Source organism: Pseudomonas sp. IPO3749 (assembly GCF_013386605.1).
GTDB classification, from domain to species: domain Bacteria; phylum Pseudomonadota; class Gammaproteobacteria; order Pseudomonadales; family Pseudomonadaceae; genus Aquipseudomonas; species Aquipseudomonas azotoformans_A.
Genome location: NZ_JACARN010000070.1, coordinates 1 through 57,671, shown reverse-complemented (window position 1 = coordinate 57,671; position 57,671 = coordinate 1). Strand labels below are relative to the sequence as shown.

General features: G+C 55.0%; 41 protein-coding genes and 8 pseudogenes (1 of these 49 running past the window's edge). 34 read left to right on the top strand and 15 right to left on the bottom strand.

All coding sequences use genetic code 11. The annotated features are described in order from the left end of the window. The 4 genes from HX812_RS25075 to HX812_RS25060 form a co-directional block, all read right to left on the bottom strand. Window positions 1-537: the beginning of an efflux RND transporter periplasmic adaptor subunit gene (locus HX812_RS25075; RefSeq protein WP_016978934.1), read on the bottom strand. Its footprint begins 618 nt before the window's first position; the window shows 537 of its 1,155 coding nt (coding positions 1-537); it begins with the start codon at window positions 535-537; its stop codon lies beyond the left edge, outside the window. Window positions 538-574: 37 nt separating this feature from the next. Next, window positions 575-844 (bottom strand): hypothetical protein, encoded by a 270-nt coding sequence (locus tag HX812_RS25070; RefSeq protein WP_016978933.1) that lies wholly within the window; start codon window positions 842-844, stop codon window positions 575-577. A gap of 1,130 nt (window positions 845-1,974) precedes the next feature. Then, a complete protein-coding gene (locus tag HX812_RS25065; protein ID WP_157741979.1) occupies window positions 1,975-2,121 on the bottom strand; it encodes a hypothetical protein in 147 nt (48 codons plus the stop codon). A gap of 503 nt (window positions 2,122-2,624) precedes the next feature. After that, entirely contained in the window at window positions 2,625-2,915 is a 291-nt protein-coding gene (locus HX812_RS25060) for a hypothetical protein (RefSeq protein WP_235165458.1), read from the bottom strand. On the opposite strand from HX812_RS25060, the gene tnpB reads away from it, so the two are divergent. The 4 genes and pseudogenes from tnpB to HX812_RS25045 all read left to right on the top strand — a co-directional run. Then, window positions 2,905-3,168 (top strand): IS66 family insertion sequence element accessory protein TnpB, encoded by a 264-nt coding sequence (tnpB, locus tag HX812_RS25055; protein WP_016978929.1) that lies wholly within the window; start codon window positions 2,905-2,907, stop codon window positions 3,166-3,168. The genes HX812_RS25060 and tnpB overlap by 11 nt on opposite strands. A gap of 159 nt (window positions 3,169-3,327) precedes the next feature. Then, on the top strand, window positions 3,328-3,570 hold the full coding sequence (locus HX812_RS32180) for a hypothetical protein (protein ID WP_038847190.1): 243 nt from the start codon (window positions 3,328-3,330) through the stop codon (window positions 3,568-3,570). Window positions 3,571-3,662: 92 nt separating this feature from the next. Then, window positions 3,663-4,106, top strand: a pseudogene (locus HX812_RS32175) (transposase); the annotation flags it as partial. 698 nt (window positions 4,107-4,804) lie between these two features. Beyond that, window positions 4,805-5,909: pseudogene (locus HX812_RS25045) on the top strand (IS3 family transposase); the annotation flags it as partial. Between the two features lie 146 nt (window positions 5,910-6,055). Here HX812_RS25045 and HX812_RS25040 read toward each other — a convergent pair. Further along, window positions 6,056-6,286 carry a hypothetical protein gene (locus tag HX812_RS25040; RefSeq protein ID WP_025999951.1) on the bottom strand — a complete coding sequence of 77 codons (231 nt, stop codon included), beginning with the start codon at window positions 6,284-6,286 and terminating at the stop codon, window positions 6,056-6,058. Window positions 6,287-7,256: 970 nt separating this feature from the next. Between HX812_RS25040 and HX812_RS25035 the strand changes: the two genes are divergently transcribed. Beyond that, entirely contained in the window at window positions 7,257-7,517 is a 261-nt protein-coding gene (locus tag HX812_RS25035; protein WP_038847194.1) for a hypothetical protein, read from the top strand. 242 nt (window positions 7,518-7,759) lie between these two features. Here HX812_RS25035 and HX812_RS25030 read toward each other — a convergent pair whose 3' ends face one another. After that, a complete protein-coding gene (locus tag HX812_RS25030; protein WP_016978924.1) occupies window positions 7,760-9,079 on the bottom strand; it encodes an MFS transporter in 1,320 nt (439 codons plus the stop codon). A 154-nt stretch (window positions 9,080-9,233) separates the two neighbouring features. After that, window positions 9,234-9,485 (bottom strand): annotated as a pseudogene (locus HX812_RS25025) (glucose-6-phosphate dehydrogenase); the annotation flags it as partial. 205 nt (window positions 9,486-9,690) lie between these two features. Here HX812_RS25025 and HX812_RS32170 point away from each other — a divergent pair. The 8 genes and pseudogenes from HX812_RS32170 to HX812_RS24995 form a co-directional block, all read left to right on the top strand. Further along, window positions 9,691-9,954 (top strand): annotated as a pseudogene (locus HX812_RS32170) (IS5/IS1182 family transposase); the annotation flags it as partial. A gap of 598 nt (window positions 9,955-10,552) precedes the next feature. After that, a complete protein-coding gene (locus HX812_RS25020) occupies window positions 10,553-11,458 on the top strand; it encodes an AraC family transcriptional regulator (protein ID WP_016978922.1) in 906 nt (301 codons plus the stop codon). A gap of 209 nt (window positions 11,459-11,667) precedes the next feature. Further along, window positions 11,668-12,281, top strand: a pseudogene (locus HX812_RS25015) (sugar ABC transporter substrate-binding protein); the annotation flags it as partial. Window positions 12,282-12,354: 73 nt separating this feature from the next. Next, window positions 12,355-12,492: pseudogene (locus HX812_RS32165) on the top strand (hypothetical protein); the annotation flags it as partial. Then, a pseudogene (locus HX812_RS25010) lies at window positions 12,487-12,865 on the top strand (carbohydrate ABC transporter permease); the annotation flags it as partial. The pseudogenes HX812_RS32165 and HX812_RS25010, both read left to right, overlap by 6 nt. Window positions 12,866-13,013: 148 nt before the next feature. Then, window positions 13,014-14,114: an ABC transporter ATP-binding protein gene (locus tag HX812_RS25005; protein ID WP_016978921.1), complete on the top strand. Its 1,101-nt coding sequence runs from the start codon at window positions 13,014-13,016 to the stop codon at window positions 14,112-14,114. Between the two features lie 15 nt (window positions 14,115-14,129). Further along, a complete protein-coding gene (locus HX812_RS25000) occupies window positions 14,130-15,632 on the top strand; it encodes a mannitol dehydrogenase family protein (RefSeq protein WP_016968898.1) in 1,503 nt (500 codons plus the stop codon). Window positions 15,633-15,676: 44 nt separating this feature from the next. After that, window positions 15,677-16,585: a carbohydrate kinase gene (locus HX812_RS24995; protein WP_016978920.1), complete on the top strand. Its 909-nt coding sequence runs from the start codon at window positions 15,677-15,679 to the stop codon at window positions 16,583-16,585. 276 nt (window positions 16,586-16,861) lie between these two features. Here the strand turns inward: HX812_RS24995 and HX812_RS24990 are convergent, their stop codons facing one another. Beyond that, a complete protein-coding gene (locus tag HX812_RS24990; protein WP_256346571.1) occupies window positions 16,862-17,002 on the bottom strand; it encodes a hypothetical protein in 141 nt (46 codons plus the stop codon). A 295-nt stretch (window positions 17,003-17,297) separates the two neighbouring features. Here HX812_RS24990 and HX812_RS24985 point away from each other — a divergent pair, with 295 nt between their 5' ends. The 20 genes from HX812_RS24985 to HX812_RS24890 all read left to right on the top strand — a co-directional run bounded on the left by HX812_RS24985 (window position 17,298) and on the right by HX812_RS24890 (window position 49,534). Further along, window positions 17,298-18,782, top strand: coding sequence for a sigma-54-dependent Fis family transcriptional regulator (locus tag HX812_RS24985; protein WP_025999948.1), 1,485 nt, complete (start codon window positions 17,298-17,300; stop codon window positions 18,780-18,782). Window positions 18,783-18,947: 165 nt separating this feature from the next. After that, complete coding sequence (locus HX812_RS24980; RefSeq protein WP_016978918.1) at window positions 18,948-19,619, top strand: VWA domain-containing protein; 672 nt, start codon at window positions 18,948-18,950, stop codon at window positions 19,617-19,619. Beyond that, complete coding sequence (locus tag HX812_RS24975) at window positions 19,619-20,320, top strand: PP2C family serine/threonine-protein phosphatase (protein WP_016978917.1); 702 nt, start codon at window positions 19,619-19,621, stop codon at window positions 20,318-20,320. Before HX812_RS24980 ends, HX812_RS24975 begins: the two co-directional genes overlap by 1 nt. Further along, window positions 20,317-21,711, top strand: a complete 1,395-nt coding sequence (locus tag HX812_RS24970) for a protein kinase (protein WP_038848920.1) — start codon at window positions 20,317-20,319, stop codon at window positions 21,709-21,711. Before HX812_RS24975 ends, HX812_RS24970 begins: the two co-directional genes overlap by 4 nt. Before the next feature lie 6 nt (window positions 21,712-21,717). Further along, entirely contained in the window at window positions 21,718-25,125 is a 3,408-nt protein-coding gene (locus tag HX812_RS24965) for a DEAD/DEAH box helicase (protein WP_016978915.1), read from the top strand. Next, on the top strand, window positions 25,109-26,602 hold the full coding sequence (locus HX812_RS24960) for a hypothetical protein (RefSeq protein ID WP_016978914.1): 1,494 nt from the start codon (window positions 25,109-25,111) through the stop codon (window positions 26,600-26,602). The genes HX812_RS24965 and HX812_RS24960 overlap by 17 nt, the downstream gene beginning before the upstream one ends. After that, on the top strand, window positions 26,602-29,058 hold the full coding sequence (locus tag HX812_RS24955; RefSeq protein ID WP_235165486.1) for an AAA family ATPase: 2,457 nt from the start codon (window positions 26,602-26,604) through the stop codon (window positions 29,056-29,058). The genes HX812_RS24960 and HX812_RS24955 overlap by 1 nt, the downstream gene beginning before the upstream one ends. Beyond that, window positions 29,055-30,881: a hypothetical protein gene (locus HX812_RS24950; RefSeq protein WP_016978912.1), complete on the top strand. Its 1,827-nt coding sequence runs from the start codon at window positions 29,055-29,057 to the stop codon at window positions 30,879-30,881. The genes HX812_RS24955 and HX812_RS24950 overlap by 4 nt, the downstream gene beginning before the upstream one ends. 38 nt (window positions 30,882-30,919) lie before the next feature. Beyond that, window positions 30,920-31,948, top strand: a complete 1,029-nt coding sequence (locus tag HX812_RS24945; protein ID WP_016978911.1) for a radical SAM protein — start codon at window positions 30,920-30,922, stop codon at window positions 31,946-31,948. Continuing rightward, complete coding sequence (locus HX812_RS24940) at window positions 31,945-32,802, top strand: histidinol-phosphatase (protein WP_016978910.1); 858 nt, start codon at window positions 31,945-31,947, stop codon at window positions 32,800-32,802. The genes HX812_RS24945 and HX812_RS24940 overlap by 4 nt, the downstream gene beginning before the upstream one ends. 5 nt (window positions 32,803-32,807) lie before the next feature. Continuing rightward, a complete protein-coding gene (locus tag HX812_RS24935) occupies window positions 32,808-33,932 on the top strand; it encodes a hypothetical protein (RefSeq protein ID WP_085984535.1) in 1,125 nt (374 codons plus the stop codon). A 93-nt stretch (window positions 33,933-34,025) separates the two neighbouring features. Further along, on the top strand, window positions 34,026-34,247 hold the full coding sequence (locus HX812_RS24930; RefSeq protein WP_038848923.1) for a hypothetical protein: 222 nt from the start codon (window positions 34,026-34,028) through the stop codon (window positions 34,245-34,247). 587 nt (window positions 34,248-34,834) lie between these two features. Then, window positions 34,835-35,098, top strand: coding sequence for a hypothetical protein (locus HX812_RS24925; protein ID WP_016978907.1), 264 nt, complete (start codon window positions 34,835-34,837; stop codon window positions 35,096-35,098). A 135-nt stretch (window positions 35,099-35,233) separates the two neighbouring features. After that, window positions 35,234-36,115, top strand: coding sequence for a hypothetical protein (locus HX812_RS24920; RefSeq protein ID WP_016978906.1), 882 nt, complete (start codon window positions 35,234-35,236; stop codon window positions 36,113-36,115). 173 nt (window positions 36,116-36,288) lie between these two features. Continuing rightward, window positions 36,289-36,522, top strand: coding sequence for a hypothetical protein (locus tag HX812_RS24915; RefSeq protein ID WP_038848925.1), 234 nt, complete (start codon window positions 36,289-36,291; stop codon window positions 36,520-36,522). An 8-nt stretch (window positions 36,523-36,530) separates the two neighbouring features. Then, window positions 36,531-37,502 (top strand): DUF3800 domain-containing protein, encoded by a 972-nt coding sequence (locus tag HX812_RS24910; protein WP_025999945.1) that lies wholly within the window; start codon window positions 36,531-36,533, stop codon window positions 37,500-37,502. Window positions 37,503-38,050: 548 nt separating this feature from the next. Beyond that, window positions 38,051-39,160, top strand: coding sequence for a hypothetical protein (locus HX812_RS24905; RefSeq protein ID WP_016978905.1), 1,110 nt, complete (start codon window positions 38,051-38,053; stop codon window positions 39,158-39,160). A 102-nt stretch (window positions 39,161-39,262) separates the two neighbouring features. Further along, window positions 39,263-45,661, top strand: a complete 6,399-nt coding sequence (locus HX812_RS24900; RefSeq protein ID WP_038848927.1) for an ATP-binding protein — start codon at window positions 39,263-39,265, stop codon at window positions 45,659-45,661. Window positions 45,662-45,890: 229 nt separating this feature from the next. Beyond that, window positions 45,891-47,795 (top strand): ATP-dependent endonuclease, encoded by a 1,905-nt coding sequence (locus HX812_RS24895; RefSeq protein ID WP_016978903.1) that lies wholly within the window; start codon window positions 45,891-45,893, stop codon window positions 47,793-47,795. Continuing rightward, the gene (locus HX812_RS24890) at window positions 47,792-49,534 is read left to right on the top strand and encodes a UvrD-helicase domain-containing protein (RefSeq protein WP_016978902.1); all 1,743 of its coding nucleotides are present in this window, start codon (window positions 47,792-47,794) and stop codon (window positions 49,532-49,534) included. Before HX812_RS24895 ends, HX812_RS24890 begins: the two co-directional genes overlap by 4 nt. Before the next feature lie 229 nt (window positions 49,535-49,763). Here the strand turns inward: HX812_RS24890 and HX812_RS24885 are convergent, their stop codons facing one another. The 5 genes and pseudogenes from HX812_RS24885 to mobH all read right to left on the bottom strand — a co-directional run bounded on the left by HX812_RS24885 (window position 49,764) and on the right by mobH (window position 55,652). Continuing rightward, on the bottom strand, window positions 49,764-50,405 hold the full coding sequence (locus HX812_RS24885; protein WP_200864542.1) for a restriction endonuclease: 642 nt from the start codon (window positions 50,403-50,405) through the stop codon (window positions 49,764-49,766). A 156-nt stretch (window positions 50,406-50,561) separates the two neighbouring features. Beyond that, window positions 50,562-52,202, bottom strand: coding sequence for a hypothetical protein (locus tag HX812_RS24880; protein ID WP_016978901.1), 1,641 nt, complete (start codon window positions 52,200-52,202; stop codon window positions 50,562-50,564). Continuing rightward, complete coding sequence (locus HX812_RS24875; protein ID WP_016978900.1) at window positions 52,203-53,279, bottom strand: hypothetical protein; 1,077 nt, start codon at window positions 53,277-53,279, stop codon at window positions 52,203-52,205. It abuts the gene before it with no gap. Window positions 53,280-53,395: 116 nt separating this feature from the next. After that, window positions 53,396-53,600: pseudogene (locus tag HX812_RS32160) on the bottom strand (hypothetical protein). A gap of 327 nt (window positions 53,601-53,927) precedes the next feature. Beyond that, entirely contained in the window at window positions 53,928-55,652 is a 1,725-nt protein-coding gene (gene mobH / locus HX812_RS24870) for a MobH family relaxase (RefSeq protein ID WP_038848930.1), read from the bottom strand. 220 nt (window positions 55,653-55,872) lie between these two features. Between mobH and HX812_RS24865 the strand changes: the two genes are divergently transcribed. Continuing rightward, a complete protein-coding gene (locus HX812_RS24865) occupies window positions 55,873-56,070 on the top strand; it encodes a hypothetical protein (RefSeq protein WP_007901093.1) in 198 nt (65 codons plus the stop codon). Window positions 56,071-56,201: 131 nt separating this feature from the next. Here the strand turns inward: HX812_RS24865 and HX812_RS24860 are convergent, their stop codons facing one another. Together HX812_RS24860 and HX812_RS24855 are read right to left on the bottom strand one after the other, a co-directional pair. Then, entirely contained in the window at window positions 56,202-57,161 is a 960-nt protein-coding gene (locus HX812_RS24860) for an ArdC family protein (protein ID WP_016978897.1), read from the bottom strand. A 131-nt stretch (window positions 57,162-57,292) separates the two neighbouring features. Next, window positions 57,293-57,622, bottom strand: coding sequence for a hypothetical protein (locus HX812_RS24855; RefSeq protein WP_016978896.1), 330 nt, complete (start codon window positions 57,620-57,622; stop codon window positions 57,293-57,295). Between the last annotated feature and the right edge of the window lie 49 nt (window positions 57,623-57,671).

Here is a 57,671-nt window from a genome sequence, read left to right as displayed (position 1 = left end):
GCGGCCATCGATGGGAGCGCGCACCTCGGTGAACTGCAGGTTCAGCGTGGCATTGGCCACCGCCGCCTCGGCGGCGTGCACCTCCGCCAGACCTAGCTCGTGGGCGGTATGCTTCTGCTCAGCTTCTTCTCGGGATACCGCATTGCTCTTGAGCAGTTGTTGGGCCCGTCCGTCCTGCTGGTCGGCGAAGGCCAGCGCGGCGCGGGCCCGTTCTAGTTGGGCTCGGGCGCTGTCCAGCGCGGAGCGGTAGGGACGCTGGTCGATCACGAATAGCAGGTCGCCCTTTTTCACCTCGCTACCCTCGCGGTAGCCCACTTGAGTTATATAACCATCCACCCGTGGCAGGATGGCCACGGTTTCCACGGCGCTAACCCGACCATTGAAGCTGTCCCAGGTCATGACCTTCTGCAGGCTGACGTGTTTGGCCTCGACGACTGGGGCACTGTTGGTGGTGGGCGGGTTGGGTTTTTGGTTGCAAGCACTGAGCAACAGCGCGGTGGTGATGATTACGGGAATGCTGGCTGAATTGACGCGCACAGGATCATCCTAACTCATAGTGTATGGAATAATAGTGTTAGTGGCTGGGAAGTCTGTCGTTGAATGGATTTATGCCGGGGGCCTGTTTCTTTTCCTTTTCCTGTTTGCTGACTTCCTGTTTGCTGACTTCCTGTTTACTAACATCTTGTTGTTGAGCTGGTTGTTGCTGGGTGTCTTCAAGTTGCCTGGCGAACATCGCCCGGGTTCTTTCGTGAAAGCGTTCCAAGGCTTCGGCGCCATCGGAAGCGTGGGCGAAGATAGGGAATGTGCAAATAAGCACAGCAGCCAACTTAGGAATTGTATTCATCGGTCTTCTCAAATGACGCGCACAGTGAGGCGCTAAATTGAATTCAGTTCGCAGCGAAGTTCGGTTTATTCAGGTGTACAGGTAAGGTAAGAGGGTTAGGGTCTCCTGGATAATGGCGCCTCGCCAGGCGGCGAGGTGGGTAATAGTAGGCGTCTGTTCGGTTATACCTATAGCAAATTTCTGACAAAACTCGCTGACCAATCGGCGCCACTTTGGCTTAAAAAAATCCCGCGATTAGCTATCTGCGTTTTGCCTGCCGGCACTTAAGCTAATGCCCTACAGTCCATTCGTGGCCACTCTGGTACGAGCTCCCGTGGGCGACTCTGCGTGTGCTGTGGCGCACTTTAGGAAAAAACCGCCACTGGATAAACCCCGCCGGCCCGTTTTATTCTTACGGAAATTCGTACAGTGGAATTTGACCGATTGGAGGCGATGCCGGGGTTCTATCGGATCATCGAAGTGGACTTGACCCCACATTCCGGACATCGGCACTCTATTAAATTGATGCCTCAGCCATGCCCCACTCCGGCGCTGATTGATCATGAAGGTTGTCCGGGGACAGCGTGCTTTTGGTAGTGAACTGTTGAACACTAGCGGTCGCCACCCATGGTGCGATACGTATCGTGTGGGCCCAATGCCCACTGCAGTAAATGCTTGATGTAGATGATGGTTCGAACGATCGGTAGCTTCATGACGCTGTACTCATGGCCGGATGCACTGGGTTCTGGTTGTCCCGCCGGCGTCGAAGGTTTTCTCTTCGCTCATCTACTACCTTGAGGCGTCAGGTGCTGTCACTGATCACCTCGCCTGGCCGAGTCAGGTAGATATGAATCAATCGCGTGCTTCCGGTGGGGGTAATAGACAGGAAGGGGCCTGCGCCTCGGTGTTCGAGACCGACCAGCTGAAGGCTGAGGGTCTTGCAGGATGGGCGGGGCTTTTATCGGTGCGAGTTTCGATTTATAGGGAGGGGCTTTGAGGGCGGTTGGGATCGCTTGAGCCTGAGGTATGCTCATTTTCTGCAGTTTGCCGTCAAGCGACTCAAGGTTGGCTTCCACTACCAAGAGATCGCCAGCAGTTTCGAATGAACGAATGACGTAAGTTGCAGCTTCTTGGGCCTGCGTTGTCCTGCTTTACACAGCGTCGATGCGGCTCGATAGCGCTTGCTGGCTGCCATACGCCATGTCGAGTCCATCGTCGATCGTACTCACGCTGCTCTGGAGGGCGTCGATGGACACTTTCTCTGAGGGTCCATCCAGGGTGCGAGACAGAGTCGGCAACTGGTACTCGGAGCGCGATGATAGCGCGCAGAATGAGCGGCCCCGCAGCAATGGGCGGATATCACGGATCGGTCATTTTATGGGGGGGGCACGAGATCGAGTAAACCCTCGCGCAACTATGATTCTGTTTCAGCAGGAAATACGTAGCCGTCCGACCAAGTCCTCTACCCAGCCGCAAAAAGCAAAGACATGGTGTAGCGGACGATATGGGGCTTGCGGGATATGTTACTGGGAATGAATGGAGAAGGTTTATCCTGCAATCGAGTACTGTCTTATCAGCCCGCTGTCACTGCCTGGACATGACTAGCGCAGTCAAAGCGGAGCCCCCACGATCTATTGGGATGAGAACGGTAAATAGAGGTATCCGTCCGACCAAAACATCTTCCTGACACAACCGCCGAAAGCCTTGGTGTCCACTTAAGTGGACATTATATTTGATCCATCAAGCGAATTTTTTATGCGCCCTCAACGCCGTACCTACAGCAAATCTTTCAAAGCCCAGGTCATTGGAAGTGCTCCGAATCCAGGCCTCCACCGCAAACATCGTCTTGAGCTACAGCCTCAATGCCAACGTCGTCCACAAATGGATTCGGTTGTAGAATCAAAAAGCCTTGGCTCTTCAGCCTACGTTCATCCCGCTGCATCCTCAGATGCTTGATGCTGGAACGCGTGCTCAGCCGTCCGGTATCAGTTTTCCAATCCTGCACCGCGCACTCCCATAAAGATGAATTGGCCAGTGGAAAAAGCTGCCACCTGCACGAATTTTCTTCGAGAGCTGTTGCGATGATTCGCATCGGTATCACCTGGCTCACCACCGAGCCGATGGACATGCATGCAGGCACCGGCGCCGTCAGTGCCCGAGTGATTTCAGTGTTCGGTGCGGCGCAACCGCACTATGCTTATCTGTTCGCCAATTGCCGCGCTAACCGCATGAAAGACCTGGTGCGCAACGGATTGGGCATCGGGTTGGCGGCACGGCGGCTCCACCTGGGCAAACTCGCTTGGTCTGGTATGCCTCACGGTTCACAAATGGAGCTGAGCACCTGACAGCTGCACGCTTTGATACTGGGTCTGCCAAGGCAGAGAGTTGGCCTCGGAAACGCAATTTCCATCCTCTAAGCTGAACCATGCCCTGTCCGGTTGCGTAATTGTCTGATCAGGCTATCGTTGTGTTTACGCTGATCTGGCAAGATCGGCTGCATAACTTTGATCCCCTACCTCTACCAACTGAACCCCGAACAATTGCGTGCATTTGCGGAGCATTTGCTGCAACGCGTCTCGGGGCTCGACGAGCAGTTCGAAACGATGGGCAAGACCTCCCAGGTCATGGACAAGAAGAGCGATCACGACAAAACGGTGATCGAAAAATTCAGCCACGAGATCGCCCAGCTCAAGCACTCCAAGTTCTCCAAACGTAAGGAGCAAATGAGCCCGGAACAGGTTGGTTGACTCAGACGATCTGATCGATACCGATTTCGCTGCCATTGAGGCGGAACTGGAGTCGCTGCAAGTTGCGTTACATGCAGCCGCTGTAATAGAGCGAGGAGGAAATCAAGGGTCTGGAGTCGGACATATGCCGCCGAATACTGCAAGAAAAGGCAGTTCCGGTGATGGGTGTGTTGTGTGCCTTGATGGTTGCCCTGCGCGATACCGTTCACAACGGTTCGACCAATGGCAAAGCCTTGGATAACAGCTTGAAACGCTGGATGGCGCTATGGCGCTACCGCGATGACCGGGCCGTGCCCATTGATAATAATTGGTGTAAGAACCAGGTACTGCCTTGGGCGCCGGGGCGTAAGGCCTGGCTCTTTGCAGGGTCGCTACGCAGCGGCAAACGCGGCGATGCGATCATAAGTTTGATTCAATCGGTGCGGAGCAGTGGGCATGATCCCGATGCCTACCTGAAGGATGTACCGACACGCCCGCCTACGCAGCGGACAGGTGAGATTGCAGCGCTGCCGCCGCAAAGGTGGCTTCCGGCTTAATCCTGCAAGACGGTTTGCTCGTGCATTTACTAATAGAGCTCAAAAAAAAGCCCGCGGGAACGGGCAAAAGGGATGCTTCCAAAGGAGATTGCATTACAGCCATCCAATGTTAAGGCATTGTTAAGTATAGCGATTATTATCTAGTGACACCCAACAAGCTAGGACCGCCAGTCTAGAGTTCGGCTTGACCATTACAAAGGGATGCCGTGCGGTGAGTATTCAGGGGAGCCTGACCTATTCATTGATGAAGCTTAGATCACCTGGCCACAAGCGCCTTTGGCGAATTTCAGACAAAGAAATGCCCGCGATGGGAGGAGCGGTCTTAAAGGGGGGGGGGGCTCGGAACTCAGATAACGATATTCGCTTCGATGTGAAAGATTTGTGAGATTACTACCGCTATATTTCCTAAGGTATCAGTCAGCAACTTCGGGCTAGCCCCCTTTTTGAAACGCGAGACTCCAGGCTCTCGCAAAGCGGCGGATTCTGACCATCGACGCGCTTCGCGATGGCTATCAGCGTTTGACGATATGTTGAGCTTCGCGTGAACACAAGCCACTTCTCGGCTAACGACATGTGACAAGTAGGTCATGCTGGCTTAAATGCTCAGGAGAGCGATAATTTTGACGAGGCTGGTTGTAGCGGTCTACTAACCCCGGACACCCATTTAGGCAAGAATGCTCGCCACAGAGAGGTTTCCGATGACCAAGCAGCACCGTACCTTTACCCCTGAGTTCAAGCGCGAAGCTGCCTGCTTGGTGCTCGATCAAGGTTACAGCCATGCCGAGGCGGCCCGTTCGCTCGGTTTGGTCGAGTCGGCACTGCGCCGATGGGGTAATTAGCTTCAGCAGGAGCGCGGCGGCGTTACGCCGGCCAGCAAAGCGTTGACGCCAGAGCAGCAAAAAATTTAAGAGTTGGAAGCCTGGATCACGCGCCTTGAACGCGAGAAATCGATACTAAAAAAGGCTACCGCGCTCTTGATGTCGGAAGATCTCGAGCGTACGCGCTGATCCGCCAGCTCAGCGATCATGAGCCCGTTAATTAAGGCGAACTCCGGACGTTGAGCGACTGCGGTTGCCCAGTCGAGTGAATGAGTTGTTCACGAGAAGTCGAAGTGCGTCCGGCAGCCGTACCATCATGGCAATGATGCAAGAAGAGGGTAAGCAAATCGGGCGGTTCAAGGTACGCAGCCTGATGCGTGAGCTGGCGTTGATCAGCAAGCAGCCAGGATCACATGCATACAAAATGGCCACAGCGGAGCGGCCAGATATTCCGAATACCTTGAACCGAGCGATTGATGTCGAAGCGCCAAATCAGGTCTGGTGTGGAGACATCACTTACGTCTGGGCACAGGGCAAATGGCACTATCTGGCAGTTGTCTTGGATCTCTATGCACGCAGAGTGGTTGACTGGGCCTTATCAGAAAAGCCGGATGGAGGCCTGGTGGTCAAAGCGCTGGATGTCGCTTACGAACAACGTGGAAAGCCTCAGGGGCTAATGTTCCACTCCGATCAGGGATCGCAATATGGCAGCCGCCAGTTCCGCCAGAGACTGTGGCGCTACCGCATTCGCCAGGGCATGAGCCGCCGAGGCAACTGCTGGGAAAATGCACCGATGGAGCGCGTATTTCGCAGCTTGAAATCAGTGTGGATACCGACCACGGGCTACCTGACCGGGCAGCAAGCTCAACGAGACATTGGCCAATACCTGATGAGCCACTAAAACTGGATCCGACTTCATCATTTCAACGATGGACTGGCTCCGGCGAAAGCTGAAGAAAAACTCAAAACTGTGTCCGGGATGGATTGGCCACTACAGTGGCTCAAAAAAATCCCGGTTGATAAAAAGGAGCATTCAGCTGGGCAATAGAGCGTCGCACTCTTGGCGTACAAGGTGTTGTCGCGGACTTTTCTTGCGACCGCGCTGCTTTTAGGAGAGGGCTCGGGCTTGACTCAGGGAGTGTCCAGAAGCGCCAACAGATCGACGGGAATTTCTCCGGATTCTTGAAGGTTGCCTGGTTCGGCTTTCCTGTAAACATGCAGCGCCGCGTCATTGATGGCATGGCTCATCCATTGCAGACTGCCCAGCCAATCGCTGTACTTCCCTGTGAAAATCGCCGTTGAAACATCAATTTTGAATTGAATGACGTCTCGCCAATCGTTCGTGGCATGATCAAAAAGCATGGCTCCGCAAGCGCCATGTCGACGTTCACAAAGCCTGCCTCAGGCTTACGACGTGTGAAAGTAGGGTGATCCTTGGGCCGTGGCCCGCTCAATCCCCCTCCGGCTTTCCGAAATCAATCTGCTGGTAGGCGCCATGTTGACGCGGGCGCGATCATGCGTTCAGGCGAGGTGGTGAAAACCCCTGCTTCCAGTCGTTATTGTTCTGTCCAGTCGGCATGGCAATAGATCAAAGAAGGGGGGGGCGGCCGATGGGTGGCTCTCGGACAGCGGCCTGGTCGTAGGCCGTCGACGCCCTAAAGGTTCATTCTGTGTGGCGTGCCGTCTTACTCGAAAGGCAAGCCTGCGATTGAAATACCGTGGGACCCTCAGTCCCATGAGTGCCCGGGGTTTTCATATATTGAGCTGCGTACCCATTGGATGTTTAACGCAGCTGAAGGGAAGGTTACTGTTCCGGTGGGCAGCCGGTTTATCGCGGCGAGCCACTTCTGTGCGCTGGCCGGATTGGGCAGAATGCTTCAACCCGTGGAGCTTATGCGCAAATCATAGCAGCAAAGTGAACTGATCGCGTTGCCGCCCGACTACCCGCCGCCGAGTCGGCCCTTGCATTTACTCTTCACACCCGACCGCAGATTGACACCTAAAATCAGTGGTTTTTTCGACTTCGCGACGCGACCTTTGACGTGATGCGGTGGTGACGGAGGCCTTTTGAAGTAGGCTGCTGTAAATCACCATCAGCAATGGATATTTATGAGTGCGTGATCAGTCAATAGAGTGCCCCCTTGGTTGTTTACCTCACCGTAGGAGCTACAGGTGGGCAGAAATGCTCGCTCATCCTTGACGAAGTAATGTTGAATATCCAGCTGAACACGAAACGCACCTTAGTGACTACATTTGTTGGCGATGGCGACATAAAACCGTCGGCCCGGGCGTCGCTGCGATGGCTCGTTGGGTTGGGTGGAACGGACGACAAATGTTCTTGATCAACTTGTCCGAAGCTTTCTTACCTGACGAAGAATACGGCTCAGTTGACCACACTGTACGCCCAGCAAAACCGTGGATGGCTCGAAAACAGCTGATGGGGCGGGCGAGCTGCGCGCTCAAAACAGAAAAGCCAGCGAGCACGCTCGTCGAGATGCTATCAAACCTGTTTTTCGAAAATACTGATGCATTCAGACGAACTTTCGACTTTGCGACGTTTTGCGGCAAGTTGATTGAAGTCCTTCGTGAGTGAGTATCATCCATATGCTTATGGCTCACACGCCTGCCTCTCAATTGGCGTGTGAGATCGATTAGTTGTTGCCGCACAAATGGCAACCGGTTTAATCGCGTAAGGCGTGATTGTTGGGTGCATAAGTTTTTGCCATCACGTCGCATAGATATAGTATTTACTAGTGTCTTCATAATTGCAGCTAGGTCAATATAACTCTTCTCTTCTTTTTAGCTCTGTTTATTGAAGATTATAACTGCTTGGCACTATTTCCTCGTTAAAATAACTTCGTTGGCAGTGGCGTGAGTTGAAAAATGACGGGCTGGCTCCTCGTCCGTCTGAAGCTTTGGCTGGTCGATTCGAATACAACATGTCAATACCGCGCCCACCAGATACAGCAAAGCATAGACCCACACCACCCCTTGGACTCCAAGCCAGGAAATCGTTAGCGTTGCAATGGCCGGCCCCATAAAGTTCGACATTCCAGCGGCGAGGTTGTGGGCGGACATAGCCGCCCCTTGCTGTTCCGGGGCAATGGCAAGAAATACAGGTCCAATGGGAACGAACGCTGAGACGCAAATACCCAGTGCAATTGCGGCGGTACTGGCCAGTCCGAAGTGAGCGCCATACATCAGAGGCAAGTAATAGAAAGCCAGGGTCGCCAGCGCGCAGCCAACACAGCCGAACCAACGCATCTGCCATAGCCAGCCGATTCGGTCCCCGATCCATCCCCACATCACGTTAGTGAAAATGGTGACAACGAACATCAGCCCCCACAGATACAACCATTGCTCCATGGTGAAGCCTACGGCTTCCGAAGTGAGGTAAAGCGGCATAATCACAGGGAATCCAAACAAGGTCAGGTTGCAGATGACCCGTACAATGGCTGCAATCAAAATGCTGCGTTGATCGAAGAGGATGGTCACCCCTCGGCTCAGGTCGCGCAAACGGTCGGCGAAGCTTGCCGGCGTGCCTTCCCGTGCCTTGCCTTGATCCTCAACTACGAACACAATCAATACCGCAGCCAGCGCGACCCACAATGTTGCCATCCAAAGTGTACCGATAAAGCCAATCCGCGAAATGCTCAGGCTCGGCAGATACATCCCGAGAAAACCGATACCGATGGAATACATGGTCCAATACCAACCCATCGCTGAAGCAAGGCGGGCCCCGGGCGTCACTTGAGCAATCCAGACCAGGAATGCGTAGATGAACAAGGGGTAAGCAAGCCCACGAATTCCATAAAAAAGCACCATTAATGGGTAGTTCTGTGCGCTCAGGCCGAGCGTCAGAAATAGCGCATGGAAGATCAGCCAGGCCACGACGCCGATCAACATGATTCGACGCGGACCGAAGGTTTCGGCCAGCACGCCGGAACTCCAGCTGGACAAAGCGGCGAGCAGACCATAAACAGTAAAAAGAAAGGATGCTCGGGTGGGGGAGAAGCCGAGATCGACAATGTAACGAGACAGGAAGGCGAGTTCAATGCCATCCCCAGACATAAATAGGGCAATGGCGACGTAACCCCAGATAAGACATATAGGCATGCCGAACAGCAGCCCTCGGGACGCTTGGCGAGTGGCCATAACGCTTTCCTTTATTGTATTTGTAAGTTAAACAACGCCGAAGAGGCTGTAGCGAAATCGGCAGGTAATACTGCAAGGATCTCATCGTGTAAAAGATAACTGCTACTAAGTATGAGCACGAAAACTGATACTATTTTGTAGTTGTGGAATTGGAGCCGCTCCATAATTGCATGCCCTTATACAGGCCCTGCTCCTTCGTCATCCCGTGCAAGGAAATGTCTTCGTCCGGTTGCGGACGCATGATCAGCTTGTTGCTGATCTGCTGGCGTTGCTCGGGGGCTAAGGTATAGTGCGATGGTTCAATGTAGTGGAGGATGATCTGCGATCTCTTCTGCGGCATGCGTTTGTCGCGAGCTATACTGGTCGAATACTGACATCTAGCTAACGTGCGGATTTCCGCGCCCAAGCGCGGCTTTTGCTGGAGCTAATGCGCGCAATCAGAGTTTTTTGCAAATAAGATTAGACGCCGCGAGGAAATAGTAAGTCCCGTTGATCGTCGGTTGAAAAATGCGATGACGTGCCCAAGTATTGGACGGCAGGTTCCTAGGGGAACTCTGATGAAGATTTCTTGAGCTTGGCAAAATGGCGGAGCTTCACCCGCTACCACTCCGATGAAGCAAATTGCCTTTGCCCCTGCCGAGTACTTTGGAGTGCGCAAGCAGGCCGCAAAGTATTATTCCCGCCGAGATGGATAGGATCGTCCTGTGTAAGGATTTATTTGCCCTGATCGAGCCGCATCATCCGAAGGGGAGTGGTTAGCGTCCGACCTATCCCCTGATGACGATGCTGCGTATTCATTTGATGCAAAACTGGTCGGCTACAGCGTTCTGGCGTTGAAGGAGGCGCGTATGAAATTATTATTTTCAACTTCCGTCGGTTGCTGGAACCGGAGTAGAGCGCGCTCTGAGCGTTAAGGTCGCCATGTGGTAGATTGACGCCCGGCGTGGCGTGTACGGGAAGCTGGGCAAACGCTGTATTCCGTACGAAACCAAATGCTAAATCAAAGAAGCAAAGCTAGTGCCGTCAGAGCGAAGGTTGAGCTCCGTTCTGGGCAATTAGGTGCTAATTCAGTCATGTGAGGAGCTTTTTCGTGGTATGGGCAAAGCTGCGGCACTGTTGGTGCCGCCGTTCATGTTGTCGAGTCTGTTGATAAAGCGTAGATATTTACTGGCGGGTGTTGGTGAGGTGTGTCTACGAGGCGCTTGCGGTGGCTAAAAAATCCAGAAATTAACCGGTGATCTGATCGTCTTTGATCCATCGTTGTGTTCAAAGCTGACGGTATCTGAAGAAAGCTAGAAATGCTTGGCTGTTTCAGGCTATCCCTAGAGGCTCTCCTATAGTTTATCATGCTTGTTAGCCCGTTAGGCTAAGCGTTGTTACTCTGTGGCATATGCGCGATTGGATGAATGGTGTGGCTATAACTGTCGCGAAAATAGACCTTGTAAGATGCAATAAAACAAAAAGCAGTCTAATGTGAACCGCTCAGCGAAAATTACTGACCCTTCCTTCGAGCTGATGGACGACCACAACGGGTTGTCCATCATCTATCGCCAGCACGGATTTCCCTGCCCGCTGGTGCGTTGGCATTTCCACAAGGAGTACGAACTGCACCTGATAGTCGCGAGTTCCGGCAAGGTGTTCATCGGCGATTACATCGGCAATTTCTATCCGCAAACCCTGTTCCTGACTGGCCCCAACCTACCTCACAACTGGATCAGCCAGATTGTCGAAGGTGAAGTGGTGCCCAAGCGCGACATGTTGGTCAACTTTTCCGATGAACTGTTCGACAAAGGCCATCAGGTGTTTGCCGAGCTCAAGATCCTGGTGCCGCTGTTGAAGCGTGCGCAGTACGGCATCGAGTTTCGTTGCAAGCACACGATTGGCATGGCGATGGACCTGATGCAATGCATTGCCAGCACCCGAGGTATGACCCGCCTCGGACACTTTTTCATGCTCCTGGAGTTGCTCGCCGCCTGCGAAGATTATCAACTTTTATCAGGTGCGACGACGCTGCAATTGGCCGACGAGCACCACATCGATCGTACCAATCGAGCGGTGGATTACATCTTTGCCCATTACGCCCGGGATCTGCCGCTGGAGGAAGTGGCTGAGCACCTGGGCATGAAACCGACCTACTTCAGCCGGGTGTTCAGGCAGGCCACCGGGCGCTGTTTCATCGAGTTTGTCAATCGCCTGCGAATCAGCAAGTCTTGCGAGCTACTGGCCGATGGCGTTAAATCGGTGACTGACGTGTGCTTCGAATCAGGCTTCAACAATATCTCCAATTTCAACCGGCGCTTTCAGCAGCAGAAGGGCATGACGCCTTCGCATTACCGGCGGTTGGTGGTGCAGCGGTTGACCGAGCAAAACCAAAGTTGAGTTCGCTCCCACGAGTGCTGTATTTCAACCCGATAACCTATACGAATTCGATCGTCTGTCATCGCTGTACAGCCCTTCCCTGTGTCGTTCGCTGTAAAATTAAGTGCAAAATAATATCAATCTAAATGCGAAGGATGATTTGTTTTGCCCGCAATTGAAGTCTGTAATTAGCGCATATTCTGCCAACCGTCGAAAGATACGAAAACAACGTCAACACCATGAAAAAATCCGGTACACAGGTGGCGTCAAGCAACGGTCTCAACGAAAACCTTGCGCTGTTCAACAGCGAAAAATGCGTAATCTGGGTCGATGCCAGTGTCGCCGGCTCGTTCGTCACCGACAAGAACCAAAGCAAGGTCAGCGACCACGTCGGCTTGAGACATGCGCCCCACGAGGTTACCGACAAAGGCTCGGCCTGGTTGTACTTCTGGGCATTGGCGATCCCTACCAGCTACAAGGCCAAGGAGGCGGCAAAAACCTTCAGTGCCTGGGCTACGTTCAAGGAGTTCGGGGCGTTGGTCGCGGAAAAGATGGCGTCGCCAACGAGCCGCCCGGTAGCCGAGCCTCGGCCTACAGCGAGGCGTGCTTGAACGCCGCGCCATTTGTCAGAGTCACGCTGGAGTTGCTCATAGCCGCGGCCCCGAGCAAGCCGAGCGCCAAACCGGTGCAGTACATCGGCATTCAGTTAGTGATCATCCCGGAGTTCCTGGGCATTGGCATCTAGGTCGGCAAATTGTTGTTCTCGGCGCTGATCGACCAGGCCCTGGCCGCTGCCCAGCAGGCCACCGAACGGGAGATGAAGCGCGCCGGGTACCCGAAATAACCACGCAGTCCCGCTCCCACATTGGAACTTCACTGGTCTACACGACTCGGTTCTTACGCCATGAATATTTCAAATGCCAAAGCTCACCCGGATATTAAGTCGCGTGGCCAAACTTGGCCGGTTTCTGGTCAGTCCCTCGGTGGCCTTGTTGCTGTTGTGGATGATCGTGCCGCTGGGCATGACCCTGTACTTTTCGCTGACCCCCTACGACCCGATCAACCTGCCGATTGTGGTGTGGATGGTTTACACCTACTTCAAGGACATCCTCGAAGCTGCCCCCTGGATTGCGCACACTCTGGCAGGAGATGGTCCGCGTTCTGCTGCCGATTGCCAAGGGCGGCCTGGCCTCCACCGTGTTGCTGTCGCTGATCCTGTGCTGGAACGAGGCATTTTAGTCGCTGAGCCTGACTTCGTTGGCCGTTGCGCCGTTAACTGCGCTGATCGCCTCCAACTCCAGCCCCGAAGACTTGTTCTGGGCCAAGTTGTCCGCCGTGTCGTCCCTGGCTTGCGCGCCGATCCTGAATTTTGGCTGGATCAGCCAGAAACAGCTGGTGCGCGGTTTGTCCTTCGGCGCAGTGAAATAAGCCCGCTGTTCATAAATCCCCTTGTGGGAATGGGCTTGCTCGCAATAGATGTCAATGATAACCCGTTGTCTGAAGGATAGTCGCGAGCAGGCTCGCCCCCACAAAAATCCTGCACGGCGCACCAAATAAGTTCAAATGGAGGCCCACCATGGCCAAACTGAAAATCAAGAATCTGCAAAAACGTTTCGAAGGCTTTTCTATCATCAAGGGCATCGGCCTGGAAGTGACCGACAAGGAGTTTGTGGTCTTCGTCGCCCCCGCGGGCTGCGGCAAGCCCACCCTGTTGCGGCTGATTGCCGGCCTTGAGGAAGTCTGCGGCGGCACCATCGCGCTTGGCCGCGACATCACCGAAGTCAGCCCGGCCAAGCGCGACCTAGCGATGGTGTTCCAGGCCTACGGCCTGTATCCGCACATGAGCGTGCGCAAGAACATGTCCTTTGCCCTCGACCTAGCCGGGGTGCCAAAAGCCGAAGTGTTAAAAAAAGTCAGTGAAGCGGCACGTATTCTCGAACTCGGGCCGATGCTTGAGCTTAAGCCGAAGCAACTGTCCGGTGGCGAGCGGCAACGCGTTGCGATTGGCCGGGCCATCGTGCGCAACCCGAAAATTTTCCTGTTCGATGAACCACTGTCCAGTCTTGACGCCACGCTGCGGGTGCAGATGCACCTTGAACTGCTACGCCTGCACAAGGATTTGCAAGCGACCATGATCTACGTGACCCACGATCAGGTCGAAGCGATGACCATGGCCGATAAGGTAGTGGTGTTCAATGGTGGCAGGATCGAGCAGGTCAGCTTGCGTCTGGATCGTTACCATCAGCCGGCCAACCTGGTCGTCGCCGGTTTTCTCGGCACGCCGAAAAAGGGATTTCTCAAGAGCAGCGTCAGCCTTGTCGAGCGCCAGGGCTGTGAAGTTTTGCTGGATGCCGGCACCCGCATCACATTGCGAGTGAGCTGCGCCAGCCTGAGCGTCAGTGGCGCGGTGACTCAAGGTATTCGCCCGGAGCATTTAGAACTGGCCATGCCTGGTGACTGCACCTTGCAGGTCACTGCCGACGTCGGTGAACATCTGGGCAGCGACACGTTCTGCCACATGCGCACGGCGTCCGGCGAGGCCTTGACCATGCGCGTGCTTGGCGACCTAGCCAGCCGCTACGGCGAAACATTGAGCCTGCATTTGAATGCCGACCACTGCCATTTGTTCGATGGCAACGGCGTGGCTGTTACCCGACCACTGCGCGCTGCCGCCTGATTTCAGGGATCCTGTATGAAACTCACTAAAAAAAACCTCAACCGTTTCGCCCCAGAGGTGATTCTGCCCGCCTACAACCTGAGCGACACCCGTCAGGGCATCGCCCATATCGGCGTCGGCGGCTTCCATCGCGCCCACCAGGCGTATTATACCGATGCGCTGATGAACCTGGGCGAAGGCCTCGAATGGGCAATCTGCGGCGTCGGCCTGCGCGGCGAAGACCGTCGTGCCCACGACCACCTGCACGGCCAGGACTGTCTGTTCACCCTGTTCGAACTGGGAGACAACGACGCCACCGAAGTGCGGGTAATCGGCTCGATTCGCGACATGCTGTTGGCTGAGGACAATGCCCAGGCACTGATCGAAAAACTCGCCGACCCGCAAATCCGCATCGTGTCGCTGACCATTACCGAAGGCGGTTATTGCATCGACGACAGCAACGGCGAATTCATGGCCGATCTGCCGCAGATTCAGCACGACCTGAGCAGCCCGGCGGCCCCGAAAACGGTGTTCGGCTTTCTCTGCGCCGCTCTGGCCAAACGCCGTGCCGCCGGCACGCCAGCCTTCACCTTGATGTCCTGCGATAACCTGCCGCACAACGGCGCCGTGACCCGCAAGGCTTTGCTGGCCTTTGCCGCTTTGCTCGATGCCGATCTAACGGGCTGGATCGCGGCTAACGTCAGCTTCCCCAACGCCATGGTCGACCGCATCACGCCGATGACCAGCGTTGAACATCGCCTGCAACTGGCCGACCAGCACGGTGTTGACGACACCTGGCCGGTGGTTTGTGAACCCTTTGCGCAATGGGTGCTGGAAGACAAGTTCGTCAACGGGCGCCCGGCCTGGGAAAAGGTCGGTGTGCAATTTACCGACGATGTCACGCCTTACGAAGAGATGAAGATCAAGCTGCTCAACGGCAGCCATCTGGCCCTGACGTATCTGGGGTTCCTGAAGGGTTACCGGTTCGTCCATGAGACCATGAATGACTCGCTATTCGTACGCTACATACGCGCTTACATGGAGCTGGATGTGACCCCGCAGTTGGCGCCGGTGCCGGGAATCGACCTGACCGAATACCAGAACACCCTGGTCTCACGCTTCTCCAATCGGGCGATTGCCGATCAGCTGGAGCGGGTGTGTTCGGATGGCTCGTCGAAGCTTCCAAAGTTCACCGTGCCGACCATCAACCGCTTGATTGCCGAGGGCCGGGATACCCGGCGCGCGGCGCTGGTGGTGGCGGCCTGGGCTATGTATTTGAAAGGGGTGGAGGAGAATGGCAATATCTACTTGATTGCGGATCCGCGGGCGGCGTTTTGTCAGGTATTGGTGGCCGATGATGCATTAATCACTCAGCGATTGCTGACAGTTGAGGAGATTTTTGGTGTGCAGATTCCTAACTCTCCCGAGTTCGTGGCGGCGTTTGAATGGTGCTACAACAGCTTGCGGGATGTGGGAGTGACACAGACGTTGGAAAAAGTTCTCACCATTCCCTGCGGTTCTCCAGAACCCATTGTGTAAGGCCAGTCGGCCGAGAAATCTCTTTAATCAGAAAGGAAAGGACGATGGTATTGCCTCGGGCAATCGTATTTGGTGAAGCCCTGACTGACATTGTACAGGGCGTACCCGGACAGTGGCAGGGTTTTTCGGGCGGTGCGCCTTGGAACGTTGCACGAGCGCTCAGTCGCCTGAGTGTCAGCAGCTCCTTTGCAGGGGCCGTCAGTACGGACTCGTTGGGCGACGAGATAGCCCTACAGTCAGAGGTGGCAGGGCTAGATATGCGATTTATACAACGAGTGGACCGAGAGCCCTTGGTCGCCATCGTTCCGTCAAGCCGCCCGCCTAGGTACTTTTTTGCCGGGGATGCCGATCTGTTTTTCGATACGGGCCTGCTGCCGCAAGGTTGGCTTGACCATACCGAAGTTTGTCATTTTGGCTGCATCAGTCTGGCTCGACAGCCATTGGGAGATCGTTTGGTCAGCCTCGCCGAACAGGTGAAACGCGCTGGCAAACGAATTAGCTTTGATCCGAACTGGCGCAATTTGATGGACAGATATTACCGGGAGAGCACTTTCCCAACGATGACCGCCCTGGCTGACATGATCAAGCTGTCCGATGAAGACCTTCGTCACCTCTATCCCGGATTGACCGAACATCAGGCCATGGATGAGTTACGTGCGCTCAACTTTAGGGCGCAGATCCTGTTCACCCGAGGTGCAGACGGAATGATTCTTCATACGTCGGACCGTCAATACGAACAGCCCGCGATTCTTGGGGACGTTGCCGATACTGTGGGGGCGGGCGATGCGAGCATGGCGGGTTGGTTGGCTGCAGATTTGCTGGGAATCACCGATCTGAAGGAGCGTCTGCGTTTTTCAACTGCTTGCGCCTCCCTATCGTGTCGACATACCGGAGCCTATGCACCAACGTTGGCAGAAGTTAAAAATCTACTTACCTCGCTACCCAGTGGCTGAAGAAATGGAAAAGAGGCTGACGTATCGATGCGTATTTCAGCATTACACTAATGTCGAGCAAGCATGTTTCCGTTAGGACGCGTGAAAGAAAATAGTTACAGAGATGCCTATTTCTTGATTCAGTGCTTGCTCTTCAGTTTAATGATCTGTTGGCGCCTACGCCGAATTTCCCCAGTTGCTGAGATTTCACTGACCCAGTCTGACTCCTCGCGAATCCTTGTCTGTGCTGGACTTTTGAAGGTTTGGAGGTGGGGCAGTCTTGTCTCGGCACGTAGGTCAATTCATCGTCGGCGTGAACAGCCCAGCCCGAAGAAGTAAAAGCCTTGCCACCTTGGTGGCGAATTGCAGCTTGTAAATTTCCAGAGCGTCATACCTGTGATAGCCGAGTTTCGCATCTCGAACGAGAAGATTGATCATTTCGTTAATCGACTCTTGCACGTACCTCTGCTTCCAAGGCATTCAAGATTCAAAATCTGGCTGATTGCATAAGCACTGATTGGAGCCGCCTCCATCGTGGTGGAGAGTGCGTGTAGCCTGCCGCATCAGCCTGATGCTAAATCGAAGTAAATAGGATCATGTGGGTGCCTACTAACGGATAGATGTTAAATGGCCACTTTTTAAGTATAAAGGCATTTGATTTGATATCTGGTAGCGATAGTCCTTGATCGTGATGAGGGCCTTCGTTAGCAAAAGGATTTGTTGGAGCTCAGGGATGGTTGCGGTAAAGCATAAGGTTTTGGTCAGTTGGATCGGCGCTAACGATTTGAAAGCGGTGATCGGCGAGGGGGCGGGGCCTGTCTGTTCGGCCCTCGCTGCTGTCGATTTCGATGTCGTCGAACTCTTGTGTGCGTACCCTGCGGAGCAGGTTGAGCGTTATCTTCGCTGGCTCCGCGAGCAAGTCGATATTCCCGTCACGGCCTATGTCGAGCCGTTATCCTCCCCTGTGCATTTCGGCGAGATTTATCACGCGGCCAATCGGCATCTGCAGCGGTTGGTGGGAGAAGGGGCACATCTTTCCATCTTGCTGAGCCCCGGAACACCTGCGATGCAGGCGGTGTGGATCCTGTTGGGCAAGACCCGTTACCCCGCAGTCTTCTATCAATCTTCGTTGGAACAAGGTGTCCAGCAGGTTGATATCCCCTTCGAAATCGCTGCCGAGTATGTTCCAGCGGCCAGCGCAATCAGCGGCAACCAGTTGGCCAAACTGGCTGAGCAGCAAGTGCCGGTGGATGCCGCGTTTGACAGCATTGTCGCGGAAAGTGGTCGCATGCTGGCCATCAAGGCACAGGCCCACGTTCTTGCTGAGAAAGGCGTGCCGGTCCTTATCTATGGAGAGACGGGTACCGGCAAAGAGTTGTTTGCCCGAGCCATCCACAACGCAGGAACGCGCGCTAGCCAGCCGTTCGTAACTGTCAACTGCGGTGCTATTCCCTCTGAACTGGTTGATTCCGTGCTCTTCGGCCACAAAAAAGGTGCGTTTACCGGCGCGATTGCAGATCGGCTTGGGGTGTTCGAACAGGCTCATGGCGGGACGCTATTTCTTGATGAGTTCGGTGAACTGACCTTGGCCGTGCAGGTGCGGCTATTGCGTGTACTGCAAGAGGGCACATTCACGCCGGTCGGTGCCAGTCGTGAAGTGCAGGTGAATGTGCGCCTGATCACCGCCACTCACCGCAATCTGATGGCAGACGTCGCACATGGCAGTTTCCGTGAGGACCTGTTTTATCGCATCGCTGTAGGTGTCCTGCATCTGCCGGCGCTGCGCGAGCGCGAGGGTGACCTGCGGCTCTTGACCGATGCGCTGCTGGCCGGTATCGGCAGCCAAGATCCCAGCCTGAAGGAAAAAAAGGTTTCGCTGGAGGCCAGGGAACTCATCCAACGGCACCCGTGGCGCGGCAACGTTAGGGAGTTACACGCCACCTTGCTGCGCGCTGCGCTCTGGTGCCAGGACTCGCTGATTACCCGGGGCGATATTGACCAGGCGTTGTTCAAACTGCCGGCGCAGGACAACGACCTGATGACGATGGATGTGTCCCAAGGGGTGGACATCAACCACATCATTTCCAAAGTCGTGAGCCACTACGTGCGTGGCGCATTGGCCTCAACGGGCCAGAACAAAACCCGAGCCGCCTTGCTCCTGGGGCTCAAGAGCCAGCAGACCCTGAGCAAGTGGATCGAAAAGCACTGTGTCGAATAACAAGCGAGGGTAAGAAAAATTACTTTGAAGTAATGAATATTATTTTTTTCGGGCGTTATTGATCCTTGCATTTCGTAACTTATTGTTTTTAAAGAAATAAATTATTCTGGCACGAAGCTCGCTATAACCAGGACGTCACTTACTGATTACCAAGGAACCGTTGAAATGTCAGAGCTCAAGAAATTCCAGATCCAAGCTGCCCGTCCTTTGCCTGTGATTGTGCTGGCGGACACCAGTGGCAGCATGTCGGAGGGCGGCAAGATCGAGGCGTTGAACAGCGCGCTCCAGGACATGATCGCCACCTTTGCCCATGAAAGCCGCCTGCGCGCTGAAATCCAGGTGAGCGTGATCACCTTTGGCGGCAGCAGCGCAGAGTTGAACCTGCCCTTGACCCCGGCCCATCAAATCCAAAGTTTCAGCCAGCTCACGGCGGATGGCGCCACGCCCTTGGGCGGCGCATTGCGCCTGGCCAGCCAACTGATCGAAGACAAAGACATCGTGCCGTCCCGCGCCTACAAACCGGTGATTGTGTTGGTCTCCGATGGTTACCCCAATGACGAGTGGGAGACGCCTTTTGCGCAATTGCAAAATGGTGAGCGCTCCTCCAAGGCCACGCGCTTCGCCATGGGCATCGGTGCCGATGCAGATGTGAGCATGCTGGCCGACTTCGCCAATGATCAGGAAGCGCCGCTGTTTCAAGCCTCTGAGGCACGGGATATTCATCGCTTCTTCCGTGCCGTGACCATGAGCGTCAGCGCCCTTAGCCAGTCGTCGACCCCCAATCAAACGCTCCCGTTGGAGCTGCCGTCTGCCGATGATCAAGACTGGGAATTCTGATGCGCCTGGCAGCGTCTGGTGCCAAGGTCATCGGGCCGGGGCACCTGCAGGACGGCGTGGTCAACCAGGATGCCATGGGGGTCTATGGCGTGCGTCAGGGGTGGTGCATCGCGGTCTGTGACGGCCTGGGCAGCCGGCGCCTGAGCCACATCGGCTCCAGCAAGGCGGTACGCCTGGTCAAGCAACATACCAGGCAGGCCTTCGCCGTTTCTGCACAAAAACTGGGCCAGGCCATTCGCTTGTCCTGGCTTGAGCATTTCGGCACCCGCTATCGCGATTACGAAACCACCTGCCTGTGGGCTCGGGTCGATGCCCGCGGCCGTGGGCAGGCCGGGCAGATAGGGGATGGGCTGCTGCTGCTCAAGAGCCGAGGTGCCTTCCGGGTGATCAGCGCGGCGCGCCAGGGGTTCGGCAACCAGACCGACACCCTGGCCCAGGCAGGCGAGGGGCTGTGGCAGACTTGCGAGTTCGAATTGGTACTGCCCGGCGATGGCGTGCTGCTGATGACGGACGGCATCAGTGACGATCTGATCCCCGAGCAGTTGGAACCCTTTTTCGATGTGATTTACCGCCGCCTTGCGCGCAGCAACAGACGCCGCATGCGCACCTGGCTGGAGCGAGAAATGCACGCCTGGTCCACGCCACTTCACGGTGATGACAAGAGCATCGCCGGTATCTTTCGAACGGATCACAAACAATGACCGCTACCCAGCGCAGTACCAAGCATGTCCTGGATGAAAAGGGCACTCGCTACGACTTGTTGAGCGAGATGAGCCGTGGCGGGCAAGGTGTGGTGTATCGCACACAATTGCCCACTGTCCTGGTCAAGGGCTTTATCCATACTGACCTCGATGCCAAGCAACGCTGGCATCGTCATATGGCATGGTTGATCCGCCAGGACCTCAGCGACCTGAAACTGGCGCGACCGCTGGCACTGCTCAAGCCGCCGCGCTTTGGCTATGTCATGGAGCTGATGGACGGGCTGGTTCCATTGCAAAGCCTGTTGGACAGTTTTGTCGCCGCCGAGGACGATGCCGCCAGTGATTACCTGGCCCAGGGCGGCCTGCGTCGGCGGGTGCGTATTCTGTGCCAGTTGGCCAGGACCTTGAACCAGCTGCATGGGCGCGGCATGCTCTACGGCGACCTGTCCCCGGCCAATATTTTTGTGTCGGATGATCCCGGGTTTGCCGAAACCTGGCTGATCGACTGCGACAACATCAGCCTGCAGGCCCACAGCGGCCTGACCCTTCACACCCCCGACTATGGCGCGCCGGAAGTGGTGCGCGGCGAGGCCATGCTGTCGAGCCTGACGGACTGCTGGAGCTTTGCCGTCATCGCCTATCGCGTGTTGACCCACAACCATCCCTTTAAGGGCGAACTGGTCGAACTGGGTGAGCCGGAGGAAGAGGACGCGGCACTGCGAGGGGAGCATCCATGGATCAATGATTCGGATGACCCCGACAATGCCTGCTTTGCCAACCTGCCGTTGCAATTGGCCGAACACAGCCGCTTGCCCGCGCTGTTCAGTCGCTGCTTCGAGCAGGGCAAGCAAGATGCAATCGCCCGCCCGGGTATCGCCGAATGGTTGGAAGCCCTGGTGGAGATCGACGAACGCATGGTTGAGTGCGCCGAATGCACCTCCACCTCGTTGATGCCGGGCACTGGCGTTGACCCTGCGCACATGGCCTGCTTTTTTTGCGATGCACCGGTCGACGCCAACCTGGTGGTGTTCGAGGAGTTCATCTGCCTGGCGCCGGAAGAAAGGGACGCCGAACTGCCTGACCACCGCATCGCCACCGGTCGCCGTGTGTACCTGCAACCGGGGGCAAACCAAGAGCTCAAGCGGTTGTTACCCTCGTTCAGTTATGACCGTTGGCCCACCGACCATGTACGCCTCGAATACACCGGCAAGGGCCTGGGGATCCACCAGTTGCCAGACGGCGAGCTGTACCTGCAAGGCGAGGGCGATCCCAAGCAACTCGGGGAATTCCAGGGGCTCAAGGCGGCACGTCGTGGCCAGTATGACCAGCCGTACCAGTTGCATATCGGCCCTCCCGGGGAAACCCATGTCGTCTGGCAATTCCGGTGGTGATGAACGATGAACCTTCAAGAATTCCCATTGTTTTGCGCGGATGTGTTGAGCCTCTCGACGACTGAGGAAACCCAGTCCTTGCGCGTGAACGAAGCGATCACCGTTCAGCGCTACCAGGATGATTGGCTGGTGGTGCAGGGCGACGAACGTATCGTGGTGACCTGCAATCCGTCGCAAAGCACCCTGTTCGGCCCTTTGGCGTCACGGGACCAGGTGCGCTGGATGCTGGCAGCGTGCAAAAAAAACCGATTGCAGGTGCAGTACTGCGCACCTGCCGATGTATCGGCCATGAACCTAGAGTTCAGGGTCGACGGGCTGATTGCCGACAGCCTGTATACCCATCAGGAAATCGGCCAGAACGATGTCGAACAGGCCTGCCAGTGGATGCAGGAGCAGTTTGTGGTCAAAGGTGCGCTCGAAGGTGATTGGCTGGCCCTTTCGCGCTTCAACAACACCGCAGCCAAGGGCAGCTTCCAGGTGTTGGGCATGGGGTGGCGCGCCGATATCGAGCGCACCGCCGACGGTGCGCTGCTGGTAAAACGCGTGGCTCGCCATGTGCGGCGCAGCGATTCGTTTTCGTTACTGGTGGGTGACTTTGCCTTTCGGGACGCGTCGGTCGCGGCGCAGCTCAATAGCCCTGCCCAGCAAGTGTTGCTCAACGCTATGCTGCGCGACAATGCGGGCTACCTGGAATTGTGGAACCTGTACAACGACAAGGAGTGGCAACGCGCGCTGCAACAGGCCCAGACCCTCAAGGCGTTGCGGTTTGTGCGCTATGAAAGTTTTCAGAACGGGCGAGAAAACGCCTGGCGCTTGTGGCCCAAGTCCCCAGAGGCTTACCAACTATTCTGCGAGCGTCACAAGGGCCTGGACTTGTCCCGCGATACCCAGTTCGACCTGGGGGACGCGCCGCCGGACTGGTCGGAAGAATTGAGCAATGAAGCGCCGTCCGCCTCGTTTGCCCCGACACCCCGTGGGCGGATCCGCTTTGAAGCACAGTGTCTGGTGTTCACGCCGGTGTCGACCCATAACGACGTTAAACCCAAGAGCCCCGAGGGCTGGCTGTACCTGTCCGTTGCCGGTAACCGCACCGTTGGCAAGCGACGCCTTATCGCCAAGCAGTCCATTGATTCCGGCAGGCGCTTGCCGTCACTCAGGTGGTTGCTCGAAGGTTTGGCCATACCGGCGGAGCGGCGCCGCACGCTCAAGGGCCTGACAGCCTACGCCAACGAGTCGTTTAAAGGTGGCCAACCCACAGACAAACAGATCGATGCGTTGGACAAGGCACTCAATACGCCGGAACTGGCGATCATCATCGGCCCTCCCGGTACCGGCAAGACCCAGGTGATCGCAGCCTTGCAGCGCAGGCTGGCGGAAGAAACGCGCGAGCAGAACATTGCCGGGCAGGTTCTGATCAGCAGCTTTCAGCATGATGCCGTGGATAACGCCCTGGAGCGCAGCGACGTGTTCAAGTTGCCGGCCACACGCATCGGCGGCAAGCGTCGAGATGTTGAAGAAGACAATCGCATCGATCCCTGGCTTGAACGCCAAGTCGAGCATGTCCAGGGCAAAATTGCCCAGGAGTACGAACGCTATCCGGAATTGGAGCCCGTCAGCCGCCTGTCACAGGCCTTGTTGATGACCCGTGTCTCAAACCTTTCACCAGCAGAACGGGCCGATGCATTCAAGGACATGTTGGCGACGGCCCGTTCACTGGTGCAACACGGCCTGCTCCTGCCGGCGCGCTTGGAACAGGCGTTGCAGGACTATATCGATCAGATCAACCCTCTGCCTCGCGGACGCGGCGCCGACGCAGTCGACAGCGCAACCCTGCGCCGCATTCGCGCCCTGCGGGTTAAGCCTGGCGCCTTCAGTGATGACGGTGCCGACCGTGCGTGGGACTTGCTCAGTTGGTTGAAGCGCCACGATGTAGCGCTCGGTGAGGGAATGCGCGAGCTGCTGGAGCAAGCCGCCGATTGCCGGCAGGCCTCGCAGGATTTATTGCAGCGCCTGGCCGAGGGCAAGAACCGCTTGTTGGATCGCTTCCTGCCGGATTACCGACCTGCGCAACTCAAGCACCAACTCGATGCCCTGGGCGTCAGCTTGATCGACCAATTGGAACAGCATCTGCAAGACAAGATTTCCCAGCGCAAGCTGGGGGTGGCCTGGGTACTGGAGCAACTGGCTGGCAGTTTGGAAATGGACCGTGCCGCCGCCGTGGCGGCGGCCCAGGAATACTCCATGGTGGTGGGCGCCACCTGCCAGCAGGCGGCCGGACGCCAGATGGCCAGCCTCAAGGCCGTGTCAGACCTGGACAGCATGGACATCGAGTTCGACACCGTCATCGTTGATGAGGCCGCGCGTGCCAACCCGCTGGACCTGTTCGTGCCCATGGCCATGGCCAAGCGGCGCATCGTGCTGGTCGGCGATGACCGCCAGTTGCCGCACATGCTGGAGCCAGAAGTCGAGAGCCAGTTGCAGGAGGAGCATGCACTCACAGCGTTGCAGCTGGAGGCCTTGCGCTCGAGTCTTTTCCAGAGGATGCGCCTGATGTTGCAGGACCTGGAGAAAAAAGACGGCATTCGCCGCGTGGTGATGCTCGACACACAGTTTCGCATGCACCGCGTGCTGGGGGATTTTGTCAGTGCACAGTTTTATGAAAAAGTCGGGTTAGAGGCGGTCAAGACCACGCGCAAGGATGATGATTTTGCGTTTGCGCCGGACTTTATCCGGGCCTTGGGCAACGACGGTGGGCATTACGAAAACAAGGTCTGCCAGTGGATCGATGTGCCGGCCAGCGCGGGCCTTGCGCAACGTCTGGGAGGGACTAGCCCCATGCGCGAGACCGAAGCCGAGCGGGTCGTGGAAGAGGTTAAGCGTTTGATGATCGCGGGCGGTGAAGCCCTCTCCGTGGGGGTGATCACGTTTTATGCCGCACAGCGTGACCTGATCATGGAAAAACTGACCCAGGTGCAGATCGATGGTGTGCCCTTGATGGAACGCAAGAGCACCGGCATCGAGCCCCATGAGCAATTCAAGTGGGCGAAAAAAGTCCGCAGTGATGGGTCTGAGTACTCAGAAGAGCGGCTGCGGGTTGGTTCGGTGGATGCCTTCCAGGGCAAGGAGTTTGATGTGGTGCTGTTGTCCTGTGTACGCACCGGCCCGCAAGGTCGGCGCGGGCCGGCCGGGCGTGCCGAAGATAGCCCGGAGAAGTCCCGGGAGACCCTGCTCAATGAGCAATACGGCTTCCTGCGGTTACCCAACCGGATGAACGTGGCCATGAGTCGCCAGCGCCAGATGCTGATCTGCGTCGGTGATGCGGCACTGGCGACCCATGTCGATGCAGAGGAAGCCGTGCCTGCCCTGGTGGCGCTGCACCAACTCTGTGGAGGTGCGCATGGCAGCCTTCGGTGAATCCGGAACCTACCTCAAGTTCGGCGAAAGGCCCCACGGCAGCGCTCGTGCCGTGTTGTGGCCGGTATGGGTGCATCGGGTGCTGTACCCCGAAGTCACGCGTGCACGGTTGAACCTGTTCCAACGTGCCGTATTGGGCCTGATCAGGGCCCAAGTGGTGCGGGCAGAGGCGATTGCCGAGCTGACCAACCTGCATGAAGACCTGGTCAAGCTGATCCTCGCCCAAGCCGTCAGCAATGGCTGGCTGGTGACCCGTGCGGATGCCGTTACCCCTAAGGGCTTGCGCATGCTACTGGACGAGGAGGAGGCCAGTGCCAATCTCAAATCCGGGTACCTCTTCCAGGACGCGCTCGGCGGTGAACTGTGGCCGCGCTTCGAGGCACAGCTCAAGGACATCGTCCCGACCGAAACACGTGGACAGTTCCCGGTCTTTGCCCTGAACAGGAAAACCGGTCAAACGACTGCACCTTTTCTGCTTCTGCCCAACCAGCGTGTGCAGCCGGCCTGCAGCACGCCAGCGTTGATGAAAGCCTATCGGGATTATCGCGAGGACTACCGGGCAACGCTGCAGCTGTATGGCAAGGCCGACCTGCCCGAGCAGATAAAGCTGCAAGGGGTGGAGCGCCAGGACGCCCAGGCCCGACTCGCTCATGTACTGGTGTGGATTACGCCAGACCCGGATGGTGGGCAGTTGTGGGCAATCAGGGACCCGTTCGACCTGCGTGACCAGGCCTGGTGGATGGACAGCCGCTTGTTACCGTTGGTGAAGGCAAACCAGGGGCTGCTCAAGTACCTGTCCAGCCTGGTGGAGGCACCTCGCGGCGACGAGCAGAGCGTCGAACAGTGGCTGGCCGATCTGCAAAAGCAGGCGGATCTTCGGGTGTTAACCGAGTTTCCCTGGGTCGAGCGCCAGACGGATATCAAGCGTTACCTGGCAGCGCTGCTGTCCCGCCAGGAAAAACTGGCCCAGGGCGATACCGCCGAGAATGAGCTTGAAGCGGCCATGACCGAGTGCCAGAAGCTGTTGGAGGTGGTGATGCAATGGCTGATCGGCACGTTCCCGGTCGATCCTGCCCTGATGCCCAGGGGAGAGCAGCGTGCTGACTATCGCGTCACTCGCCAAATCCTGACGTCGTTTCGGTTGCCCGCGTTCAACGCCGAGGTCGTTGGGCAATTGGCCCGGCAAAAATTGGATCAGGTCATCTCGGCGTGCTCCAGCCCCAGCAGCTCCCTAAAGGCACTGCTCTTTGCCGCCGGTTGGGGCGCCAGCAGCCATGCCGGGCATCCCTTCAAGACGCTGACCGAAGAGCAGCTGCAACTCGAACAGCTCCTGGCGCTGGCCACCCTGCGTAACCAGGGCAGCCACGCCCACAGCAAATTTACCGGCAAGAAAGTCACCCCCGTGACCGTGCCGATGGCGCAACAACATATTCAATACGCCCTGGGCTTTACCGAACGTTTCAAGGAATGGATGTAATGGCCAAAAATAATCGTAACGCCCCTTACAGCGCCCCGATAGGCGGCGCATCCGCACCAGCCAAGACTGCCAATCGCGTGCAATTGGAGAAGCAGGTGCCAATGTGGAGCGCCTCCTTCGGGAATGCCTCCAAGCTGTATTCCGGTGTGTCCCTGGCCCCTGATTTTTCGGTGGATGAAGCCTTCTTGAGCAAGCTGGTCGCCCACATCAGCGATGACGACAGCAAGGCGTTTTCGACCTGGATCGAGCGCTTCGCCCAGTTCTGTAAGGACCTGGGCAAGCGCGCAGATACACTGCTCGAAGAGTATGAGGAGCGCTGGGAACTGACCAACCAGGCCGGCCGGGAATGTGATGCGCGGATGCAACAGCTGGATGAACGTCAGGCCGTCCTTGAGGTACAGCATGAGGCCCAGGCTCTTCGCCAGGCCGAGTTTGAACGCGTGCGGCAGCGACAGGCGCAAGCCGATGGCGAATTGGCGCAGCGCGAGCGTGAGGTCAAGCTGCGTGAGGTCAACGCCGAGGCCGGGTTTGCCGAGCAGAACCGCCTGGCGCTGGTGGTCCTCGAAGAGCGCCAGCGCATGTTGGGCGAACAGCATGACAGCGAAATTGGGCTGCTTCAGGAAGAAAAACAGGCCCTGAACCAGGAATTGCGCCAGCTCGCCAGGCAGCTCGCCGATGTGAAATTCCGTTGCACTGAAGCCGAGGCTGCCCGTGCCGATGTGTTGGATACCCGTGAAGATGCGCTTGCACAACGCGAGCAGCAGGTGGAGGACCGCACGCGCCGCCTGGACCGGGAGTGGGCCGCCGTCAAGGAGGCCAAGGCGACCCAGCAGGATCAGGTTGCGCGCGAGATGGAGCAGGAGCGCAACGGCTTCGCACGCGAGGTGGAACGCGTGGAAACGCGCGAGCGCAAGGCCTGGGCAATGGTGGATAAGAGTGCAAACGAGCTGTCCGAGTTGCAGTTGTTGAAAGCTCAGTTGGGGGATCAGTCGGCGACGGTCCTGCTTGACGAACTGAGTGCACTGCGTGAAGACAACAGGGCGCTGCTTACCCGGCTGGAACAATCCGATGCCGCAGAGCTGCAGGGCGAAAACGATAAACTTCGCCAGCATGTGGCGGACCTGGGCATGCAGATTGCCGACATCATGCCCAAATACGAGAAGGCCAATCGCGAAGTTGGCATGACGCGTGTCGCGGCCACTGACCTTGAATGGAGCGAGCGAAAAAGACGCGTGCTGGAGACTCATGCAACCGTCCTGGACGCCAGGATAAATGACCTGGCCACCACCGTTGAGCAACTGACCAACGCACAGAAAACCCAGACGCCATTCCCTGCCATGTCCTTGATGGACACCCACAAGGACTACCGTGCTGGCGCTGAGTTGGAGGAGGTGCAGGACCTCGGGCCGTTCGCGGTTGAATTGCAGCACCGCATCGCCACTGCAGAAGCCTCGGTCAAACTGTTCTATCCCATTGAAGACATCCGGGTGTTGTTGGGCGGCTTGGCCATGAGCCAGCTTCATGTGTTCCAGGGCATTAGCGGCACAGGCAAAACTAGCTTGGCCAAGGCGTTCGCCAAGGCCATGGGCGGCTTCTGCACGGATATCGCCGTACAAGCGGGTTGGCGTGACCGGGATGACCTGCTGGGCCATTACAACGCCTTTGAGCGGCGTTTCTATGAGAAGGATTGTCTGCAAGCCTTGTACAAGGCGCAGACCCCTCGCTGGGACGACGCCTGCAACGTGGTGCTGTTGGACGAGATGAACCTGTCCAGGCCCGAGCAGTATTTCTCCGAGTTCCTTTCGGCGCTGGAGAAGAATGATCCAAGGGAGCGCCTGATCAGTCTGTCGGAAGTCGCGCTGTCGGGTGCGCCGCTCAACCTCAAGAACGGCCGGAAAATACTGGTGCCGAATAACGTCTGGTTTATCGGTACCGCCAACCATGATGAATCCACCAGCGAGTTGGCCGACAAGACCTACGACCGTGCCCACGTGATGACCCTGCCCAAGCAGGATGCGGGGTTTGTCATCCAGCCTTACGAGAAGAAGCGGTACTCATTCTTTTCGTTGCAAAAAGCCTTCAATCGGGCGTGCTTGCTCCATGAGATGCCTGTAAAGGACCTGCTCGGTAGGCTGACCCGCGATGAATTTACCCAGCAACTGGCCAGCCATTTTGACCTAGGTTGGGGCAACCGCTTTGAGAAACAGGCACTGCGGTTTATTCCGGTCATGCTGGAGACCGGAGCGAGTGAGGGGCAGGCCCTCGACCATCTGCTGTCCACCCGTGTGATGCGCAAGGGCAAGGTGACTGGGCGCTATGACGTTGGCACCACAGATGTAACGGAGTTGATGAGCGCGCTTGAAAGCTTCTGGATCAAGGCGAACCTCAAGGGCGACCCGGTCAAATCCCTGGACCTGCTGACGGCGGACATCAAACGCCGGGAAGGGCATCGTTGAACTGGTTTGACCGACTGCTGGGCGAGCCCGTGGCCACGCTGCCCGGTCTGGTCGAGCCCGGGCGCTTCTGCTGGGCCGGCAAATCCGGCGTGACGATCAACGGCCACACCCTACTGCGGCAAGACATCCTGGTGCCCGATGGCAGCGACCGCTGCCTGCTGGACGAAGCGCTGCATGGGTTCGTGCCGTCGAACGCCCTGCTGTCTCCTCAGGCCGAGCTGTTTGCCAGTGCGCTTGAGTCCCTAGATCCAGAGTTTTCGCGGCAGGCAACCTTGAGGTCGCCGTTGATGCCGGCCGAGGTGATCAATGAGCAAAGCCATCTGTTGCCGTTCGAGGTGTCGCTACTGGACGTGATCAGCAAGGGCCACTTGCACCAGGTATCACTGCGCCCGCGCCTGGATCTTCACTACGAAAATGAGGTCACGGATGTAGCCCGAGCCAAGCGCATGGCCAAAGGCGCGCTGGTGCACCTGGCGTCTCACTCGGAGTGCTGGCAGCGGCAAACCTTGAGCGGTGTCATCCCAAGGAAAGTGTTGGCGCGTTTCAGCGAGGACGACTACAACACTTACGAAAACCGTGTGTATGCGCGCCTGCTGGACCGTATCGAGCGGCATCTGTGGCGACGCATCGCGACCTTGGAGCAGATCCAGGGCACCCTGAGCAAGGCGCTGGAATTCTATGGGGCCGATGGCCTTGATCATCGCCTGGCCATTGCCATTTGCGCACTCTGGGGGCAAACCTTCAGTAACCAGGAAATGACCAGCGAAGCTTCACATTTACTGGGTGAAACCCTGCGGCAATTGAAGGCGGCCTCCAAGGCGATAGCCGGGTTGAAACAGACTGGGTTGTATCCGCTGGTGCCTCGGTCGGCGCAAGCCAGCGGTGGCCTGCACTTGACCAATATCCTCAGTCACGACGCGCACTATCGTCATGTGGCGGTCTTGTGGGAGGAACTACGCAAGGTACAGGGGCGTGCAGGCAAGCCCCCCCAGGAGCGCCTTCAGCAAAATCGCCAGTTGGCGAGTGCTTACTCACGCTATGCGGGGCTAATGTTGCGCCACGCCCTGGCCCCTTACCTGGATGGCAAGGATGAGGCGCAATGGGCGGGACGAACCCTGAGCCTTCGCAGTTCAGGCCTGGAGTGGGAACTGGTGAGTTCCATCCTGGGTACGGACGCCAAGGTGTTGCTGACGGTGGTGCCCTGGTTCAGCTTTACCGACCGCCCGGACCATACTCCTGGCCTGCCCCAGAGGGTCATTGCCTGGCCCGCATTGGGGCAGGTGAACAACGAGGCGGCGCTGGAGGCGGGTTGGATAGCGCTTTCGCCCTTTGATCTCTACGGCGTGGAGCGCTTTGGCCATCTGGTTGATGCGATTCTCTGGCAGCCGCTGCTGCAGGCCTATGGCACGCCGATTACCAAGGTGCCGGGCACCGTGATGCGCGGGGCGGGGGGAGCGATGAGCGCCATCAGCCTGGAGATGGGATCGGCCCAGATGGTGCTTCGCGAGGTCTTGTCGGAAAAACACCTGGCCCAGTTGCAACAGGCACTGACCGCTGCGAACGCCGGTCAGCAGGCCGAGGCCCTGGGGCTGCGTCAGCAGGAACTCGTGGCGCTGCAGGCCTGCCCGGTCTGCGGGTCGTCCGTGCGGCTGGTATTCCAGCAGCCGGCCGGCTTCAAGGCCAACTGTGGCGACTGTGCAACCGAGCGCTACCTGCGCCACCAGGCAAGCCAGTGGGTGTATGAGCAGAAACTCAACGCAGAGATAGATTTCCGCAAGGTCGGGCGCCGGGCGACACACATCCAGGGGCCACGGCGCCCTTGACTTCATTTTGCTCTTCGTACGTATAAGGCAATTCAGGCATGGATCTGCAAGGTCATCTCCTTTACATCGACATCACCCAGATATGCGGAATCGGCTGTGCATTCTGCATGTATGCCGACAAGCACAAGACCGGCATCGGCATGGAGCTTTCGACGCTCGCCCGGGAGAACCTAGCGGCCCTAATCAATGCCCCGCAGGTCAAGCGCATCTCTATCAGCGGGGAAGGCGAGCCGCTCAATAACATCAAGGTATTCCACGAAATCCTGCACCTTTCTAATGGTGGGAAGGCGTTCGAGTTCATCACCAGCGGGTTCTTTCCCCATGACAAAATGCTCGATTTTTATGACACCACCGTCCAGATCGTGTTGAGCCACGGCGACACCTGCAACATCCGCTTGAGCGCCGACAGTCACCACATCGAGAAAGTCAAATGGCGCGCCCATGGGCTGAGTCTGGATTACCTGCGCACGCGGCGTCCGGGGGGCTTGAGCTTTTCGTTTCGCTCCATCGACACGGACCGGGTATTCACCCGTGACTTTCTGGTCGCCGAATTGGCGCGCTGGGGTATTCACGCAACCATTGAACCCTGCAATGCGCTGGAGGATGTGTTGAAGGTGGACGGCGAATCATTCGGCATCGACTACAAAAACCTCGTCCATCCCGCGCCAGGCACACCCGAAGGCTATCTGGATCTGCTCGACTACATCCAGGCCATCGAGATCAAGGTCAAAAAGCGCTTTACCTTTGGCAGCCTGAACAAACCGCCGCTTGCCAATGGCATGGACCTGACGGTCAAGCCCAACGGTGATTTATATCTCTACGGTATCGAGAATCAGCGTCTGGGCAACATCCATTTTGATCACGTACGCTGGGAGCACCTCGCCAGCCATATCAGTGAAACCCCTTTGGCCCGGGCGCTGTATACCCAGCCGCTGACCGACCTGCTGGCACGGTTTGATGACCGCGAGTTGGTGCAGGCGATTATGGCGAAAGCGAACAACCCTTACTGGCTGGTCAAGGAGTTGGCGAACCATGATGGCCTGCTTGAACAGATGGTGTGCCCATGATCGACTCCCACAGCCATACCTTCTATTCCAAACATGCCATTGGCACGGTCGACGAACTTGTCCGGGCTTCAATCAAAGCCGGTGTGAGGGTATTGACCATCACCGACCACGCACCTTTTCCGGTGGACTCCGATAACCGTCTGCTGGAGTCCGAACTCGACAGTTACTTTGCCGATATCCAGCGGGCGCAGGCGGCGTACCGGGGTGAAATCAAGATCTTGCGTGGCCTTGAGTTCGACTATATGCCGGGCTCCGATATCTATAACCGGGCCTTGCTGGCGCGCCACGAACTGGACTTTGTGATTGGCTCCATTCACTACGTCGAAGTGCCCGGCGAACCAATGGTAAAGGTGTGGGAGCTGCCGCGCCTGGCTGCCCAAAACTTCCTGGATCGTTATTTCGCGGACCTGGAAGCACTGCTGAGGAGCGGCCTGTTTGATGCCGTGGGGCATGCGGACACCCTGTTGCGCGGTGTCGACGAAGAGGTCGTACTGCGCCATTTCGAGCCTTTACTGCCGCTGTTTGCGCGCAACGGCGTGGCGTATGAGCTAAACGCTTCGGGCATTCGCAAATCGAGCCTGGACAACGCATCGGGGCGTGAGGTGCATGGGCGCTGGTCCTATCCGTCGCGCGCCCTGTTGCCTCACCTGATCGAGCACCAGGCGGCGTTCACCGTCGGCTCTGATACCCATGACCCGCGAGATGCCGGTGCTGGCATCCGTGAACTACTCCAGAGCCTGCAACCGCTTGGCTTACAGAGCATTTGCTACTACGAAAGCCGCCGCCGAGTCGATGTCCCCCTGGGAACCTTGACTGCGACCGTGGCTATTTCCGATGGATTGATTCAACCGTGAACATGATGACCGAAGCACCGCTCCCGACCTGCTGGCGTGAGATCGCCAGCGCTCCCGTAGAAACCCAGTTGGGTCAGTTTGAACAGGCGCTGGCATCGACCCGCTTCGAGGATGCGAAACGGGGTTTTCGCGCTTTCGCTGCCGACCTGCTGGCCCGCGGGCTGATCAGCATGCCCCGCTATGTCTCGGTACTTGGCGGTCATGCTTTGCACTGCCTGACGCAGGATGGCGCGGGCTCGTTCCGCGACATGACGACCGGGGCGGATGCCTCGGCGCTGGTGGCGATCTACAGCCGCGCCAAGTATGGAAGCATTGAGGATATTCGCCACCTGGCCTGGTTGGTCATTGACTACTGGTGCACGCAATTGGACGACCCCTACTCCCATTGGGCCCGGCTGTTTCTCAACGCCAAGGCCAGTGGTGACAACGTGGTGTTGATGACCACCGGCTGGCGCAACGTGCCGTCCACGGCGAACGTGCTCTATGAGATCGTGGTCAGCGAGATCAATGTCAAACTGGCTCATATGCATTTGCCCACGATCATCAACGTCAAGCTTCCACGGATCGCGCCGCCTTGTGAGAACTACGCCAGCTTGAGCACCGAAGAACGTGAACGCGTCAACCTGGTCCAGGACCATGTCATCCCCGCAGAGAACTTCTACCGCTGGAGTGGGGTGCATGTGATCTTTGGCGACGATGTATTGGTAACCGGTTCGACGGCGGACAAGGTGCTCTACGAGTCCATGCTCAGTGGCGCGAAGTCGTTTCAGTCGATTTACCCGGTGGCAATTGACCCACGGGTGGCGCTCGGGGACGCCAAGGTCGAGGAGCGGCTAAATAAAGTCGTGATTACCCACCTGCTCGATGACACCCTCGCTGCGCTGCTTTCTGCGCCGGATTACCAGCCGATCCTGCGTACGCTGCGTCTGGTGTTTTCCAGCGATAATTTCGCTGGTTTGGCCGCGTTCTTACCAAGGGTGCCCGCCCGCAATTGGCTGCGCCTGTACACGTCCGCGCTGGGCAATGAGTTTCTCGCACAGCCCGAGTGCACGCCGTCGTTGCTCATACTCAAACGCTATCTTGTCGACGCCGGGCTATTGAGGCCCGATGGTATGGCGGTCTGGGGTTGAGCGGCAGCGAGGTGGAGGACATCCGTTTTGTGAGCTATTGGGAGACGGCACCGGGGCATCGCGCTCAGAAGAAACGTTAAGGAAAGAAGGGCCATGAGCGTTAACAATAACGAATTTTGCGATCTTTCCCACAGGGAAATTCGCGCTTTGCAGATCCCGGATACGGTCGCGGGCTTCTTGCTCTCGCCGTTCCACCTGAACGAGCGCGATGGTTACATTCTGGTGCCCACAGAGGCATTCAAAGAAATGATTGACCTCATCACTGCGCACGCCCAGCTGATCCACGCCGAGGCGCTGGCTCAGACGTCCAATTAACTCGGAAAACGCCCAGGTACGCCCAAGCCCAGCCATGTGCTGGGCCGAAGCCGTAGGAGAGGGACGCTTTTCGCTCCCCTGGGCCGAGTAGGGAAACATGAAACGAATTTTGGTTGCCGCATTGCTATCGCTTACGAGCTTAACGGCATTTGCTGATGGGGAATCGTTACTGAAAAAGTGCTCACTCGTAAGTGAGCCCCGGCCTGTTGCAAAGACTACAAACGCTGAGTTTATTCTGATAGGTCAATGCCTCGGGATGGTAGAGGGCGTTGGTAATACAATCGCGGTGTTGGGTGAAGCTCTGCCTGAGGCGCGGCTCTGTTTCCCAAAAGCGTACACCACCAAAGATGGTGTTCGTGCAGTTGTTGCCTGAATCAAAAACAATCCCAAAGATTGGTCTGACTCAGATACTGGGATGGTAATGATCGCGCTCGCTACCGAGTATGGATGCGGATGAAGCCATTCGACTATGATCAAACAATTCTTGGAAAATGCTCAACTGCCCCCCAAGCTCTGGCCTAACAAACTGGGGCCGAGGACATAGAAGGACACCAATCTTGGCGTCTAAACAATGAAGGCTAATTAGCATGGACGATATGGACGAGCTTGAGAAAATTGACTTGGCCAAACTGGCCCTACCTGGTCACATCAATGATGCGGTTGTCTATCAGCTGAGGGAAATCAGTCGGGTAGGAACTGTCGGCCAAATCCCATTTGAGGAAGGGAGGGCCGATGGTATTTGTGTTGGTCTGCGTCTGGCCGGCGCACTGGACAATGAGCAGGAACAAGCACTGAAAATGACGCTCACCAAGGCAATCATGCGCAAGCAGCGTGAGCTACGTCCGTCGTAGAGGAAAACGACCAGGTACGCCCCAAGCCCCGGCCGCGAACCGGGGCCGTAGAGAGAGGCACGATTCAAGCGTCCAGAATCGTTGCGTTCATTTTGAACGCATCTCCCCGTGTTAAGCCCAGAGAGGAGTAGTTTTATGACGAAGACCATAGACAAGGAGTTTGTGCGGCAACGCGACGACGAACTGATCACGCAGGGCTTGAAACTGCACCAGCGGCCGTTTCACGTGGTGGTGGCCTGGATGAAAGCCAATAGCATTTCCGGCGATGTGTTCGACAAGGCGATGTGGGACCCGCTTATGGCGATCTACCATACGCTCTATCCCGCAGGTGATTTCTCGATGCCAGCGATGCTCAAGGGCAGCGTGGCGCTGCGTGACCAGATGTACCCGGTTCTAATCGCCATCGGATATGGGTCCGTTTCAGTTGACCTCCTCGACTGCATCGAGATACCGCACGATGAGCTGGAGTTTATTTTCCAACAATACCCAGAACAGGGTTGGCGTGCCTTTTATGGCGTCGCCGACCTGTGGGATTTCGCCTATGGGGTTAGTGATCTGGAGCATGGGACTGGGGATGCGCCTCAGCTACTCGCTAACGCGCGCTCGTCCCTCGCGGCGACCGCTCGTATCCTCGCCGGTGACATCGATATCGACGCTGCCGTACAGACGATCTGCTTGACCGCCGAACTGGCGCTCAAAGGGGCACTTGCCGCGCGCGGCTGGACCGAGGCGCAATACCGGAAATTGTCGCACCACCTTGTCAAGCTAGCCGACGCGCTGATCGGCGAGGTTTCGACTGCGCACGACGATCGCCTTCGCGGCGCTATCGCGCATTTCCCTGACTATGTCGGTACCCGATATGCATCGCACGGCATGACCCGGATCGAGCTGATGGTACTTGCGATGCGCGCTCAGTTTGTGGCTGCCGAGACGTTGCGCCGTGTGTCTGATCGCGATCTCGCGTCGAAGCTAGAAGCTGATCCTAACAACTTGCCGCGACCAGTTCTTTGGTGCTGATGAGGTTGCGCGCTGCGCTGTCGTTCAATGAACGTCAGATGATCAGGTCATTCCTGGCCGTTTAAAAAGGTCTTCTACTGACAATCACTGATAGAACGGAAATCGTGCGCAGTATCGCGAAACGGCTTAGGGTGTCATTTCGCCTCCAGCCGGAACCGACCTCAGGTAGACCCATGATTGATGACAGCTCCGAAAAAATAGTGATCGATGCCGGCCTGTTTAGATTTCCCGGGCAGGACTTGATGAAGAACATCAATAAGGCCTACACGCTGTATTACGACGAAACGAACAATATCCGAAGCCTACCCTTGACTGGAACCGGATTCAATCATGAGGTTCTGGATTGCTTTGTACTCGGGGGTGTAGCGCTGGGGCCAGGGGCCAGCCTGCCTGATATTATGCCCTGAGGGCACAATTGAGAATTCAGCCATCAGTCAAAGAGTTGAAGCTAAAGCACCTGGCCCAGGGGGATTACATCACCTGCCTCAGCTCCAACAAGCTGGAGCAGTTCCTCACATGGCTTCTGGAGTCGCAAGCTTACATTCACTTCTCTAACTTCAGCATCTTGAACTGGTCGATAGTCGACCTGATTGACTCGCTGCTAGATCATGATCAATTCGAGACCTACACATCCATTCGGGACGATCTGAAAAACGATCTGCACGCCATAGTGAGGCTAGAGCCACTTGGGTATTTCCGGCTACTAAAGACCTTCGACTACCCGAACGTACCGTCAGCGCGAATACCCGAATTCCTAAAAGCTGTACGCCAGTTTCTCTTCAGTGGCGGCTTCACGTTCAGAAACATGGCAAGAATTGCGCTCTCAGACCTTCTCCAAGAGGCTTCCAGGGTCACTACGCTGTTGTATCTTTGCGGCAACGAGAAGGATGAGCTGGTGAGTGGTTTTGATACAGCCTTCATCCATAGACTTGCCACATTCGTGAGATCGGTTCACGTATTTGACGAAGAACCGCGGGTCCGGGAAAGCCTTGAGCGCAAAGAAATTTCGTGGGGTGGCCAGCCCGTAAGCTACCGGTTCGCAATTTCACACAATGAACCTGCCATACAGATCTCGGACATTCTCTGCGGGCTACTGGGCAAACATTTCAGCTTTATGGAGAAGTGCAGCATTGATCACCTGGAAGAAGCGAGTGCAAAGCTGTCAGTGCAACAGCGCCGCAACGCTGATCTGGTGGCTAAGCTGATCGACAAAGCAGATAAGGAATGCCCTGCCTTCATCTTTAATCAGGCACCTCATGAGAGCAATGCCAAAAGTCTATGGTTCTTGCATGGGGTGCTAGGGGTCGAGTGTTCGAATCACTCCGTCCCGACCATATTTTTCAATGAGTTAGCCCAATCTGAAAAGGTTGGGCTTTTTCATGTCTAAAAAATACTCCCACATTTACTCCCACGGATATCTTGGATCTCGGTAGATATGCCACTTGAGAGGCGTTCGACTCTCGTATCCCCGGGCAGCTCGTATCAGTGCAAGAGCCAGAAGGTGCGAAGACGCTTGTTAAAGGGGTGCCGATTGTAAAGCGGTTGCGGTTGATGCTAAGTCGCGCCGCAAAGCGTGGTAAGCCCAAAGCCTGTAAATACAGTCAAGGTCGTTCTCTCCGAAGAACATTTCAATAGGGCTCTACCTGGGGTTTAAGGGCAGTAGAATCATAAATTTGCCCCCAAATATGCCCCCTGTCGCAGGTGATGGATGGGAAATCGCTATTAGGGAGTTATCGCCATTTTGTCGGCCATCCACAGTCATCCAGCGCTCGGTGTCGGGACGTTAACATTTTACCATGGCCGTCTGGTGCAAGGTTTTGATCTACTGGCGTCATCACACGTCTCGTGCTGCTGGCGATGGTGGTTGAGTCGGGATCGTGGCTCCATCGCGCGTTTCAGAATACGATATGGCCAGAGCCTTACAGGGAAGAGCGAATGGGCAGCACTATACAGCAGCATTTGGACGCTCCAGAGGTCTCACTCGATCAGCACGTGGATAGTCGTCGAGCCGAACTCGCACTCGCTTTAGAGTCACGCCAAGCTATTTACCTAGATATTAAGTTTTGGATTTTACTTAGGAACGTCGTAGCAGAGCAGGGCAGCACAGAGCGGCAGCGCGAGCTGTTGACGATTCTGAAGGAGCGGGTCGCTAGCGGTTTGGCGTTCTGTCCCATCAGCGAGAGCACGTTTGCCGAGCTACTCAAGCAAAGCGATCATCGCACAAGGGGGGCTACGGCAGAGTTGATTGACGAGCTGAGTCTAGGCGTTGCGCTGATCCCGTTTGACACGCGTTCATCTATGGAGCTTGAGCGCTTTATCTCATCGACAAGCATGACAGGGAACTCTCCGCCCTTGGGAGGGATGGTATGGTCCAAGCTGAGCTATGTGCTGGGAATTGTTCATCCAGCAAACACCGGTTTCGATGCAAATACTGAGCTGGCGGTTCAAAAGGCATTCTTCGATCATATGTGGGATATTCCATTATCCCAAATGGTGGAAGTTCTTGGTGATGGCATGCCACTTGGACCTGAATACCGAGATCTCGCTGACACCTTAAATGCAGCTAGTGCACACCATGCCCGGGACCTTCGTAGTTTTCAACAAACTTACCAGATTGAGCTGCGAGGAGCCCTTGACTTGTTCGCGCCAGTAGCCGCTGACATAGCTCGAAAAATTGCTGAACGGGCCATGAGCCAATCAATGCCGAGAGAGGGATCTGAGTGGGATGGTCTTGTTCGACAGTGGTACGCACTGCTGATCGCAGCCTTCAAGAAGGATGAAGTCAAAGACGCCCTTAGGACGATCCACATCAACACTTGCCTTCACGCGGCCGTGCGATGGAATAAAACGCAGCAACTGGAAGCAAATGACTTCTACGATTTTCATCATGCGGCTGCGGCCCTTGGATACTGCGATGTGTTCCTCACTGAGCGAGGCCTGAAGTCGATGGTCACAGCCAAGCACATTGCTCTTGATGCTCGATACGCTTGTAAGGTCGTAGCGAGTGTTGATGAGGCGATTACGGTGCTTCGTAGTCAGGTTTGATTGTCTGAATCAAGCATATCGTCATTCCGCATCGTGCGCTCCTTGATGAAGGGATACTAAGTTACAAGGCGCTGATGCGCTTAAGTGGATCGGAGAGTAACCATGGCAGGAGCTGAGGCGCAGGCCGGCTTTTATTACCAGAATTTGGTCGCAGCACTGCAGCTGCTTGAGTTGATCGACATTGGCTCCAGGGTACGCAGTGTCACCTTAGAAAACCCCGCTCGCGCGAAACACATCGATGACCTCATCATCGACACAGATTCGGGGGCCCGATTCGTTCAGGTAAAGTGGTCAGAAGATCAAAGTACCTCATTCACCTTGGCTAGCTTGGTCGCGGAGGATGAGGGCGGCTCACTTTGGGAAAAGCTGGCACGCGGATATCAGCAGATTCACTCTGAGCAAGGGGAGAAAGTCGTAGAGCTCTTATCTACGCGAAGGGCTGGTATTAACAAACAGCCTGCGCAGGGCTTTGTTCAAAGCCTGCAACAGTTCATTACTGAGTTTCATGAGCCCTATATATCGAGTGCTCCGGGCATGTCGATAGAGTCTGTTCCAGCATATCAATATTACGAACAGACTATTGAAAAGCTCAAACTAGCGTCAGGCATCTCCGACGCTGAAATATTCGCAGCGTTCTTGAGGTCTTTGCGATTCAAACTCTCGCAAGATGACCGCGATACAGTTTCGGCTCGTGTTAGGACTCGTTTGAGTCAGCTCGGTATCGAGCAACAACAGTTCGGCGTTTTGCTAGATGAATGTGTCAAATGGTCTATTGGAAGCGCGAGGATAACGGCAGACCTTGTTTTGGAGAAGTTGGGTCTGTCGGATCGCTTTGCAGAGCGCTTGAGCCATCGGTTCCCTGTCGATGAGGAATTATGGGTGCCAACCCCAGAACTTTTCATGGCTCTGGACAGGGCGCTAGAAAGTCTCTCCTCTGGTTTCATTGTCGTGGTTGGTGAACCAGGGGCTGGAAAGTCAACGGCGTTGACGAAATTTCTCCGTGCAAATTCGAGCATAAAGTTTGGATACTATTGTTTTATCCCGGACGAGCGGGCCGTGGGAAATGAACGATTGCAGGAAGATGCCTTTGTTCGTTCTGTATGCTCTGGTCTGAAGGATGCATATCCTGACTTTAAGTTCCCCAAAGCCTATGCGCCAGCATCGGTCGAACTGTTGAACGATTGGTTGCAGGAGCTTTCTAAAAGCAACGAGCGAGTTGTGTTTCTGATTGATGGGGTTGACCATGTCGATCGAAAAACTCGCGAGTCCCTACTATCCAAGCCCTTAACAAGTGTTTTGGATGGGCATCTTCCAGATAACGTATTGATCATAGTTACAACAAGATACGAGCAGGCGCTACCTTCTGCCATTGTTAGTCACCTTAGGCGGGAGTCCGTTAGACGAATAGTTGTCAAGCGGTTTGATCGTCTGCAAGTGTCTGAATTTATGCTGCATAGAGGCGTCTCGCATGACAGTGAGTTGCTAGAGCAAATCTTTGTTGTTTCGGCTGGCGTGCCAATCTACTTGGAATATTTGGCAAAAATACTATTCGATATGAATATCGCGGAGCGCCGAAAGTATCTGCGACAAGCGCCCACGCTGCGGAACGACAGGATTGATCACTTTCATGATCACATGTGGCAAGAATGGTCTGCGGACTTAGACACGGTTTATTTGATTGCCATATTGGTCGTTCGGCAAGAATACACCACACCAGAAACGCTAAGAAAATTGCTCGGAAGCGTTAATCATCCACTTTCTCTCGCGGTGGTAAAACAGAAGTTACAGGCAATCAGCTACGTATTGAAGGTGTCAGAAGCAAAAGGGTTTGCGATCAATCACGCTAGCCTTGCCGAGTTCGTAAGCGAGCGTACTGCCGATTATAGATCTGAGATCACACGTGCAATTCTGGATTGGTATGAAGCGGAGCCTACAACTGATGAATCTTGGCGTCATAGATTTCGGCATTTATTAGATGAGGGGCTTCACGAAGAGGCGCTTAATGCCTGCGATGACGATTGGGTGAATCGGGCTTGGAGTTGTTACAGACCAATGAGTGAAATCCAGCGGAATCTGGATCTGATTTGGCGAGCAAGTATTCAATCTAACGATCTCGTTTCCTTCATACGCATCGGTTTCTTAAGGCAACAGGCAGGGTTGATTGAGCAGAATGTGGAACTCAAGCCTGTCGAAATGGCGATGACTCTTATGGACATCGGGCTGTCGGATGGCGCGTTGAGTGCGGTTTGGGACGGCGAGTTTTGCATGGTCTCCCCCGCTGATTTTGCGCTATTTGCTGAGCATTATGCATGCCGGATCGGCCGTACGCTCCCTACAGCTATCGTTCGCGAGTCACTTGCCACCCGCGGCAATTCTGGTTACCCAGGAACCGCTGCTATATATCGTGTGGCTAGTTTAGTTATGGAACCTGCGGCGCTGTTAGGAGAGATCGCTCAATTGCGTTGGCAGTCAAAGCGCCAAGGAAGTCACGCGATTGCGGCTGCGGAGGCTATAGAGAATGGCAAACTCAATCTTGAGTTGCAATTAAAGGTACTGCAGAGCCTTGTTGATCGCGTCTCAATCGACAAGCTAATTGCTATCTCTAGCCAGAAGCTGCCAGATTGTATCCTAGGCGCTGCATGCCAAGCAGCATTGGCGGTGGCATATTCAAAGTCTGGCTCTATCCCCGACGCCATCGTTGTTGCGGAGGGCATAAAACTAGAGTGCCTACCCCATGAGTTTCTAACGTGGGTGCAAGTTCAGTTTGCGCGTTACCTTATTCCTTTTGTCGGTGTAGAAAGCATTTCCATCCCCACAGTGCCGAACACACTGGCTAAGAATCACCATTTTAATCCAGATCTGATTGGGATGTTCGAAGCGTTCCGAAGCTTCATGCTCAATCGAGTCGATGGTGCAGCCGCACTTCGTGCGAGTTGCGTCCACTTGAGGGCGCCTATTGGTGACATCGCTACTTCGCTGATTTCATTGGCTGAGTTTTGGGTGAAATCAGCCTCAGGGAAAGCAGTGGGTGATGGCCTTGTATCACTTAAGGCAATTTGCGATCGGCTTGCGATTCATCCGGAAACTTTCCAGAGTGATTCAGACACCCACTACCATGGTCACTTATATGCTGGTTCTGCCCACGAGCTGTATCAGCATGTATGGGATTGTGCCGCCGAGTTCTTAGACAAAGAAGACCAAACTGCTCTGGGCTCTTACTGGCTTGAGGTTAATGGTGGTGAACGATGCAGGCGTTTTCCATCCGCTACCCGCAAATTGGCCGAGTCCCTGATTGGTAACCGTGCAGCAGTCGCTGCCCAGATTCAGCGCAGGCTCTTGGATAGTGTTGAAGCAGCAGCACGTGCAGAAGAGGAGACGATGACGCTCGTGCCAGCTCTTCTTGACGTTGCGCGTACTTGGGGTGCCTGCGGATTCAGGGAGGAAGCCGTCCGTCTTTGGAACGATGTCGCAACCGTTGCATGCGGTGTTCACAACCGCAAGGACTATCAGTTCAGTGAAATACTCATCCCCCTGAAGCTTGCTCACGATAAAGACCCTGAAGGCAGTCGACATCGTCTAGCGGAACAGCTCGAACTTGCCCACCATTTAGAGGACACGGGGGCCGGGAAACAGGTGGCGATTGCTATCGAAGGTCTGTTGGGCCTTGTTGCGCAATGGTGGCCAGCTGAAGTCTTTCGGGGGGTGGTAGCCGAGGAGCGACAAATATTTCGTGAGCGTGCACTAGGTGGTGTGTTGTCGGAACTTAACGCCGTGTCGTCATTCGATAAACGGATATTGCTGGCAGTCCTGAAAACGATGTCTCGCTGGCAGAACTATGGGCACTTCGATGATGAGACGCTGCCCGCAATGCGGGGTTTCTTTGCGGCATTACTCAAACAACGCAGTTATGACGTAGCAGATGAGACCTATGAGTTCGCACGTCAAATGTTTTTGGTCGAGAAAAATCGGCCTCGGCTGTTAAGCGAATGGGCCGTGATGCGAAACGCTATTGAACCTGCCAACGAGGATGCGCAGCGTGACGAGGTGATGTATTGGGAGCCTGAGGAACCGTCGGAGGAGCAGTCAGAAACAAACTATTCCGACGATTTCAGAACGCAAGTTAAAGCAACATTGGAGAGACTTGACCCGGGCGACACCGCAGCATTCCGAGTGAAACTGGAGGAATTTGCTCATCAAGAGCTGAGGGAGAGGACAGCGACCAGGTTGTCTCAGGAGCGTGATGATTGGCGCCGAGCGCTGCTCGCCACGTCTTCGCTGAAATCAGTTCCCCCCGACCTTGATCAGGAATTTGAGGTATTCCTCGAATCATTCGAGCAGCAGATTCTTGGTCTATATGGAAGGGACGATGCACATTTGCGCGAGGCTGCCGAAGAAGTCGTTCGTGAGACTGTTGACGGGTTTTCGCTATTCGTTGGAGTACCACAACTGAGTTTCGCGCGATTTAAGGAGGCTTTCGATCTTGATGCCTGGCTTGACAAATTGCTTCGCCCAGTCGGCATTGGCTACCGTGTTGAAGGCGAGCTTCGTGCGTTGCTGCCAGACAGAATTCAGGGGGCTTCGTTTACTCAACTGCCCAGTTGGTTGGCGCTCGCTCGAGAAAAATTGACATCTGACGCACGCGCGCTGGCCTTGGTTGAGGTCGCGAAACGCTATCGTCTGGCGAACCCGGAGGAAGCATTTGAGTTACTTGAAGAGGCACGGGACTCCATCGCGGATTTCTTTTTCGAGCACTTGGATCTGTGCCGTGAAATATGTGAGTTGTCACTTGAAATTGATGCAAGTAGGGGCTGCCGCTTCATGCTCGACAGCTTCAGACATCAGTACAACAAGTACCCCACGTCACTGGTGTACAGGCTTGGAGGGCTCATTGATAGCTTGAATTCGGCAATGGCCTTGGACGGCGTTGCACTGTATGACACTTGGGCTCTTCACAATCGGCGCCTCACGGCCGGTCTGATATCAAAGCCTATAGAACATCACTGGATATCTGCCGAGGACGGGTTCGGTTTCGAGGGAGAGGCTGTCGGCTATTTGTTGGCGCTTCTAAAGTACCCTGAGATTGATGTTCGGCTACTGGCCGTGGAAGCCTTGGTGGAGCTGTGTGGCAAGAGACCCGATCTGATTGAATTCATGCGTAGTTACTGGCACATCCTGACCGACGGGCAGCGAGAGTACGTGATTTCGATGCTCGACTCGTTGGGTCGGTTGCACCCAGAGCTGGTGGAGCAATGGGCGTCGTGGTTATATGACGCAGCTTCTGGCGAGGCGCATTACAACATCCGCGCTTCGCTGGCTTTGGCGCTTAGTGGAGATAAGCGTCAGACAAGCCCAGCTCACCCCTTGGCTGAAAAGGCGCATGCGTTGCTTTTGCACCCTAGTATTCCAGAGGTGCTGAGTCCGCAACTTGTTGGTGGCGCCCTTTTTCCAGTTCCTTGGACCCAATACCAAGGTTGGGTGATCAATACTCTTTCGAAAGGCTTCGCCCACCCGAAGTTGATGCGCTCGGAGGCGTTGCGAATTCTCCATGAGACGTATCCCGACGCCCACGAAGGGTTGGAGCAGGAATCTGCGGTACATCGAGCGCATAACATCAATACCAACTTTGATGAGTTGGAGATTGCGGCGACGTTTGACGAGGCATGCCGATCATCGGTAAATCGCGCTGTTTCTCGCCTCATGGATGCGCGTGAGATCAATCCTACTTACCTCTCAGAAGCAGCAGAGGTATTGAGGTTGCGGGACCCTACCGATAGCTTGGTCAAGCCTGTCTCCCGTCCCGAGAAAGTAGACTGGCTGAGTGTCGCGGCATGTGATGCAGATTTCATGGAATTCGCTGACCTTGATGCTTGCGTAGAGGCCGCCCTTAGCGTTGAGGACGGCTTCGCCCGGTTGTTTGAGTACACTGAGCAGCGCAGCGGCGGCGAGATAGGCAGTCAATGCCAAAGGGCATGTGTTGTCCGAGTCGAAATGTTCGGTTCCCTCGCGACTGGGATGGAGCTTCCTAGCGCCACATTGTCTGCGTTATACGCGGACTCACGGATTCGCAATCGCAACTTGTACCGATTTGAGTTGCCTTGGCGTGAAGGGGGCGTTACGGAGCCGATCGTGCCGCTAGTGTCCTCTTCGTTGCGCGTTTTTCGAGGTAGGCACACTCGTGAGCTTGCGGCACTTTCTGGTGTCTGGAGGACGTGTTTCCCAGATGTTGAAGAGTGTGCCGACTATCTTGGTACGCGACTTAGGGGAGCCATGTTTAGCCGTGGAGTCGAGTGGCAGGAGGCCTTTGATCAAGGACGCCGATTGCACGAGCCTAAATCATCGGGTTTTCTTCTCGAAGTTGATGCTAATGCTCTGAAGAAGCTTGCGTTGGCAATGAATCTTCGGTTGTTTGCTCGGGTAGAGGTTGAGAGAACAACAGACAAGTACAAGCGAGAGGCAGAGATGCAGTGGGAACGCCGTGTTGGCGTGGTTGGCTTGTTCTAGGCGGTGTCCCAGGACTTTTATGCATCAGGGAAGGGCTGCACTTCGCGCTATTTACTGGGTAACTGACACGGTTGATAGATCGCAAATTGACTTCGCTGCCCAGCTCCTACGCTCATAAGTAAACATCAAACAGGTATGTGCGTACTGCCATCATGCAGAGAATGTCCGCCTCAGCCCGTGAGTGGGTGAGGCAGGAGAATCTCCTCGACTATTACAGGAAAGGACTCGAATGTATCTCCGCGCCTTGGAAATTGATGGTTTTAAATGTTTCAACACAGGCTTCACCATTGAGTTGCATGATGGCCTCAACGTCCTGGTAGGGGAGAATGGGGCTGGTAAAACGGGGATCATCAGTGCAATTCGGCAGTTGTTCAATGACTCCGAGTCGGGAAAGCGAAACATCCATGAGCGAGACTTCTACCGCGGCTTCGAGCCAGGGGCATTAGCTACCGAGGCTATTCGTATTGAGGCCACGTTCAGCGGGCTGGACCAAGATGAGAGCACAGCCTTTATCGATTGGTGCGGCCAGGAGCCTGAGGCCAAACTTACCTTCACTGCAACGAACCGGGAGTCGCGCGGCCGATATCGATACTCCATCTGGGGTGGGCATCAGCGGATCAAGCCTGTAGAGGTCGAAATCCTCGATCTGATCCACTGCGTCTATCTCCCGCCGTTGCGTGACGCCGAAGTCAAACTTCGCGAAGGTCGCCAGTCACGGCTTGCCCGGTTGATGAAGGCGCTTTGCCGCAAGGAGATCGACGAGTGCCGCAAGGCAGGAGTGGCTCATCCGCTCGAGCAGCGGGTTGGAGAATTCAATCAAGAGTTGGCCGAGAGCGATGACTACGCCATCAAGCAGGCCAACCAGCGGATTGGAGACAACCTCAAGGAAGCCTTGGGCATGAATCTCTCTCAGGGCACGCTCATCCAGTTTTCGGAGGTCAATTTCTCGAAAATTGTTGAGGGTCTCAGACTGCTGTATTACCCAGACCTTAATGGCGCCGATGCTACTCAATTCAGGTCACTCGAAGAGAACAGCCTCGGGTACAACAACTTGCTGTACATCGCATCGATTCTGGCGGAGCTGATCCTAGAGGTAGATGAGGACCGAGGTGAAGAGACGTTCCTGCGCCTACTACTGATCGAAGAGCCAGAGGCGCATTTACATCCTCAATTGCAAATCCGTTTGCTGAGGCACTTGCGAACAGTCGCGGCAGCGAAGGGGATCCAGGTCATTGTTACCACTCACTCCACCGTCATCTCGTCAGCGGTGTCCGTCGACAACATTATTCATCTGTCCCGCAAAGACCAGCCGATCGCAGTCCCTCTGCGTAAGTGCGGGCTTTCCGATCCAAGCCGTCGATTCATTGATCGCTGGTTGGACGTTACCAAATCGAACCTACTGTTTTCGAAAGGCGTTATCTTGGTTGAGGGTATCGCCGAAGCGATCGTTGTACCGGAGTTGGCTCGTATCGTGCTACGAGCATATGGGAAAGGCCGAGATTCCCTAGACGACTACGGCGTATCGATCATCAACTTGAATGGCATCTACTTCAATCACTTCATGCAGCTGTTCTGTGACGCGGATGAGAAAGTCCAAGCCAGCAATGTGCCGGTTCGATGTGCAGGGCTCACCGACAATGATCCTCCCAAGTCGGTCGAAACCATTGAGGACGATGAGGGTAAAAAGACAATTGTTCCTTACTTGCCTCATCAAGAGAGCTTTATGGCAGGCAGTAACCATGCCCTCAAGCTTATTCCGATCATTGCAAAATCCGAGTACGGAAGACTTTACGCCGGTAAGTACAAGACCTTCGAGTATGACATCGCCCTCGAGAGCAACAACCTGAGCAGGATGTTTGCAGTCGCCGCGAATCATTGGCCCACTCAAGGCACTGTCAAAAAGGGACTGGACGAGGCATCGGAATTGAATTTTGGCGACATGCCGAACGCTCAAAAGGCAGAGTACGCTGGGCAACTGCTGGATCGCATCGACTCTGATGACATGGGTAAAGGCCTCTATGCTCAAGTCCTGGCAGATGCCTTAGCGGAAAACTTGGAGGATTTCGTGGTGCCCGAATACATTCGTGCAGCCATCCTCTGGGCTTGTGAGGCACAGCCAGAGGGCGCCGAATGACGTTCCCCACCGATGAGCAGCGGGCTTATATAGGCGCTTCGCTGGAAGAGAATATCTACCTAAAGGCTTGTCCGGGAAGCGGCAAAACTGAAGTCCTTGCCGCCATGGTGTGCAAGTCGATTCAGAAATGGCGGCGGTTTCCATCCGGAATCGCTGTGTTGACCTTTTCCAATAGCGCGACTGATGAGTTGAAACTTCGGCTCACCGAACATTTGGGAGAGCCACTGGCACATCCCCATTGCGTCTCTACGTTCGACAGCTTCCTTCTCACCCATATCGTGGCAAAAATAGCGAGTCAGATAACAGGTTATCCGGGGAGGGATGGTGACTATCGCATCCGGCTCATCGATAAGACAGCCAACATTTTTCGCACGAAGACCAAGATATGTGGGAGGACGATTTCAGCGTGCAAATATGACTACGACCTGGACAGTAAGCGCTTCGTGTTCGCTACAGGAGAGCTGACGGATGTCCAGCTCAATGCTGCGGAGCTGAGTGCTGAGACCAAGCAGGATCTGGTCGATACCAAAAAGCGGTTTTGGAAGGGCGGGTTCGCAACCTACCGGGACATCGACATGATTGCCCTCATGGCTTTGAGAGGCACTCAGTTCGAAGAATATCTCGCCAAAGTCGTTCGCCGGTTCCCTATTACGGTCGTTGACGAGTGCCAGGACCTGTCCGCGGAGCAGTTGGACATTGTCAGGCAATTAGCTAGGCGAGGAATGAAGTTTCATTTTGTGGGTGACTTGAATCAGTCTATATACGGGTTCAGAAAATCAAATCCAGAGCGCGTACGGAAACTGCTGGATGATCTGCAATTCACTGAGTACGAACTAACTGCCAATTGGCGAAGCGGCCAGGCGATTGTCGATCTTTGCAGTGATCTGCTGAATGTCGCAAAAAGTGCTGGCAACCCAAACATCGAGCCATTGAAGCCGAAGCTGATTCAGTATCAGCAGTGCCCATCGGAGCTAACTCCCCTGATCATCGCCCTTGCTCAAGGCTATCAAGATGTGGTGATCGTTGCTCGGGGGCACAGCACACTCCAACGTTTCTCACGCGGTGGAAAGTTCAGTGTGTTGGAAGACTTGGCTTTGTCCTGTGTATCGATCGAGAGCCAAAACCTAGAGGAGGTGAGGCGCGCACTGAAGTCTTTCGCAGGATGGTTGGCTTTCAAGCTGAATCTCGAAGTCACTCCCGCGAGCCTCTATTGTCCGATTGAGATAGAGTCCAAGCTTGCGTGGCGCCGATTTGTTTTCAATTGCCTCAAATACCTGAGTGTTTGTGGGGCATCAGATATTGGTCTGACTTGGAAGCAATGGGCAGCACTCGCGAAACGTGCGATTCGGCAGATCCCTGACCAACCTTTCGCGTTGGAAGCTATCGCTGCAAAGCTTACAGGCCTTAAGGAGGTAAGCTTAGTCGCACCAGCGGGTTTGGGGTCCCAAGCGCTATCCGCTCGACTATCCATGGCGCATCAGCAACCGGCATCGACACGCCGCTACGCCACGATCCATCAGGTGAAGGGTGAGACTCATGATGTGACTGTTGTTGTCTCGTCGCTCAAATCGGGTTCCCAATCGCATTGGAAGGATTGGCTTAAAGATCCGCTTTCAGAAGCCGCGCGTTTTGCCTACGTCGCTAGCTCCAGGCCTCGTCACCTATTGATTTGGGGCGTGAAGGTGCTGAAACCCAACGAGAAACAGCGAATGGTTGAGCTCGGGTTTGATATCTGTTGAAAGGTATCTGTTTTCGAGTGATAACTAGAAAATGGAGTGTGCACGAAGCCGGCCGAATTCTCAGATGGTCATACTGTTATCGGTGAGTGACTTCATCGTAAAAATTACGGGCGCGCCTACGTTTCCAGCGCAATGGATGGCATAGAGTAAAGGCGGGGGCGAGGTTCCTCCGCCGAAATTTTTTAATGGTCGTTAATCCATTTCATAATTTCATCAAAATCTGCAAGTGTCATGTCCCAACTGCTGGAAATTTCATTGTCAACAAAATCTCTAGCGTCTTTCGTAAAAAAGAGGTTGTTGCTATGACTGTTTTATTTGGTCCTTCTTTCATGTTTTTCACGCCATGTAGCGCTCTCACAACTTCTACACCGACTTTGTTGTCTTCCGCATAGCGTTTGCATTCAATAAAGTATTTGTTTTTGATTCCAAGTTGGTCGGTGGATATCGCAATAATGTCTTTTCCGCCATCTCGAGTTCTTTTGGTAAGCTCAACTTCAAAACCTTTTTTTCGAAATATTTCCGCGATCAACTCTTCGAATTCACGAGGTGATATTTCTCTTATTAGCTTTGGGTTGCTTTTAAGTGTCGTGATCAGTTCGGGGATCGATTGCCAAAGCAAGTCGAGGTCATCGGCTTGGTAGAACTCTTGTAAGTACTCAATTCTTGGTTCGTTTAAAGTGTTCGCGCCAGTTGAGTTGTCAATGATGAAATTTAGGATTTCTGACGGGTATTCTGATGCTTCAAAGTTTAATGAGATATTGTTTCCACATTTGGCACAGGATAGTTCGCAGATAAGCTCGTAGATGCTTTCGGCTCCCATTGATCTTTCGGAGCCGCCTGTGCACTCAATGCTGAAGTCATCAATAGGCATGGTGTTTTTGATTTTGCACTTATGACATTCGTACTCAATATCACCGCAAAAATTCCACATTTTTAAATATTTCCTTGGGTAACTCTAATGTTACGTTTTTTTCAAAATGCTCAAAGTGAGCGTACACGACATTAACCGGGATGGAGAAATACATTGTTAATCGGATTTGCCATGTCGTAAATTGACGCGGCGATCGAGCGCATTGGTAGGCTTGAGTCGATCCAGTTGATTAGTATGTTCAAACGTACCGGGAGACGGTGCGGCCTGTTTATTTACAGGGTTCGGCACTGGTACTTGGGTTGGTGTAAGCGGGAGCGCTGAATTAGACGCTGTTGACGCTTGAACGAAAAGCACGTTTCCTATGACGAAACCGGTAATCAGAAGTAAGACGATGAGCAACCACACCCTGACATAATGTGTCGACTGACTCCTCAAGTAATCCCGGTTGCTGATCCGAACAGGGTTCAAAGCATTGTCAACCTCGGCCAGTTGAAGTACTCCATGGTAGTTTCGTTTTAGCAACTCTTCGATTGAGTCGAACGCCCTGTCAAACTGGCTGAGCGAACTGGAACGCGCACTAAAAACCCAAATGCTCATTAATAGGCACAAGATAACCACGACCCAAATGTAGGTCGAGGAGAATATCGCGCTGGTACTGGTGTCTTTGAGACCGTTGACTACCACGACGGTTAGCACAAATGTTAATAATACAAATATACCATTTTTAAGCGAGTCGATAAACGAATCAACGAGGTCATGGGTTTTTTTTACTGCATCGACGAGGATATCGGTGATCTTGCCCTTTACTTCAAGGTAGCTTTCTACGTTTTCTTTTAAATAAATTTGATAGTTTGAGTGGATCGCGTGAATTATTTCTGGATGATTGGATAGGTTTTTTAATTCGGTTATATACAGCGACAAGACATTGCGGGCGAGTCCGATTTTGTCAGCGTTTCCACCATCTCCGTAAGCCCAAGTTACCAATTTATAGAGTATGTCGGATCCTTCGGTCAAGTCATCTAGTGGTCCCGTTCCCGCTATTGTCTTGTATCCACAAATACGATATTCGAGGTGGTCCTTATCATCTAACTCTGCGGAGCTGGCAATAAATATCGCTGAGACTAGAGTTCGCGCTTTTTTAAAGAAATTATCAATGCCTCTCACACCGGTTGCTGTCGTAAGATTGAAGTCCTGCGGCACAAAAATGCCCGGCAAGGTTCTGCTAAAACAATTGTCCTGGAAAATTTCGAAGACAGACTTCCGGTTGATCTCCTGCTGTTGGTCACCGGTATTGGCTGCCGTATCCGCAGAACATTGAAACGAGATGCTTGAACTGGTAGCCGCCGCGATTGGAGCAAAGCATTCAAAAATCAGTGCACCCTCCATGCGTCCAGCCAAAACTTTTAATACCTGGAGAGTAGGGGTGCTTTCTAAGTAAGCGCCGAGCAAGGCCGGTGCGTATAAGGACAGTCGTTGATGTTGCACCGTTTTATGTACGATGAGCTCCACTGACATGCGGCATGTGTCATCTTCGTCATTCAGTTCGAAGAGCTCGTTTACGCGCGCGCAGCTTGCTTCGGAGAAGTCCGTTACACACCTTGAGTCCTCGTCGTATCCGATTGTCAGGGAGAACCTGTCACGGGGCGAAATCTGCAGTCGCCAGTACTTAAACGCATCATCTACTATGTCTCGAGCTTTAGAGATAGTGCAGAGCTCACCAGCGTTAAGTCTGTATTGGTCGAGCCGTTCCTCTGCTGATGAAATAGTTAGGCGAGAGGTGAAAAGGCTGCTGAGCATTTATTTCAGGTCCCAGGGCTTTTCGGTGAAGATTCCTGCAACATTAGGTGCGTCCAGCACCAAGACTGATTGGCCCGCCGGAGTTTTCGAATACCAGATCTTGTCGGGAAGATCAGGAATATCCTCGTCGTACGCCACACTGATTTGATCGGAGACTTTGATAGTTTGACGGCGAAAGGGTACTGCTGACGGGACTAGAGTGAACTGCCCATCAAATTTTCGTTTTTCCGGAAGCGAGCGTAACGTGGTCACGAGGTTTGGCAGCTCCTCGGCAAGTGTGGTGCTCAGTGGAGCATAGCTGGCAAACGTTTTGGTCACGAAATCATCGAAGTTCAACGTTTCGGTCTGCTTAAATGCCGCGATGGTGGCGTTGCGGAGGATCGTATAATCGACCGGCGATACACTCTTGACCTTGCCAAGTGTCTTCACCACCCACTTGACAGCGGTTTCGGTATTGAGCGCATCACTGCGTAGCTGTTGTAGCTCCAGCACCTCCTTCCACCAGTAGGTTGACGGTCGGGAGTGCGTGTCAAATACGAAGACTTGTTCCAATTTTCCTTGGGCATCCATGCTTACTTTGCAAGCCTTGTAAATTTTATTGGATTCACCAAGGCCAATTTTTTGTTTCAGATCGGTTTCATCAATAAATCGCTGATGCTCGATCTTCACCCCTAAGTAGGATAGCGAGCCTCCATCTACATAAAGGAATTGGAGAAAACTCCCTTTATTGAGAAGCCCCTTACCTGACCTATCCAGGTGCCCATAACGCTCTTCAGTATTTACTTCGATGCGCAGCAAACGTTCGGCTAGTGTCTGGGTCTCAGGCGCGGTTACCAGGTCTTTGCTGCCGAAAAATGCATTCAGGGAAGTTGCGAATTCGGTTGTTGGACTGGCCAATGTGTACAGGCGGTTCTGCGGACGCCCATGAATTTCTAATAGCAAGGCGCTCAAATAGGCTTCGAGATCTGCTTTATCTACGGGAATGGCAACGGAATTACATGTCTCAGTCTCGATATCGAGGTGATGTAGGCTTGTGCTGAGAATTTTGGCCTCGAGCACCGAAGCGATTCCATTCATGATTTTTCCTTCTGAAAACAAAGTGCGCCAATGTAATGTCTGATCCTAGCGCTTTTGCCAGCGGTCAGCGATTACATTTTGATATCACTTGGAAATCATCCCTGATTGATCCGGGGTCACGGTGGCGTAAGTAGGAGCGCAAGCGTCATCTTTATGAACTCTTCGTTGCGGTCAATCGCGGCCAAGGCGCCGCGAACGTTGTCGGCTACCTCTGACGAGCCGCTCCACCCAATTGGAAAGCTCCAGAATCGCCGCTTCAAGGGCGAGCTGGTTTTCGTTAATTTTGACGAGCAGTGAAGGGAGCAGGTCTGAATTTGGCATCGCGAATCCTCCGTGAAGAACTCGGCGTAGCAGTCGAACGTTGATAGGGTGATTTACTGCCGCCCCTTCCTATACAAGGGTCGATTCCCCAAGACGACAAACAAAGAACCGGTGGTGCTCGTGACAGGCCTGTGTGAAAGCCTGCTCAAAAATTGCTACAAGGTGAAGAGATAAAGCAGGACAGGCTAGGCGAGCCGGGGCTGCGGTGGATCCAATCCATCATGGACGCAATGCACCACCCACGATGGGTAATAAAGCGGTGTAACAGCGAGTCACTCCAGAGTCAGCTCTGCGCTTCGGTCCCCATTAGTGGGGCACTCTGGAAATTTAATCTTTTTCGATTTTAAGAAAGGGATTATCGGGCGGTATCAATTCAAAAAATAGCTTTGGATCCTCAATCAAATACCCCTTCAATGTGGTTTTTTTCCTAGGGCCTTGTACTTGGCAAATCCAGATGTTTAGACCGTTGCCTCGCTTCCTGTGGACCTTCAGTTTCTCGAACTGCTTCTGCACCCAGCGCCATTCTTCACCTTCGTGCTCGGCACCCTGTGAGATACCAGGAAACTCCTGAGCGTAGCGTTGGAAGAGGCCAGGTGTTACCAGAAACACAATGCCGTCCACAGTGTGAACCTTGGCCTTGCTGTCGTTGATGATCAGCTTATGACTTTGAATGCCTTCCCTGACCCAATTCAGGAAAACCTGACCAGGGTTATCCGACGAGGGAATTGAGATTTCGAGAGTGCTTGCTGACGATGCGTCGCTGAGCTCAGGCTCTTCCCGCTCGAACATGTCGAGCAGCGTTCCGAGGTAGTCGGCATCCTCCATCGCAATGGGATCTGGCTGCGATGGGCTTTGAGTTGATCTTGTATTGACAGCTTTGGGTGCTGGCGGTGATACCGGAGCGTCAGTCGAGTGGTTATCGACTGCCATGCTCACCGTTCCGCTGAAAGCCTCGGGGCGGTCTTCGCTCCCCCAAATTAAAGCCGGTTGGATGCGCAGAAAAGTAAAGGTTTGCTGCCAGTTCCCTTGTGCGACAAGAGCGGTCCAGATGGCTTTGCCTGCCGGGGTGGACTCGACCAACCCATGCGACTGGAGTTCGTCGAACACCGCGATGTTGGAGAAGGGAATGCCCTCAATCGATTGCGACAGCAGATAGGCTCGCAGCTTGTCCGTGACCGTCTTGCTGACGAGCCAGAGTGCGTCCTGGGTCAGCCATCCTGCGGCACCTGGCTGGTTGAGTTTCAGCTCGTGCTGAACCAGATGACGCAGTCCGCTGATCAAGTGATGTTGCAGCGAATGAATCGGGGCCTGCAGCGCCTTGCTTGGGTTGCCACCGATGTTTTGCGCGGTGGAGACACGGTCGGCCTGCATCACCAACTCACCGAGCACGCCAGCACGTTCGTACTGACCGGCCAGGACATACAGCAGACTGGCCCATAGCGGCGGAAAGCCACTGAGCCAGTCCAGGATCGTGCGGTCGAGAATCTGGGTGTAGAGCAAGCCTGCGGCGGCGCCGTGCAGGTGATAGTCGCGGCCTTTGAGGTAGCGAAAACGGTAGGGTTGATCCAGGGAACCCTGCCAAGGATGCCAAAGACGGCCATCCTGGCGTTCGACCACCAGGTCCACGGCGATCTTCCCGATGTCATGCAGCAGCGCGCCATAGGCGATGCCCGCCGACCACGCGTCGGTCTGGGCCGCCTGGTCTTCGGGCGCGGCGCCAGTGGGAAGCAGATACGACTGACGCAGTTTCAAACTGCAAGCGACCAGTTCCAGTCCATGGTCGAGCATACCGCCGAGATACGCATGGTGGTGGGTCTCGCTGGCCGGGAGTTGCTGGACCTGTTCGGCGTAGCGATGGATCGGATTTAAATAGAGCTGGATGAACTGCGCGTGGGAGAGGGCGGTGTACTGCCAGATGCGATCGAGCAACTGGCGGCGGTGCTCCGCAGCTAACAAGCTGTGAGCCGACTCGATGGGCAGGTAACCTTCGGCGACGTTGACGGTCAGTGGCGGAGAGGGCTTCTGCCTTTTGCGGCGAAACAGGCTGAGCATCGTGACCTCCGGGAAGTGGCTGGGTCAGTGGCCTTTTAGCCTTTTCGGATAGGGCTCTTACCCTTGACCCCCCATTCCTTTCCAACCCTTACCGTCCTTTTGGCGCGTGTCCCTTTGCGCGGCAATCGGAATATGGATACTGCTAGGCATCGTTTTGTTGGGGCTAGTACGGAAAAGACAAGAGTCGGTACACTGCGGTGCCTATTTTTTGGGTCTTGCCATGAACCTCACTGACGCCACGCTCGTGCTGCTGCTCGCGGCACGTATCCATGGGACCGACGAAGCCGTCCGGGCCTCGGCGAAGAGCGTGGTCAAGAAGTTGCCGCGCAGTAAGCGTGATCTGATCTACAAGGTAATCGATAGCCGAAGTCCGCTCGAGCTGGTGGATTTTCTGGCGCAGAACCTGGATGCGGAATGACAGGCTGCGAGTGTGTGCCCATCCCTGACTCTTTGCATCAGAGCCCCGCGGCATGGGGATTTTTCTGGGCGCAGAAAAAGGGCCCAACTCGCGTTGGGCCCTGTGATGCGATTGCAACGGTGAGTTAACGATCAAACTCCATCGTTCATGCATCGTGAGTCATCCATTACCATCTGCTTCAGCTGCTGCTCCAGGTTGAGTACATGCTCCGAGGCGCTTCGGGCCAGACCACTGGCGCGAAAGATCGCGCGTTTGTCAGCTTTGAGCAGGCCGAGCCAGGAGTCGATGTAGCCCTCGTGCCGCAGCTCCCCCTGTATACCGGCGTAGGCACATAAAAAAGCAGCGCCCATCTCGGCGATCAACTCCTCAAACGCGTAGCCTGGCGAGCCGAACGGACAGGCTGACGTCATGCCTTCGCGCTGCAACCGAGAGTGATGCCCGGTCCAGTGCGTCAGCTCATGAAGTGCCGTGGCGTAGTACCCGCCTTCATCGTGAAATTGTGCTTTTGTCGGCAGTTGGATGAGATCCCTGATCGGGTGGTAAAAGGCTTCGTCGGCAGGCCGATGAACGATGCGTGCACCTGAACTTAATAGCAGATTTTCCGCGGCGCTGTTGGGCTGGAAGGGATCACTCTGTTCCGTCTCGAGCAGGGTTTCATTGAGCATTTCGAGCCCCTCCGTTTGCTCGATGTTGAACAGAAAATGTGTCCTGAGAATGCCGAAGTGAGCGACCTTGGGCTGACCGTTTTCATCGAGTACGGGTTGGCCTGACTCGGTCTGTTCCTCGCGCTCCATCGGCTTGTAGAGCACCGCCAGAGTGCTGTGCTCACCCTTACGAATGTGCCCACCGGTCTTTTTGGCTTGGTTGAAGGTCAGCCAACGATCTTGAGTGAACCCCTGCAACCTGGCCTCGGCCCAGAGCAGCGGTAAATTGATGCCCGAATACGGACGTCGTGTGATGGCGTTGACGGGGTAGGGTTGATGACCGATGTAAGCGGAGCCACTTGAGGACCAGGGTTTGATCCAGGGAGCAACGCCTTGGTCTAACGCGGTAACGATCTTGTCAGTTACGTCTTGGTAGATATCGCGCATGGCAATTTCCTCGAGAGAAAACGGAGGAACGCCTTGCCCGTCGGGGGAGGGTTCCCCGGTTGGGTGATGGGTTGGATTGATGCAGGTCTTGCATGCCGCCCGAATGTGGAGGTGGGCGCCGCCCATTGCGCTTAGCGCTGGTGTTCTCCTGCAAGCGCTATCAGCAAGGCGGCAGGCTGACCCGGTTCTTGGAGTAGGCTCAGACTCAATTGCAGCAACGGGTCGTGGTGTAAGTGATCGGTTGGTTCAATGTGGATTACCTCGAACAGCACGTAGGGCTTGTGTGGATAGGCCAGGTGGGCTTCGAAGGCTGCGCGCAATACGTGGCTCAACCGATCGACCTGCAGCTTCTCAGCGTGATCGGATTGCTCGAGCAGTACTGCGCGTTGCCACGCGCCAGGGGTGAACACGATGGGCAACCGAAGGGTGTTCAGTGTTTGCGGTGTAAGTGAGTCGGGCATGGTATGTCTCCGTTGAAAACGCGAAGAAACCGGCTCTTCGCATTTAAGG

What these genes read in the sequence shown, in the direction of transcription:
- HX812_RS25070 (WP_016978933.1), bottom strand. Translation starts at nt 844, where the DNA reads ATGAATACAATTCCTAAGTTGGCTGCTGTGCTTATTTGCACATTCCCT.
- tnpB (WP_016978929.1), top strand. Translation starts at nt 2,905, where the DNA reads ATGATTCGCATCGGTATCACCTGGCTCACCACCGAGCCGATGGACATG.
- HX812_RS25060 (WP_235165458.1), bottom strand. Translation starts at nt 2,915, where the DNA reads ATGCGAATCATCGCAACAGCTCTCGAAGAAAATTCGTGCAGGTGGCAG.
- HX812_RS25040 (WP_025999951.1), bottom strand. Translation starts at nt 6,286, where the DNA reads ATGCTTTTTGATCATGCCACGAACGATTGGCGAGACGTCATTCAATTC.
- HX812_RS25035 (WP_038847194.1), top strand. Translation starts at nt 7,257, where the DNA reads ATGTTCTTGATCAACTTGTCCGAAGCTTTCTTACCTGACGAAGAATAC.
- HX812_RS25030 (WP_016978924.1), bottom strand. Translation starts at nt 9,079, where the DNA reads ATGGCCACTCGCCAAGCGTCCCGAGGGCTGCTGTTCGGCATGCCTATA.
- HX812_RS25005 (WP_016978921.1), top strand. Translation starts at nt 13,014, where the DNA reads ATGGCCAAACTGAAAATCAAGAATCTGCAAAAACGTTTCGAAGGCTTT.
- HX812_RS25000 (WP_016968898.1), top strand. Translation starts at nt 14,130, where the DNA reads ATGAAACTCACTAAAAAAAACCTCAACCGTTTCGCCCCAGAGGTGATT.
- HX812_RS24995 (WP_016978920.1), top strand. Translation starts at nt 15,677, where the DNA reads ATGGTATTGCCTCGGGCAATCGTATTTGGTGAAGCCCTGACTGACATT.
- HX812_RS24990 (WP_256346571.1), bottom strand. Translation starts at nt 17,002, where the DNA reads ATGATCAATCTTCTCGTTCGAGATGCGAAACTCGGCTATCACAGGTAT.
- HX812_RS24985 (WP_025999948.1), top strand. Translation starts at nt 17,298, where the DNA reads ATGGTTGCGGTAAAGCATAAGGTTTTGGTCAGTTGGATCGGCGCTAAC.
- HX812_RS24980 (WP_016978918.1), top strand. Translation starts at nt 18,948, where the DNA reads ATGTCAGAGCTCAAGAAATTCCAGATCCAAGCTGCCCGTCCTTTGCCT.
- HX812_RS24975 (WP_016978917.1), top strand. Translation starts at nt 19,619, where the DNA reads ATGCGCCTGGCAGCGTCTGGTGCCAAGGTCATCGGGCCGGGGCACCTG.
- HX812_RS24970 (WP_038848920.1), top strand. Translation starts at nt 20,317, where the DNA reads ATGACCGCTACCCAGCGCAGTACCAAGCATGTCCTGGATGAAAAGGGC.
- HX812_RS24965 (WP_016978915.1), top strand. Translation starts at nt 21,718, where the DNA reads ATGAACCTTCAAGAATTCCCATTGTTTTGCGCGGATGTGTTGAGCCTC.
- HX812_RS24960 (WP_016978914.1), top strand. Translation starts at nt 25,109, where the DNA reads ATGGCAGCCTTCGGTGAATCCGGAACCTACCTCAAGTTCGGCGAAAGG.
- HX812_RS24955 (WP_235165486.1), top strand. Translation starts at nt 26,602, where the DNA reads ATGGCCAAAAATAATCGTAACGCCCCTTACAGCGCCCCGATAGGCGGC.
- HX812_RS24945 (WP_016978911.1), top strand. Translation starts at nt 30,920, where the DNA reads ATGGATCTGCAAGGTCATCTCCTTTACATCGACATCACCCAGATATGC.
- HX812_RS24940 (WP_016978910.1), top strand. Translation starts at nt 31,945, where the DNA reads ATGATCGACTCCCACAGCCATACCTTCTATTCCAAACATGCCATTGGC.
- HX812_RS24935 (WP_085984535.1), top strand. Translation starts at nt 32,808, where the DNA reads ATGACCGAAGCACCGCTCCCGACCTGCTGGCGTGAGATCGCCAGCGCT.
- HX812_RS24930 (WP_038848923.1), top strand. Translation starts at nt 34,026, where the DNA reads ATGAGCGTTAACAATAACGAATTTTGCGATCTTTCCCACAGGGAAATT.
- HX812_RS24925 (WP_016978907.1), top strand. Translation starts at nt 34,835, where the DNA reads ATGGACGATATGGACGAGCTTGAGAAAATTGACTTGGCCAAACTGGCC.
- HX812_RS24920 (WP_016978906.1), top strand. Translation starts at nt 35,234, where the DNA reads ATGACGAAGACCATAGACAAGGAGTTTGTGCGGCAACGCGACGACGAA.
- HX812_RS24915 (WP_038848925.1), top strand. Translation starts at nt 36,289, where the DNA reads ATGATTGATGACAGCTCCGAAAAAATAGTGATCGATGCCGGCCTGTTT.
- HX812_RS24905 (WP_016978905.1), top strand. Translation starts at nt 38,051, where the DNA reads ATGGGCAGCACTATACAGCAGCATTTGGACGCTCCAGAGGTCTCACTC.
- HX812_RS24900 (WP_038848927.1), top strand. Translation starts at nt 39,263, where the DNA reads ATGGCAGGAGCTGAGGCGCAGGCCGGCTTTTATTACCAGAATTTGGTC.
- HX812_RS24895 (WP_016978903.1), top strand. Translation starts at nt 45,891, where the DNA reads ATGTATCTCCGCGCCTTGGAAATTGATGGTTTTAAATGTTTCAACACA.
- HX812_RS24890 (WP_016978902.1), top strand. Translation starts at nt 47,792, where the DNA reads ATGACGTTCCCCACCGATGAGCAGCGGGCTTATATAGGCGCTTCGCTG.
- HX812_RS24885 (WP_200864542.1), bottom strand. Translation starts at nt 50,405, where the DNA reads ATGCCTATTGATGACTTCAGCATTGAGTGCACAGGCGGCTCCGAAAGA.
- HX812_RS24880 (WP_016978901.1), bottom strand. Translation starts at nt 52,202, where the DNA reads ATGCTCAGCAGCCTTTTCACCTCTCGCCTAACTATTTCATCAGCAGAG.
- HX812_RS24875 (WP_016978900.1), bottom strand. Translation starts at nt 53,279, where the DNA reads ATGAATGGAATCGCTTCGGTGCTCGAGGCCAAAATTCTCAGCACAAGC.
- mobH (WP_038848930.1), bottom strand. Translation starts at nt 55,652, where the DNA reads ATGCTCAGCCTGTTTCGCCGCAAAAGGCAGAAGCCCTCTCCGCCACTG.
- HX812_RS24865 (WP_007901093.1), top strand. Translation starts at nt 55,873, where the DNA reads ATGAACCTCACTGACGCCACGCTCGTGCTGCTGCTCGCGGCACGTATC.
- HX812_RS24860 (WP_016978897.1), bottom strand. Translation starts at nt 57,161, where the DNA reads ATGCGCGATATCTACCAAGACGTAACTGACAAGATCGTTACCGCGTTA.
- HX812_RS24855 (WP_016978896.1), bottom strand. Translation starts at nt 57,622, where the DNA reads ATGCCCGACTCACTTACACCGCAAACACTGAACACCCTTCGGTTGCCC.